Below are 57,671 nucleotides of genomic sequence, written 5' to 3'. Positions count from 1 at the left end.
GGCGTCCAGGTCGGTGACCACCACCCGCGCGCCCCGGCGGGCGAAGGCATGCGCGGCGGCTCGCCCGATCCCGCTGCCGGCACCGGTCACGACCGTCACGGCGTCCCGTAGATCCATCGTCATCGAACTCCCTCTGATGTACGGGCGGTTGGTGAAACTGGTCGAAGTGGTGCGAGGGCCTAGGGGTGGACGGGGAGCGCGATCTCACGCGCCCCCGCTCCCGCCAGGGCCGACGCGGTGACCGACGACACCGGCGCCCGCAGGAAACCGACCAGGCCGTCTAGGAGATCCCCGACGTGGACGGCGTACGGCAGTACCTCCTCGTCACGGGCCCGGCTCTGCTCGCGCTCGGCCCCGGCGTGCACGCTGAACGCCATCGCGTGGGCGATGCGATGGCCGCGCAGTGGCTCCGGCAGGTGCGGCAGCAGCGCCCCGGCCCGCTCGCGGAAGACGTGCGTCGGTGCGAGCAGCTCGGGTGCGAGCCGGTCGAGGACGTCCCGCCGGCCGTGCTGCTGGAGTTTCGCCACGAAGCTGAGGTAGTGGCTGCCCTCCCGTTCGCCCTGTTCGAGCACCGGGACGATGTGGCACTCCACCCAGGTGCGCAGATCCTGCGGACGCCGGCCGGCGATCAGGGCGGCGCGGCGTTCGTTGAGATCCCGTAGGCGGTATTCGAAGATCGCCTGGATCAGGCGCTCCTTCGAGCCGAAGTGGTACTGCACCGCCGTGTTGTTGCCGTTGTGGGCGGCCGCGCTGATCTGTCGCAGGGAGGCCCCGTCGAGGCCGCGCTCGGCGAAAAGACGCTCCGCGGCCAGCAGGATCCGCTCCTTCACGGAAAGTTGCACCACGACACCACCCGTACGAGAGGGTTGTTGCGTGCTGTGAGAATGGCGTTTCCGTACGACGGGAATCGAAGCATGGTGGGTGGTGGAAGTCAACCGCCTTAAAGTGCGCGGAAATGTGGTCGTCGTGAGCGTTGTGCTGCACTCGGGGTGTTCGTAAACTTACCGCCTGGCAGGGATTGAATCGATTCAAGAGAACGAAGGGCCGCCGCCGTGTCCGAGGACCACAGAAGTACCTTCAGCCGCCGTCATCTGCTCGGCATCATCACGGCCGCGGCCGCCGGCACCGCAACCCCGCTGACGACCGCCTCCGGGGCCGCGGCGGCGGCCGGCGCCCTCAGCCACTCCGGCCGGGGAGCGGGTTCCGCGCCCGTGGCCCTGCAGGTCGGATCCCGGGTGGCCCCACTGGGGACGCAGACCGCGCCGGCCTTCAGCTGGATCCCCCCGGTGGAACGGCAGAGCGCCTACGAGATCGAGGTCGGCACCGCGCCGGGCCGCTCCGACGTGTGGCGCAGCGGCAAGATACGCGGCTCGGCGAGCACAGAGGTGGTCTACGGGGGCAAGGAGCCGCTCCGGTCGGAGCAGGCGTACCACTGGCGTGTGCGCACCTGGGACGACAGGGGCGTGCCCGGTGGATGGAGCGAACCCGCGCGCTGGGAGACCGGTCTGCTGAAGGGGGAGAGGGACTGGGACAAGGCGCGCTGGATCGGGGGCCGGGCCGATCAGGCCCACGACTGGCAGGACCTGGCGTACACGGTGGTCTTCCGCGGCGGGGCGGATGCCGCGACCGGACTGACGCTGCTGCTGCGGGCCGAGCCCATCGGCAAGACCTGGGGCGAGGCGCTCAGCTGGACCCTGCGCAAGGCCCCGGATGCCGACACCTTCCACCTGGTCATGAAGACCAGCCACTACGCGGGCAACACCTGGGTCGACGACGGCGCCTCGCAACCGGACTGGGGCGTCGACCACTACGACCCGCAGAGCGAGACCAACCCCACCGCCTCGGGCACGCGCACCGTCGCGATCGCGACGGTCGCCGTACCGGCCTCGACCGGGCTCACGCCCGAGACCTGGACGGCCCGCGATCACACGGTGGTGGTGCGGGCGGAAGGCCTCACCGTCACCACGACCGTCAACGGCGAGGAGATCGACCGCCGTACGCTCACCGGTGACCAGATCCGCCGGCACGGTTCGGTGGGCTTCGGCGGCGCGAGTTCCGCGACGGTCCGCAGCGTGGACGTCACCGGCACCGGTGCGGCCGACTTCTCCGCCGACCTGTCCACGGGCGCCAACCCGTTCGAGAGCGGACTTGGCACGCTGGACGGCCTGACCTTCCCGCCGAGAAACTCGTACATCCCCGCCAGGAACGTGATGCTGCCCATGGCCAACCCGGCCCCGCTCCTGCGGCGCACCCTGACGCTGCCGCGAGGGCGACGGATCGAGAGGGCCCGCCTGCACCTGAGCGCGGCCGGCAACGTGTCGTTCACTGTCAACGGCGATCCGCTCACCACCGACGGCAAACGGGCGGCCGCGGACGGCGCCAACGTCCCCCGGCTGCTCACCGACCAGAGCGCCTACGACCGCACCGTCCTCTACAACACCTTCGACGTCACGGGGCTGCTGCGGCCCGGCACCGAGAACGTGCTCGCCGCCGAGCTCGGCCGGGGCTGGTACGGCGTGACCACACCCAACGAGTGGTACTGGCAGCTCGCCCCTTACGCAGGTCAGCCCCGGATGCGGGCCAAGCTGGAGGTGACGTACACCGACGGCTCCGCCACGACCCTTGTCACCGACGACGACTGGCTGACCACGGACGGGCCCACCACCTTCGACTCGGTCTACTCCGGCGAGAAGTACGACGCACGCCGCGCCCACCTCCTCGGCGCGTGGCGCTCGCCGGACTACCGGCCCGATCGCAAGTGGCGCCCGGCCACGGTCCTGATCCCGCCGGGCAGTTGCTCGGGCCCGGCCCCGAAGCACCACGGTCCGCTGCCCGCCACGAAGCTCCCCGAAGGCTTCACCCCGGCCGTCCTGCGCGCGCACGAGTCCGAGCCGGTCCTCGTCAACCAGGTGCTCAAGGCCGTCTCCTTCAAGGAGACCGCGCCCGGCTCAGGCGTGTGGGTCGTGGACTTCGGGCAGATCGTGACCGGCTTCGTACGCCTGGAACTCGCGGGCATCAGCCCCCAGAAGGCCGGTCTCACCCTGCGCATCCGCGGCAGCAACCGCATCACCGGCGGTGCGGGGACGTCCGCGTCGCCGCTGGACGTCGAGGAGGAAAACTTCCAGCACGACGCCAATCTCCAGACGCACTACTACACCCTCAGCGGCAGGCCGCGGCAGTCGTGGGAGCAGCAGTTCAGCCACTTCGGCATGCGCTGCCTGGAGATACACAACCTGGAGGCCGTCCTCGGCCGCAAACCGTCGCTCGACCGGGACGCCGAGCTGTTCACGGTCGCCGTCGCGCGCACCGGCTTCGCCCGCACCGGCACGTTCACCACGGACAACGCGCTGCTCAACCGGATCCAGCGGAACCTGGAATGGGCCGAGCAGAACAACCTCGTCCAAAAGCCCACCGACACGCCCTCGCGCGAGAAGAACGGCTGGACCGGCGACGCCATGGCCAGCTCCGAGTCGCAGTCCCTCACCTGGGACGTCAACGGCGTCTTCACCACCTTCCTGCGCCACTTCCCCGACACACAGATCTCCACCGGCCAGCTGCCGATGATCGTCCCCGTCGCGAAGGGCGCCTACGGGTACGACCGCACGCCCGGCTGGGACAAGGCATGGAAGGCCGTGCCTGCCTGGGACTCGGCATACTTCGTCATTCCGCAGGAGCTGTACGCGTATTACGGCAACAGCAGCCTGTTCGCCGAGCTGTACGAGCACCAGGACCGGCTGCTCAAGACGTACGAGCTCCTGTTCACGGCGGAGAACGGCTACCGGTTCGAGGCCGCGCTCGGCGCGTACTCCGGAGCGGAGCCCAAGGGCAGCAACGCCGTGATCAGCCTCGCCTACTACATCCATTTCTGCGACTACATGGCGGAGGTGGGCAAGATGATCGGACGCACCGAACGAGGCGCCCACTACGGCAAGCTGGCCAAGACCCTGCGCAAGGCGTTCATCGCCAACTACTGGGACGAGAAGCTCGGTCACTTCACCCAGGGCAGCATCTCCAGCGAGAACGCCATGGCCCTCGCCTTCGACCTGGTTCCCGGCTCCGACCTGAGCAGCGCCGACCCCCGCTACCTGCCCGGCACGAAGAAGCTCGCCGAGAACGAGAAGGCCCTGGCCAAGCTGCTCGCCGACCGCATCGTGGCCGCCGACCACCATCTGCAGAACGACATGTACGGCTCGCGCTACGAGTTCAACATCCTCAGCGAGTACGGCTACACCGACATCGCCCTCAAGGCCGTCACCCAGACCGGCGAGCCCGGCTACGTCCACCAGATCGCCCGGGGCGCCACCTCGCTGTGGGAGGAGTGGCAGGAGCGGTTGTCCGTGAACCACCACTACCGCTCCAACGTGGCCACGTGGTTCTACCAGAGCCTGGCCGGCATCAAGCCGACCTCGACCGCGTACGAGACCCTGCGCATCCGCCCGTACATCCCTGCCGTGGCCGTCAACAGCCGTGTCCCGGTGGACACGTCGGATCTCGACCTTTCGCCCGCACCCCTGGACCGGGTGAGTGCCTCGATCAAAACGGTGCGCGGTGAGGTGTCCTCGCAGTGGCACCGGCGTGCGGACGGCCGGATCGAACTGGCGGTGACCGTGCCGTACAACGCCGACGCCGAGATCTGGGTGCCGACGCAGGGCAAGCCGGTGAGCGCCCCGGACGGCGTGCGGTATGTACGGGACGACACCTCGGGCGGTGCGGCGTACAAGGTGTACCGGGCGAAGGCGGGGTCCTATCGCTTCAACGCCTGAGCGGGGCGGGCTGCGCGGGTCGTCCTTGCAAACGGGCGGTCCGCGCGGCTCCCTGCAATGGGGCGGTCCGCGCGGCTCCCAGCAATGGGGCGGTCCGCGAGATTCTCACAGCTGCGCGATCCGCGTGGCCCTGCCTTCGCTTCGGAGCCGGGCGCCCGCCTCGCGGGTCAGCTCCCGTGCGCTGCCGAGCAGTCCGTCCAGTGCGTACGCCCGCCGTACGTGCCGGTGCAGGGCGTGCTCGGCGGTGAAGCCGATGCCGCCGAGGACCTGCTGGCAGTGGCGGGCGGCGGTCAGGGCCGCGCGGCCCGCGGCGGCCTTGGCGAGCAGGGAGCTCAGGTCGCCGCGGTCGTCGTCCGCCACGGTCAGAGCCGCTTCGGCGCCCTCGATCGCGATCAGGGTTTCCGCCAGGCGGTGGCGTACGGCCTGGAAGGAGGCGATCGGGCGACCGAACTGCGTTCGGTCCACGGCGTGTTGACGGGCCAGGGCGAGCATGGCGCGGGCCGTCCCGGTCAGCCACCAGGCCAGGGCTCGGCGGCCCGCGGCGAGAGGCGGCGCGTCGGTCCCGGTGGGGGTGAGACGCCAGGGCAGTTCCTGGTCCAGTGCATCGGCGGGCGTGAGATCGGTGCCGCGCTCCCAGACGACCTGGGAACCGCCGACGTAGGGAAGGGGCACGCTGCCGCCCTGCGGGCGGCCCGCCTCGTGGAGCACCACGTCGTTGAGCACGGAGGCGTGCGCGCCCGTCTCGCCGAGCAGACGGAAGACCAGCGGGACCGTCTCATACGGCAGTTCGGTGAGCATGTCCCGCCAGCCCATGCCGTCGAGTGCGGCATCCAGGGCCGCGCCCGTGTGGTCGGTCATCGTTTTGCGCAGGGCCTCGGCGAGCAGGTCCAATTCGGTTGTGTCAGCGCTCATCCGGGTTCACTCCTTGCCGAGGCCGAGCAGCCGCCGGGCGACGATGTTGCGCTGTACCTCGGCGGTGCCGCCGTAGATGGTCGCCGCGCGCGAGTACAGGAACTCGGTGCGCCAGGTGTCGTCCGCGTCCGTGAGTTCGACCGCACCCGGGAGCAAGTCCCGTGCGGTGTCGAACAGTTGCTGCTCGGCGGTGGCAAGAAGGACCTTGTCGACCGAGGTCTCCGGGCCGAGCGCCGCACCGTCCGCGAGCCGCCGTTGCGTCGCGTAGGAGCGGGAGCGCGCGGTGTGCAGGGCCAGATAGGCCTCGCCGACGGCCGCGTCGTCCGGGGCGCGGCACTCCTCGATGAGACGGTCAAGGCGCGTGTACAGGTGGGCGATGCGGTGCCAGAAGCAGGTGGAACGCTCGTGCGGCAGCAGGTCCATCGCCAGGCGCCAGCCGTCGCCCGGCCGGCCGAGCATCCGTGCGCCGGGCACCACCACGTCGTCGAAGAAGACCTCGGCGAACTCGTCGACGCCGTGCATCGTGCGCAGGGGACGGACTGTGATGCCCGGGGAGTCCATGTCGACGAAGAAGGCGGTGATGCCGCCGTGCCCGGGCTCTCCCGTCCGCGTGAGCAGCACGCAGCGGGCGGCGTACTGGGCGAGGCTGGTCCAGACCTTCTGGCCGGAGACCACCCAGTCGTCGCCGCGCGGCCGGGCGCGGGTGGCGAGCGAGGCGAGATCGCTGCCGGAGCCCGGTTCGGAGAAGCCCTGGCACCACTGCTCACGGCCGCCGAGCAGCAACGGGACCATTTCGGCGGCCAGTTGCGGCGAGGCGTACGAGATCATCGTCGGCGCGAGCACTTCGACCATGGAGTAGATGCCGGGCTCCGCGAGGCCGCGGGTGGCCACCTCCTCGCCGAGCACGGCCCGCAGGACGGCGGGTCCGCCGAGCCCGCCGACGGACGCGGGCCAGCCGTGGCGCATCCAGTCGGCCTCGTACAGCGCCCTTCGCACCCGCGCCAGTTGAGCCACTTGGGCGTCCAGGGAGCGATCGGTGGGATCCGGTGTGAGGTCGTGCGCGTCGAGCCAGGCGGTCAGGTCCGCGCGGAACTGCGCGATCTTACAGCTCTCCTGGGCGTTCACGCGCCCGCCGGGTCGAAGGCGTGCGGACGACCGGAGTCGTGGGCGCCGCTGCGGCGGATGAAGGTCATCGCGCGGGTGTGCAGCCGCCAGCCGCGTTCCGTGCGCCGGTAGGTGTCGTTGTAGTAGCCGATGCGCAACTCGTGGGTGGCGTGATCGACGAAGCAGAGCGGCTGGGTGCCCGTGGCGCTGTCCCCGGCCGGCTCCACCAGCGCGGTGCCGGTGAGGAACAGCCCCTTGGGCGCGGCGGCGACCAGCGCGGGGAAGTCGGAGAGCGGGTAGGTTTCGCCGAAGGCGCTGTACGTCCCGTCCTCGGTGAACACCTCGAGCAGGCCGTCGATATCACCCTGGGTGATCGTCACCGCGTAGCGGGCCAGGAGCTGGTGGATCTCCATGAGGTCGTCGGTCGGGCGGGGTGAGGTCACCTGTTCACTCCGTTCTCGAACGTGAGAATGCTGTTCTCGGCGGTTCTCTTCAGGGTTCCACGGGGGTGGTGTGGCGTCAACGTGCAAACCGGGGGCGGGAGTCGGGTCTGCTCGGCGGAAATGCCCCGCGTATCGCGCAATGTTGCGTACGAATGGTTGATTCGCGGATGAGGAGAAGATAGTTTCCGTTTACTGAGAGGGGAATCCTGTCCGTCAGGGGAAGGGAAGTCGGCATGACGTCACCGGCCCTGGGGCTGCGCCCCGGAGCGCAACTGGCCAGCACCGTCTGCGGTACCCGTGTGGTCGTGGTGAAGGCGCAGGCCGACGCCCGTCCGCGGCTCACCTGCGGAGGTGAGCCGATGGTGCCGGCGGCCGAAGCGGCGCCCGCGGCCACAGCCGCGCCCGCAACCCAGAACGCCGGCACTCTCATCGGCAAGCGCTATGTCGACGCCTCCGGCTCCCTGGAGCTGCTGTGCACCGCCGCGGGCAGGGGGCCGCTCGCCTGCGACGGCACGGTGATGGAGATCAAGGCGGCCAAGCCGCTGCCCGCGTCCGACTGAGCCCGCCCCGCACACCTTCGTACTCATGCGTATGTACGCGCTTGGAGGCCCGTCATGCACCGGGACGACATGATCCTGATCAGCGTCGACGACCACATCATCGAGCCGCCCGACATGTTCGTGAACCACCTGCCGAAGAAGTACCGCGACGACGCCCCGCGCCTGGTGCACCGGGACGACGGCACCGACGTGTGGACCTTCCGCGACACGGTCATCCCGAACGCCGCGCTCAACGCGGTGGCCGGGCGGCCGAAGGAGGAGTACGGCATGGAGCCGCAGGGTCTCGACGAGATCCGGCCCGGCTGTTACGACGTGCACGAACGCATCAAGGACATGAACGCGGGCGGCATGCTCGCCTCGATGAACTTCCCCTCGTTCCCCGGCTTCGCAGCCCGCCTGTTCGCCACCGAGGACCCCGATTTCTCACTCGCCCTGGTGCGCGCGTACAACGACTGGCACATCGACGAGTGGTGCGGCGCCTACCCTGGCCGCTTCATCCCGATGGCGCTGCCGGCGATATGGGACGCGGAGCTGTGCGCGGCCGAGGTGCGGCGGGTCGCCGCCAAGGGCTGCCACTCGCTCACCTTCACCGAGAACCCGGCCGCCCTCGGCTGTCCCAGTTTCCACGACCCGTACTGGAACCCGTTGTGGAAGGCCCTAGTCGACACCGACACCGTGATGTCCGTGCACATCGGCTCCTCGGGCCGGCTCACCATCCCGGCCGCCGACTCCCCGCCGGACGTGATGATCACGCTGCAGCCGATGAACATCGTCACCGCCGCGGCCGACCTGCTCTGGTCCAAGCCCGTCAAGGACTACCCGGACCTGAAGATCGCGCTGTCCGAGGGCGGCACAGGATGGATCCCGTACTTCCTCGAGCGTGTCGACCGGACCTTCGAGATGCACTCCACCTGGACGTTGCAGGACTTCGGCGGAAAGCTGCCGAGCGAGGTCTTCCGCGAGCACTTCCTGACCTGCTTCATCAGCGACCCGCTGGGCGTGCGGCTGCGGCACGACATCGGCATCGACAACATCTGCTGGGAGGCCGACTACCCGCACAGCGACTCCATGTGGCCCGGCGCGCCCGAGGAGCTGGGCGGGGTCATGGACGCCTGCCAGGTGCCGGACGACGAGATCAACAAGATGACGTACGCGAACGCCATGCGCTGGTTCTCCTTCGACCCCTTCTCGCATGTGCCGCGCGAGCAGGCGACGGTGGGTGCGCTGCGGGCGGCGGCGGTCGGGCACGACGTGAGCGTCCAGTCGCGCAGCCACCGGCTCGTCGCGCCCGCCGAGAAGCTCGCCGGGTACCGGGAGCGGGCGCAGCGGGCGGTCGCAGCCGCGTCGAAGTAGCCCGATCGGCTCACGCGCCGTCGACCGGCCCGATCGGCCCGGTCCCCGGGCCGTCGATGCAGCCCGTCGTAGCCCTTTCATCGCCGGACCCAGGAGGTCGCACCGTGGCGGACGCCGCCAACCCCTTTGCGCTCACCGGCCGTTCGGCCCTCGTCACCGGCGCCGCGGCGGGCATCGGTGCCGCCGTGGCGCAGGCACTCGCCCGGGCCGGCGCCACCGTGCTGGTCACGGACCTCGACGACGTGGCGGCCGAGGCGAGCGCCGCGAGGATCCGCGCCGGAGGCGGCAAGGCGGAGAGCGCGGTTCTCGACGTACGGGACCGGGCCGCCGCCGACGCCGCCTGCGCGCGGGCCGCTCAACTCGCCGACGGCCGCCTCCACATCCTCGTGAACAACGCCGGTGTCACCGCGCCGGCCATGTTCGCGGACCTCACCGAGGAGAGCGTCACGCGGCTCGTCGACATCCATGTGATGGGCGCGTTCCGGTGCGCGCAGGCCGCGCTGCCGTTCTTGCCCGTGGGCGGTACCGGACGCGTCATCAACGTGACCTCGTCCGCCGGGCTCACCGGCACGCTCGGCCAGGTCAACTATTCCGCCGCGAAGGCCGGGATCATCGGGATGACCAAGTCGCTCGCCCGCGAGCTGGCGCGGAAGCAGATCACGGTCAACGCCGTGGCACCGCTGGCCGCCACGCCGATGACGGAAACCATCCGTACGCACGAGAAGTTCGCCGGGCCCATGCTCGCCCGTATCCCCATGGGCCGGTGGGCCGAGCCTGAGGAAGTCGCCCCGGCCTTCGTCTTCCTCGCCTCCGACGCCGCGTCGTTCGTCACCGGGCAGGTCCTGCCTGTCGACGGCGGCCTGGTGATCTGATGCCCGGAACCGGGGGGCGGGGACAAGGAGGGCGGGGACGTCGAGTGCGGGGACCGCTTGCCGGCGTCGCCGTCGTCGCTCTGGAACAGGCGGTCTCCGCCCCCATGTGCACCCGCACGCTCGCCGACCTCGGGGCCCGCGTCATCAAGGTCGAGAACCCGCGCGGCGGTGACTTCGCCCGTCACTACGACGACGTGGTGGGCGGACTCGGCGCGCATTTCGTGTGGGCCAACCGCGGCAAGGAGTCGGTCACCCTCGACCTGAAGACCGAGCCGGGCCTGGACCTGTTGCACCGGCTGCTCGACCGGGCCGACGTCCTGGTCTCCAACCTCACGCCGGGCACCACGGCCCGTCTCGGTGTGGCGCCCGGCGACCTCGCCGCCCGCCATCCCGGCGTCATCGGTGTGGAGATCGACGGCTACGGCCCCGGCGGCCCGCTCTCCCACAAACGCGCGTACGACCTGCTCGTCCAGGCCGAGTCCGGCGCCTGCTCGATCACCGGGCATCCCGGCGCCCCCGCGAAACCGGGACCGCCGGTCGCCGACACCACGACCGGCCTGTACGCGGCGCTGAGCATCGTGGCGCTGCTGTACGAGAGGCGCGGATCCGTGCTCGACGGGGAACGGCGGCCAGGGCTCGACGGGGCACGCGGATCCGGCTGTGACCCCGCGCCTTCGGTGGCCGTCAGCCTCTTCGACACGATGACCGAGCTCATGGGCTACGCGCTCACGTACACCCGACATTCGGGCCTGGAACCCGACCCGCTCGGCATGAGCTCCCCGGCCGTCGCGCCGTACGGGGCGTACCGCACCGCCGACGGCCAGACCGTCGTCCTCGGCACGACCAACGACCGCGAATGGCAGCGTCTGGCCACGGAGTTGATCCAGCGGCCCGACCTCGCCGACGACGACCGCTTCCGCACCAACACCGGCCGGTGCGCCCACCGTGAACTCCTCGACAAGGAGATCACCGCCTGGTGCGCCCGCCACGACCTGAGCACGGTCCAGGACCGTGCCGACCGGGCCGGCATAGGCAACTCCCGTTACAACACCCCGAGTTACGTCAACGCCCACCCGCAGCTCACCGCCCGCGACCGCTGGCGTGGCGTGGCCACACCGGCGGGCGAGATCCCGGCGTTGCTGCCGCCACCGGTCATCTCCGGTTACGAGGCGCGGATGGGCGCGGTACCGGGGCTCGGCGAGCACACGGAGACGGTGCTCGGCGAACTCGGCCTGAGTGCGGGGGAGATGGCCGCGCTGCGGGAGGCCGGGGTGATCGGGGAAGCTCCCGAGGTCAGGGGACCGTCGTGACGGCGTACGAGGCCCGGAACGGAACCACCCCCGTTCTGCTGACCCACGACACCCCCGAGGGCATCCGCACCCTCACCCTCAACCGCCCGCACCGCAAGAACGCCCTGGACACCGCCCTCTGGTCCGCGCTGCACGACGCGCTCGTGGCGGTCGGCGAGGACCGGTCCGTACGGGCCCTGGTGCTCACGGGTGCCGGGGGAGCGTTCTGTTCGGGCGCCGATCTCAGCAGCCCCCGTCCCGACACCCACCCCCTGCACCGGATGCGGACCCTGACCGACGTGGCGCTGCTGCTGCACGAGTTGCCCGTGCCCACCATCGCCAAGGTCACCGGGGTCGCCGTCGGAGCGGGCTGGAACCTCGCTCTCGGCTGCGACCTCGTCGCGGCCTCTCCAGGCTCCCGGTTCTCGCAGATCTTCGCGCGCCGCGGCCTCTCCCTCGACCTCGGCGGTTCCTGGCTGCTGCCCCGGCACGTCGGATTGCAGCAGGCCAAGCGGCTCGCGCTGCTCGCGGAGACGATCGACGCGGAAGAGGCCCACGCCCTGGGGCTCGTGACATGGGTCGTGCCCGAGGAGGAGATCGACGGCTACGTCGAGGAGCTCGCCGTCCGCCTCGCACAAGGACCCGCGATCGCACTCGCCCAGAGCAAGGCCTTGCTCAACGAGGGCATGGGCCACACCTTGCGCGAAGCCCTCTCTGCGGAGGCACGCGCGCAGGTGGTCAACTTCGCGACGGCGGACGCCCCCGAGGCCTACGCGGCCTTCGCCGAGAAACGCGCACCTGTCTTCACGGGGACCTGGGCCGTACCCGCGTCCGCCGTCGCGCCCGTCACCATGTCAACGGAGGAACCCCGCGATGCCTGAAGCAGTGATCGTCGAGGCGGTCCGCACCCCCGCGGGCAAACGGGGCGGAGGCCTGTCCGCCGTCCACGCCGCCGACCTCTCCGCCGTGGTCCTGGGCGCACTCGTCGACCGCACCGGTATCGATCCGGCCGTGGTGGACGACGTGGTGTGGGGCTGCGTGGGACAGATCGGCGACCAGTCCGCCAACATCGCCCGCTATGCGGTCCTCGCGGCGGGTTGGCCCGAGTCCGTGCCCGGCACCACGGTCAACCGCGCGTGCGGCTCCAGTCAGCAGGCTCTGGACTTCGCCGTGCAGGCCGTCCTGTCCGGGCAGATGGACGTGGTCGTCGCCGGCGGCGTGGAGGTCATGAGCCGGGTGCCGCTGGGCGCCGCGAGGGCGGGTGGGCAGCCGTACGGCCCTCAAGTCCTGGCCCGCTACGACGGATTCGACTTCAACCAAGGCCTATCCGCGGAGAAGATCGCGCAGAAGTGGGGCATCACGCGTGCCCAGGCCGATGAGTTCGCCGCCCTGTCACATGCGCGTGCCGCGGCCGCGCAGGACGCCGGCGCGTTCGACCGCCAGATCGTCCCGGTGATGGCGCAGGGGGCGACGGTGAGCGCAGACGAAGGCGTACGCCGCACCACCAGCGTCGAAATGCTCGCCTCTCTCAGGCCGTCCTTCAGCGAGGACGGCCTGATCCACGCGGGCAACGCCTCCCAGATCTCGGACGGCGCGGCCGCACTCCTGGTGACGACACCGGACAAGGCCCGTGAGCTGGGCCTGACCCCGTTGGTCCGGTACCGGGCGGGTGCGGTCGTCGGCGCCGACCCCGTACTGATGCTCACCGGTCCGATCCCCGCCACGGTGAAGGTGCTCCGCAAGGCGGGCCTCGCCCTCGCCGACATCGGGGTGTACGAGGTGAACGAGGCCTTCGCGCCCGTACCTCTCGCCTGGCTCGCCGAGACCGGCGCCGACCCCCGCCTGCTCAACCCGCTCGGCGGCGCCATCGCCCTGGGCCATCCGCTCGGCGCATCCGGCGCCGTGTTGATGACCCGGATGATCCACCACATGCGCGAGAACGGCATCCGCTACGGCCTGCAGACCATGTGCGAAGGCGGCGGCACCGCCAACGCCACCGTCGTCGAACTCGCCGCCCGCTGAAGGGGACCGGAACCATGCGCCGCGACCTCTTCACCCCCGACCACGACGCGTTCCGCGAACTCGCCCGCGACTTCATCGCCAAGGAGGTCGTCCCGCACTACTCCGACTGGGAGAAGGCCGGGCAGCTGCCGCGCGAGGTGTTCCACAAGCTCGGCTCACTGGGGCTGCTCGGCGTCGCGATCCCCGAGGAATACGGGGGAGGGGGCGTCGCCGACTACCGCTACAACGTGGTCCTCCAGGAGGAGGCCGCCCGCGCCCTGGTGACGCTGGGCACCGTACGCACCCAACTCGACGTGATCCTCCCGTACTTCCTCGCGTACGCGAACCACGAACAGCGCGAGCGCTGGTTCCCGGGCCTGGCCACCGGAAGTCTCCTCACCGCCGTCGCCATGACCGAGCCCGGCACCGGCTCCGACCTCGCCGGCATCCGCACCACCGCCGTACGCGACGGAGACCACTACCTCGTCAACGGCGCGAAGACCTTCATCACGGGCGGTCTCCTCGCCGACCTGGTGATCGTCGTGGCACGTACGTCGACCGACCCGGACGACCGGCGGGCCGGCCTCACCCTGTTCGTCGTCGAGGACGGCATGCCCGGCTTCACCCGCGGCCGCACCCTGGAGAAGATCGGCATCAAAGCGCAGGACACCGTCGAGCTGGCCTTCGACGACGTCCGCGTGCCCATGGCGAACCGGCTCGGCGAAGAGGGCGCCGCCTTCGGCTACCTCGGCCACAACCTGCCTCAGGAGCGGCTCACGGTCGCCGTCGGTTCGGTCGCACAAGCAGCCGCCGCCCTGGAGGCGACCATCGCCTACGTCAAGGAACGCAAGGCCTTCGGGAAGCCGGTCGCGTCCTTCCAGAACACGAAGTTCGAACTCGCCGCCGTGGCAACGGAGATCGAGGCCGCCCAGGCGATGCTCGACCGGGCCGTCCTCGCCCTGGTCGCGGGTGACCTGTCCGGTCCGGACGCGGCGAAGACGAAGCTGTTCTGCACCGAGGTGCAGGCGCGGGCGGTCGACCGGTGCCTCCAACTCTTCGGCGGATACGGCTACATGCAGGAGCAAGCGATCGCCCGGCTGTACACCGATGCCCGGATCACGCGGATCTACGGGGGCACCAGCGAGGTCATGAAGGTGATCGTCGCGAAGTCGCTGGGGCTGTGAACGACCACACGCGGGCCGGCGGCGACGGGCCGTCGACCGTACGGCGCTGGCTGGCCACGATCCACGACGCACCCGGGCCGCTGGCCCCGACCGGGCCGCTGGCCCCGACCGGTCCGCCGATCCCAACCGGGACGGCCGACTGCCCCTGCCGGGACTGGGCCACGTCCGGCGCCATGTCCCTGACCGGTCACGCCTCGGGCCCGCCCGTGCTCTCCCCGGCGAGCGCCGTCCCGTTGCTGCGGGCCGCCGCTTCCGCACTCCAGCCTCTTGGAGCTGCCCTCGCCCACCCGGTCCGTGTGGACCCCCTGGCCCTGCTCACCGGGCGCGCGGGCGCACTGGGGCTGACCCGGCACGGTCGCCTTTCCGCGGGTGGGGCGACCCGGCTGCTGCGGGCGGCGGACGGATGGTGCGCTGTCTCCCTCAGCCGCGCCGACGACCTCGAACTGCTCCCGGCACTCCTGGGGCGCACCGACGTGGACGACCCCTGGCGAGCACTCACCCGGGCCGTGCGGCGCATGCCGGCGGGGGACCTCGCGGAGCGCGCCCAGATGCTCGGTATCCCGGCCGCGGGGCTCCCGCCCGCACCATCGGTCCCTCCCACTCCCTGGCGGGTCAGACGTATTGCGCCCTCGGTACGACCGGTGCCCGGCCGCCGCCCACTGGTCGTCGACCTCTCCTCGCTCTGGGCCGGACCCTTGTGTGCCGACCTGCTGCACCAGGCGGGCGCGCGCGTGATCAAGGTGGAGAGCACCCGTCGCCCCGACGGCACGCGCAACGGCAAGCGCCTCTTCTACGACTGGCTGCACGCCGGCCACGAAAGCGTCGCCGTCGACTTCACCACCCGCGAGGGCCGCACCGCCCTGGCGGCCCTGATCGACGCCGCCGACGTGGTCATCGAGGCCTCCCGGCCACGCGCACTGCGGCAGCTGGGGATGGCCCCGGAACAACGGACACACCGCCCGGGCAAGGTCTGGCTTGCCATCACCGGATACGGCCGTGCACACCCCGACCGGGTGGCTTTCGGGGACGACGCCGCAGTGGCGGGCGGCCTCGTCGGCTGGACGGGCGGCGAGCCCGTGTTCTGCGCCGACGCCGTCGCCGACCCGCTCACCGGTCTTGTGGCCGGGCTCGGAGCACTCGCCTCCCTCGCGACCGGTGGCGGTCACCTGATCGACGTGGCGATGAGGGAGGTCGTCGCGGCCTTCACCGGCGGCCCACCGCTGGCAGCTCACACAGTGCACGGCGACAACGGTGCCTGGAGCGTCCACTGCCCACGGCTGCGGCAGACACACGCCGTACGGTCACCGCTGCCACCTCAACCACGGGGTACTGCAGGGGAGTTGGGGGCGGACACCGTGAGAGTCCTCGACGAGGTGGCGGCGTCACGCCGGTGAACGGTGAGCGTAGGACCACGTCAACGCGGGGGCACGGGGCCATACACCGCCCGGCCTCCGACATATGTGGCCCGTACCAGAGCCGAGTCCAGGTGACGCAGGGCCTCATCGAGGGGTACGTGCAGCAGGACGAGATCGGCGCGCGCCCCGGTGGTGAGACGGCGAGGCGGGCCGCCGGGGTCGCACGGGCGGGACAGCATGCCGCGCAGCACCCGTGCCGGCGAAGTCCGTTCGCCCGGTGCCAGGACTCGTCCTGAGGGTGTCGTCCGGTCCCTGGCCGCTCGCAGACAGGCCCACGGATCCGGATCGCCGTACGGGGCGTCGCTGCCGGGGGCCGTGGTGACGCCGGCGCGCAGCAGGCTTCCGTATCGCCAGAGGTCGGCGTGTTCCGCGGTCGGGGTGCGTTCCAGGTAGGCGTCGCCCCGCCGGGCGATGAACGTCGGTTGTGTGATCACGCGCAGCCGGTGTGCGGCGAGTTCGCGGACGGCCGCGGTATCCGCGAGGGCGCAGTGCTCGATTCGGTCGCGGGCGTGATGTCCGGCTTCGTCGAGTGCGGCGAGTGTGAGGGCGAGCGCGGCGGGGGTCACGCAGTGCACGGCGACGGGGCGGCGCGCGGCATGGGAGGCGGATATCTCCCTTACGAGGGCGGCGAGTTCCGGCAGCTCGTGGTCGGCGACCACCAGCTTGCGGGCGCCGAGCCGCAGCCGTGGGTGGCTGACAGGTGCAGGTCGGTGCGCGGCCAAAGACGTGACGTACTGGGGCAGCTCGCCCCGGTGCAGTGCACCGGCCAGTACGGGCACGGCGGCTGAATCGGGGGTCGCGTCCGTGACGTGAGTGATCCCGAAGGCGGCCAGCCGGGCGCCGATGGCGGTGAGGGAGGGCGGACGGGCGCCGATGCGCTCGCCCAGCCAGCCGTCCACGCGCCAGAGCCGTCCCGTCGCGCGGCCGGAGTCGTCCCGCTCCACCCCGGGTGGGGCGGCGGTCGAGTCGGCGCCGAGGCGTTGCAGGCCTGCGGAGTTGACCACCCACAGGGCACCCGAACGGTGCTGCACCCGCACTGGCCGCCCGTCGGCCCAGGTGTCGAGAATCTCCCTGTCCAGTGGGCCGTGCGCGCCGTCGTCGTAGCCAGTCGCTCGGATCCAGCCATCCGGACCGGGGGTTGCGCCGCGGACTGTCCGGCCGAGTGTGGCGGCCGTGCGCCCCGACAGATCGACGGACGCGGCCTGCGCGGCCATCGCGGTCAGATGCAGATGGTGATCGGCAAGGCCCGGGAGCAGGGCGCCACCGCCGCCGTCCACCACGTTTTCACCCGGTGCGGCCCGCAGGCGGGGCGCGAGGGCGACGATGCGCCCGCCCCGTACGCGGCAGTCGCCCTCATGACCGGGCGCCACTTCCACAGACCTGAACAAGGCGGAGCCGCCCGGGAGTTCAGCCATGCGGCACACCATCGACGATCCCGCTCCCTTGTAGCGTGGCCGCGTCGAGCCCCTCCACCTCGTCCACCAACCCCCACCGCAATGCCGTCCCCGCGCCGATTTCCTCCCCGGTCAGCATCAGCCACGCCGCCCGCCACCGGCCCACCCGGCGGGTGACGCTGACCGTGCCGCCGGCTCCCGGAATCAGCCCCATCGACAGCTCGGGGAGGCTGAAGCGCGTATCGGCCGCCGCGGTCACCAGGCCCGCGAACGCGGCGAGTTCGAGACCCGCACCGATCACGGGCCCGTGCACCCGCACCCGGACCCGGTCGCGCACCGCGTCCAGGAGGCGCCACGGCGCACGATCGAGCCGGACGACGTACGCCGCCACGGGATCGCGAGCGGAGCCGAACTCGGCCAGATCGCCGCCGCTGCAGAACGCCGGCCCCGCGCCCTGGAGTTCGACCCGCTCGATGCCGGCATCCCACACCGCCGCTTCCAACGCTGCGTACAACTCCTCGCGCATCAGGGCCGACAGCGCGTTGCGCCGCTCCGCATGGTCCAGCTCGATCGTGAGCAGTCCGCCGTCGCGCGTCGCCCGTACGAGAGGCCCCACCGGAGCAGCGGGGCGCGGAGCCGGCCGCTCGGCGAGCCATCGCGCGAACTCAGGTCCGCCGAGCAGCATGGAGTACACGGCGGCCTCCGCCGCGAGACCCCGCACCGTGTCGAGGCAGGCCGTCTGTCGCAGCAGATGCCCGAGGGCCAGGCCCGCCCCGAGCCGGTGCGCGACAGCCTCCTCGAGCTGGTCGTACGCCTCCCCGACGTGCGCAACCGGCATCAACTCCGGCCGTTCGGCGACGACATCGGGCCCGGCCAAGGTCAGGGTCAGGGCGTCGAGCAGCGGGGCGAGGCGCTGCGGCGGCGTGTGCCGGGCCACGCCGACGACCATCGGCAGCATCCCCCGTACAGCCGTGGCGCACCGGACGATCTCCGTGTCACCGGCGGCGTGCCACCGATCGAGATCCAGAAAGTGCAGCACCCGACCCGGCACTCCCTCCGGGCCCGGCAGCAGACCGGCGTCGGCGGCGACCCGTGCCGCTGACACGGTCGTGCCCTCCCACTCCGGGAAACCCGCGTTCTCCCAGTTCATCCCGCAAGGGTAGAACGTGAGTTGAGGCCTCCGACAGTCCTGTGCGTGACGCTTCCAGTCGCGGATCAATGCTCTTATTCTCGATATCGGTATTGGCGTTCTCGCATGTTGCAAGTAACGTATCCAGCGATGGACGCCTCCTCGCACACCTTGTCGGGCATCCCGCTCAAGCCGGTCTACGGACCGCAGGACCGTGATGCCGAGCCGCCCCCGCCGGGCAGCTATCCCTTCACCCGCGGCAATTACGCGACCGGTTACCGGGGCCGCCTGTGGACTCTGCGCCAGTACTCGGGCTTCGGCACCGCCGAGGAATCCAACCGGCGTTACCGCTACCTCCTCGACCAGGGAGGCACCGGCCTGTCCGTGGCCCTGGACCTGCCCACCCAGTGCGGATACGACTCCGACGACCCCGAGGTGGCCGAGGAAGTGGGCCGGGTCGGTGTCGCCGTCGACACCCTCGCGGACGCCGAGGTGCTCTTCGACGGGATACCGCTCGACCGGATCAGCACCAGCTTCACGATCAACGGTACCGCCGCGATCCTCCTCGCCTTCTACGTGGCGGCGGCAGAACGCAAGGGCGTGCCGCGGGAGAAGCTCACCGGCACCATCCAGAACGACATTCTCAAGGAGTACGCCTCGCGCGGCACCTGGATCTGGCCCGCAGATCCGTCCCTGCGCCTGATCGCGGACACCATCGAGTTCTGCGCCGCCGAGGTGCCGAGATTCAACGCGATCTCGGTCGCCGGAGCGCACTTCCGCGACGCGGGAGCCAACGCTGTGCAGGAGATGGCGTTCACGCTGGCCGACGGAGTCACGTACTGCGACACGGTCCTCGCGCGCGGCCGGATGACCATCGACCAGTTCGCGCCGCAGGTCTCGTTCTTCTTCTACACGCACGGCGACTTCTTCGAAGAGATCGCCAAGTACCGTGCCGGACGCAGGCGTTGGGCCAAGATCGTGCGCGAGCGCTACGGGGCGGGCAGCGACAAGGCCGCGATGTTCCGCTTCGGCTGCGTGGCGGGCGGAGCCTCCCTGTACGCGCCGCAGGCCCGCAACAACACCGTGCGCGTCGCCTACGAGGCGCTCGCTTCCGTGCTCGGCGGCGTGCAGTCGATGTTCACCGCAGCCTGGGACGAGCCGTTCGCGCTGCCCAGCGAGGAGTCGGCCACCCTCGCCCTGCGCACCCAGCAGATCCTCGCTCACGAGACCGGTGTCACGCGCGTCGCCGACCCGCTCGGGGGCTCGTACTTCGTCGAAGCGCTCACCGACGCCACGGAGGCCCGCATCGTCGAGATCATGGACGACCTCGACGCCCACGGCGGCATGGTCCGCGCCATCGAGGACGGCTATCTGCAAGGCCTCATCGCCGACGAGGCGTACCGCATCCACCAGGCGACCGAGTCGGGCGAGCGGCCGGTCGTGGGCGTCAACCGTTTCGTCACCGACGAACCCGCGCCGGAAATCGCCACCTACGAACTCGATGCCAAAGGGCGCCAGCTGCAGCTCGACCGGCTCGCCCGGGTCAAGGCGGAACGCGACCCCTCGGCCGTACGGGGCTCACTCGCCGCGCTGGCTCGCGCTGCCGAAGGGACGGACAACCTCATGCCCGTGCTCGTCGACTGCGCCCTCGCGTACTGCACGGTCGGAGAGATGGTGACCGCGCTGAAAGATGTGTGGGGCGAGTTCCGGCAGCCGGTGGTGTTCTGATGGCCGGGGCCCGCATCCTCGTCGCCAAACCCGGACTCGATGGACACGACCGAGGAGCGAAGATCGTCGCGCGTGCGCTGCGCGACGCAGGCTTCGAGGTCATCTTCACCGGCATCCGGCAGCGCATCGACGACATCGTCGCCACCGCGGTCCAGGAGGACGTCGCGGTGGTCGGACTGAGCATCCTGTCCGGCGCCCATCTGGCGCTGACCCGCCGCACGGTGGAAGCACTGCGTGCCGCAGGCGCCGAGGACATCGCGGTCGTCGTGGGCGGCACCGTCCCGGCGGGCGACGTACCCCGGCTCCTCGACGCAGGGGCGGCCGCGGTCTTCCCGACGGGCGTCCCACTGGACGAACTCGTCCACGAGATGCGCAAGGTGGCAGCCCAGGCGGACGCGGCGGCCCTGGGCCTCGGGGGCGCCGCGTCACCCGCCCCATCCGACCGGGCCGTGTGAGCCGCCCCCTGCGCGCCGCACGGGCCGCAGCGACAGCCCCGAACCAGCAGGAGGACATACCGTGCGCACAGGCGTGATGATCGGCCCCGAGCGCGGTGACAGCGCCCGCAAAGCCGCCCGCATGCTCGACGATGTCGTGTGGGCCGAGGCGGCGGGACTCGACACGGTGTGGGTCCCGCAGATCCCCACCGACTTCGACGCGCTGACCGCCGTGACCCTCATGGGGACGCGCACCACCCGTATCGAATTGGGCACCGCCGTGGTGCCGTTGCAGGCGCAGCACCCGATCGCCCTCGCCCGGCAGGCTCTTTCCGCCCACGCGGCCACCGGCGGCCGGCTCGCCCTCGGTGTCGGCCCCTCGCACCACTGGGTGATCCGCGACATGCTCGGCCTGCCGTACGAGAAGCCTGCCGGTCTTACCCGCGACTACCTCGACGTCCTCGACGCGGCACGCGCAGCCCCCGGTCCGGTCGACGTCGAGAACCCCACCTTCAACGTCCACAACCCGCTCGACATCGGGCCGGTGACCGCGCTGCCCGTCCTCGTCGCCGCACTGGGGCCGGTCATGCTGCGTCTCGCCGGCGAACGCGCGGACGGCACAGTCCTCTGGATGGCCGACGAGCGCGCCATCGCCGACCACGTCGTTCCCCGCATCACGAAGGCCGCCGAAGCCGCCGGCCGCCCCGCCCCGCGTATCGTGGCCGGTGTCCCCGTCTGTCTGTGCGAGCCCTCGCGGGTCGACGAAGCCCGCGAGCGCGCCAACCGCATTCTCGGCGAGGCCGAGATTTCTCCCAACTACCAGCGCCTTCTCGAGCAGGGCGAAGCCCGCGACATCGGCGACCTGTGCGCGGTGGGCGACGAGAAGGCGATCCTGTCCCGTCTGCGCCGCTTCGCCGACGCGGGCGCCACCGACCTCTCGGTGCGCCTGCTTCCGATCGGGGACGACCGCGAGGAACTGATTGCCTCCAAGTACCGGACCCGCGAACTGATCGCGACGCTGGCAGCGGAGCTTCGCTGAGAGGACATCCTGCCGCATTGGACGGTCACCTCCGGCTGGGCCTGACTGACGTAGAGCACGACCGTCTTTTCCATGCGGCGTGGCGAGGGGCGGGGTGATGAACATGCGCCATCGCCAGGACGTGGTCTGGATGAGGACGACGCCGACACCGGAGACGGGCGCCGTACACGCCGAAGGCCCGGCCCCGCTCGGCGGGTTCGCTGAAGGTGAGCGTCAGGGGTGACAGGGCCGGCGGTGCGAGCAGCGCCGCGCAGGCGCCTGCCAGATCCACCTTGGGGCTGGCGGCTCCTCCACGAAGCCTCTGTTGGAGCTGTGCTACCGCTCCAACGGCGACATCGTGCCGGGCACGGAGAACTCTCCCGCTACCTCTCCGAAGCCTCCATGGCCGAACTCTTCACCACCCAGCCAATCGAACCCGAACCGCAGATCACCCCACAACCGGAAAGCAGTTGCCGTGACTACACCACCCCGCCGGACGTGACCACACCGCCCTGGGCAAGCAGGCCGTGCGGGGCGAGCGTACGCCCGCTCCGCACGGCTGGTTGGTCGGCGACAGGTCACGCTTGGTGCTCTGGTGCTCTGGTGCGCCTGCGGCCAGATTCCGTGAACCGTCAGTCTGTCGGCGCACTGGAGAACACCTTGCCGCGCCCGTCGTCGGCCCTCCGTGAGCGGCGTCTACGGCGTCGTTGCGCCTGTTACGGCGCCGGAGTCGAACTGGTTGATCGCCGATTGGGCGGTGTCGTGGGACGTGGAGAAGATGCCCGCGTCCTGCTTCGCTGCGGCGGAGGCCAACGTCACGGGCTGACCGACCGGGACATAGTTGGCACCGTCGTAGGAGTACGAGGCGCTGAATGACGTGCCCGATCGGGTGAGCTTCACCCAGATGGGGCGGTAGATGTCGACGCCGGCGCGGGCCTCGGTGTCCAGGTACCCGTCGCCGTTGGCGTCCCACTCGAACACGACGCCGTTGCGGGCGGTCACCGCGACGACGGCATACCCGGCCGACTCTCCCGCCTTGGTCATGTCGTTGCGGACCATGACCCCGGACTTGGCCCAGGCGTTGGCGTCGTTGACCGACACCACCCGGGTGGACACGCTCGAGTCGGCGTGGAACGAACCGGCCCGGTAGATCGATCCGAACTGGTCGTCGCGTTGACCGCCGGCGCCCCACACATCGGCGCCGGCCGCCGCGATGCCGAAGCTGTCGCCGCTCTGGCCGAAGTACGAGCTGACGGCGGAGCCTGCGGCAGTGGCGAGGCCGGGTGCGACCGGTGCATGAACCGCGCACCCGCTGAAGCCGAACTGGTTGGCGTTGAGCGATGTCCGGTACTTCGGAGCGACACCTGCCTGGCAGATCACGTCTCGTGCGCCCGCGGGCCAGTTGGCGCCGGCGACCTTCACGTTGTTGATCAGCTTGTTGTTGTGGGCCTCGGCGTTCGGTGTCGACGCTCCGCCCGAGTTGTACCAGTTGTTCTGGATGATGTTGTCGCTGGTGTTGTTGCGGAGGCTGTAGGCGTTGGTGAAGAGGAAGGAACCGCCTTGGACGACGTTGTTCTCGTACGTCATCGAGCGCGAGCCCTCGTCGAGGTAGAGGCCGACGCCTGAGATGTTGAACAGGTAGTTCTTGGCGACCACGGTCCCGGGGCTGGCGGAGAGGTTGTAGACCGAGCCTCCGTCGGCGAAGCGTGCCTTGGTGTTGTGCACGAGGTTGCCCTCGACGCGGTTGTCCCTGAGCGTGGTCGGCGTCGTGTAGAGCGTGTTCCACTTGTAGTAGCCGCGGTCGACGTAGTCGTTCGATCCCCCGGCGTCGTTGATGCCCCAGCCGTAGCCGGTGTCGATACCGTCGTAGGGGACGTTGGAGACCTCGTTGTGCAGGATGCGGGCGTTGGTGACGTAGGTGCTCAGGATGCCGCTGTTGTCCTTGTAGTCCACCGCCACGCGATTGATCGTGTTGTCGGAGATCAGGATGTCCCGGTTGGTCATCCTCGGGTCGCTGGGGTGGTGTGCGTCAGGCAGTACGCCGCCGACCGCGATGCCGTGCCCGCTGTTCTCCGTGAACCGGTTGCCGACCACGTCGATGTCGCTGGCGCCCAGGCCGACGCCGGTCACCGTGGCGTTGGCGTCGTTTCCGACGCCCAGGGCCGACTGGCCGAGGTTGGTGAACGTGTTGCCGGTGAACGAGATGCGGCTGGCAGCGGAGACCTGCACGGCGGCGGGCTCCTGGTACCAACTGGTGCGGGCTCGCTCGAACATCTCACATCCGCGTGAGCAGCTGGTGAAGGCGTCAGCGGGGCGGTAGTCGTAGGTGCCCTTGATGAAGAGGCCGTTCTGCTGGTCGGCATACCCGTCGGTCGAGGGGCCGAGCCAGGAGGTTCCGGAGAACTGGATGCCCTTGAAGGCAAGGCCGGTCACCGGCTTGCCGTACGTCCCGCCGATGCTGATCAGTGTCTCCAGGCGGGGCAGTTCGATGTCGAGCCGGTTGGGGTCGACGCCGTTCGCCGGCTTGTAGTAGAGCTTGCCGGCGCCCGGATCTATGTACCACTGGCCGACCTGGGTGAGGAAGCTCAGTGAGTTGTCCAGGTACCAGCTCGGGCCGGCCAGGAATGAGTTCTGGACGGTGTCCCAGCCCCACGTGTTGTTGTCCCACGCCGGCTGCGCCATCTTGATCTCGGTGGCGCTGATGCTCTGCACCGGCGAGTAGCGGTTCGTGAAGTCGCCGAGGGACTCGAACTCGATGCGTCCCTGGTCGGGGAGCGTGGCGAGGTAGCTCAGGGCCGGGTTCTTGATGGTGAGACCGGTTGCGGTGGGAGTGACGTCCGCGTTGGCCAGGCGGATGGCGGCGCGCGGGGCGATCACGCCGTTCACGTAGAGCTGGCGGGTGTCGAGGCCGCTGGGGGTGTCCGCCTCCCAGATGCCTGCCCCTGCCTCGGACTTGGACCAGCCGGTGACTTTCGAGGCGCCGGTGATGACGGGGTGCGCGCCCGGGGCGGCGTTCCAGTGGATGGTGTGCTCACCGCCGTCATTGCCGGGTCCGAACCGCAGGGGCTCGGAGAGGCGGTAGGTGCCGTCGGCGAGCTGAACGCTCACGTCACCGTGTTTGGCGGCGGGGCCGACCACGTGCTGGGCCCGCTCGAGCGAGCACGGCTGCGACTGGCTGCAGTGTCCGGAGTCCTTGCCGTCCGGCGCTGCGAAGTACACCGTCCGAGGCGCGGCTTGTGCTTGCAGGGGATTGAGCGCTGAGGCGATGACGGCGCAGACGCCGAGGGCTGCCAGGGTGCTCGCCCTGCGCCTCCATCGTCTGCTCACCGAGCGGGTCGAGTCTGACGTCGATGTCATGTTCGATCGCTTCCTGTGACTGGGGCGTTGATGCCCGCCACAGGGTTAGCATACGTATGATGTTTGCGACAAGATTCGTACGATGTTTACTTGAGCCTCTGAAGTACTAGCTTGTGCGGGTGGGGTCCGGGACGAGTCCTGTGAAGTGCAGCTCTTCCCAGAGTGCCTCGGGGATCACGGCCCGATAGCGTGCGACATTGCTTCGCACGTGCTCCTGAGTGCGCATCCCTGTCACCACCGACGTGACCGCGGGATGGCGCAGCGGGAACTGGATGGCAGCCGCCGGGAGTTCCACCCCGTGCCGCTCACAGACCGCGGCGATGCGGGCGGCACGTTCGACGACGGCCCGCGGCGCTGCCCTGTAGTCGTAGGTCGCCGAGCCGTCCACGGCCGTAGTGCTCAGCAGTCCGGAGTTGTAGACCGCCGCGGCGACGACGCCGACGCCGCGGGCGCCGGCGACGGGGAGCAGGTCGTCCAATGCCGATTGATCAAGAAGGGTGAACCGCCCGGCGACCATCACCACATCGACGTCGGTCCGCCTCACGAACTCGGCCAGCATCGCCGCCTGGTTCATGCCGGCGCCAATGGCACCGACGACGCCCTGGTCCCGAAGCTCGGCCAGAGCGGCGATCCCGCTCGACGATGCCGCACTCCAATGGTCGTCAGGATCGTGCAGGTAGGCGATGTCGAGCCGGTCCGTCCCGAGCCGAGCCAGTGACTCCTCCACGGAGCGAAGGATCCCGTCGCGGCTGAAGTCCCAGACGCGCCGTTTCGTCGCCGGCACGATGAACCCGTCGTCGTCGAGCCGGTGACTTGTGTCCGGGCTGTCCACGAGCAGGCGCCCGACCTTCGATGAGATGACCACATCCTGCCGAGCGGCCGCGTGCAGGGCGCCCCCCAGGCGGCGTTCGGACAGCCCGAGGCCGTAATGCGGTGCGGTGTCGAAGTAGCGGATCCCTTCCTCGGCTGCGGTTTTGACGGCGCGATGCGACTCGTCGTCGGTCGTCTCGGTGAACAGGTTGCCGAACTGGGCTGCACCCAGGCCCAACTCCGTGAGCCGGTGCCCGGTTCGCAGTCCTCGGGTCGGCAGCGTCTGTTGCGTTGATCTGTGGGCGCGCGGTGGTTGCTTGCTGGTCATGACACCGACTATAACGGCGACAGCATACGTATTATGTTTCGTGTGGGGCTGCGCGGGGCTGTGGGCCCGCGCGTCCTGCGACAGGGCAAGAAGGAGCCGATCGGCATGTTGGCAGCAAGTTACGTAGGCGCGCGCACGATGACGGTCGAGGAGCGGGAACCAGCCGAACCGCGTGCAGGGGAGGTCCAAGTCGCCGTGGCGTATGTCGGAATCTGCGGAACGGACCTCCACGTCTTCCACGGGGACATGGACGGTCGGGTCAGCAAGCCGGCGACGATCGGACACGAGATGTCAGGCACGATCGTCGCCCTCGGCGCCGGCGTGGAGGGCTGGTCGGTGGGTGATGCGGTGACCGTCATGCCGCTGGCCTGGGACGGCACCTGTCCGGCCTGTCGCGCGGGGAACGAGCACATCTGCCAGAACCTGGACTTCATCGGCATCGACAGCCCCGGAGCCCTTCAGGAGCGCTGGAATGTACCGGCGTCGACACTTGTGCGGCTGCCCTCGGAGATGTCGCTGCGAGACGCAGCGCTCGTGGAGCCGGTCGCGGTGGCCGTTCACGACGTGCGGCGTTCCGAACTCGCCGCAGGCAGCAAGGCGGTCGTTATCGGTGCGGGCCCGATCGGCGTTCTGATCGCGATCGTCGCTGCCGCGTTCGGTGCCGAGGTCGTGATCGCCGAGATCGACCCGACCCGGCGGGCCGCCGCCGAGGACATGGGGCTGACGACGCTGGACCCCTCATCGGTCGATCAAATCGCCTGGGTGGAGGAATGGACGGACGGCGCCGGAGCGGACGTCGTGTTCGAAGTCTCCGGCTCGGCCGCCGCCGTGCTCGGCGCCACCAGCCTGGCGAAGGTCCGCGGCACGCTCGTGGTGGTGGCCATCCACTCGCAACCGCGGCCTATTGACCTGCACCGCGTGTTCTGGCGGGAGCTGAGGTTGCTCGGTGCACGGGTCTACCAGCGTCACGACTTCGAGCGCGCCATCGAGCTCCTGGCCGAGGGCGCCATCCCGGCCCAGAACCTCATCACGGGCATCGTGTCCCTGAATGAGCTCGAATCGGCCTTCGGTGTCCTCGAGGCCGGGCAGGCCATGAAGCTGCTCGTCGAGGTGAGCGCGTCATGAACCCGTTCGACCTGACCGGGCGCCTCGCCGTCGTGACGGGGGCCAAGCGCGGAATCGGCTTCGCCGTCGCCGAGGCTCTGGCCGCTGCCGGTGCCGACATCATCGGACTCTCCGCCACCCTCGATCCGGAGTCATCGGCGATCGGCGACCGCGTGCGCCGGCTCGGCCGCGAATTCTCGGGACACCGCGTCGACTTCGCGGACCGGCGCCAGGTGATCCGGATCGCCGAGGAACTCGCCGCAGGCGAGCGCCCGGTGGACATCCTGGTCAACAACGCCGGGACCATCCGCCGGGCTCCCGCTGCCGAGCACCCTCTGGAATGGTTCGACGAGGTGCTCGAAGTCGACCTCACGAGCACGTTCGTACTCAGCCAGGCTCTCGGGCGGCGGATGCTGGACGCGCAGCACGGACGCATCGTCTTCACCGCCTCCCTGCTCTCTTTCCAGGGCGGGATCAACGTGCCGGGCTACGCGGCGGCCAAGTCCGGCATGGCGGGACTGATCCGGGCGCTCTCGAACGAGTGGACTGGATACGGTGTGACTGTCAACGGCATCGCACCGGGCTACATCGCGACCGACAACACCCAAGCGCTTCAGGACGACCCTGACCGGTCCCGCGCGATCCTTGAGCGGATACCGGCGGGGAGATGGGGAACACCGGAGGACCTTGCAGGCGCCGCTGTGTTCCTGGCCTCGGACGCCGCGCGCTACGTCTCCGGGACGATCCTGCCGGTCGACGGCGGCTGGCTCGGCCGATGAGGCGCTGCGAACGCCCGCCGGCGGTGACAACGCTCCGGCGGAAAGCGGTGAGGGCAGTCTGATGGGCGGGCACGTGCTGACCGTCGGGGAGACGACGGCGCTGTTGCGCGCCGCCGACATCGGCGACCCCGCGGAGGTGACCGGCGCCCGCAGCGCGACCGGTGTGCGGACAGCAACGTTGCCACGGGCCTCAGCCGGCTCGGTATTCAGGCGGTCGGGGTGAGACGAGTCGGCGCCGTCGCCCTCGGTCGGCGGGCCGTTCGCGCCATCGCAGGGCAGGGTGTTCGACGCGAGAGTCACCGTCGATCCCGACGTACCGGATGCGCTGGTTGCAGACGGGCTGTCGATGCCCTGCGATTCGGCGGAGCTGGAATCGCAGGGGCCCGTGTGGCGTGAAGGGCGGGCCCGGCCATCGCAGGCGGTGGACCACCAGCGCATTCTGCAGGCGCTCGCGGACGGCCTCCGGCTCGGTCAAGGACCGCTGACCTGCGAGGAGCCGGCCGTTCTGTTCCGCATGGATGTGGCGCCGGCGGGTGGAGCCGCTGCGGTCGTAGGCGAGGCGTCGGGTTACGCGAGGCCGGCTCGCCGAGTTGGCGCCGGGTTGGTTCACGCTTGCCCAGGGTGTCGCCGGGCAAGTCCGCGGGTGCCCATCAGGTGAGCGAAAGGGCCGACGTCGCCTCTCGCGGATCACTGCGCGCAACAGGTCCTGGAGCTCACCGACCAGTGGTCGTGCCGGCGTGGGCAGAACGCACAGATCCGGTCCTGCGGCGGGAAGCCGGCGGTCAGCGCCCGCAATTGATGGCGTCGACGGGGTGGCGGATCACTATCGCCCGGTGGCGGTGGGCCTCCGGCTGAGCGGCTCAATCACCCGTCGATGCGGCCGAGTTGAAGTCCCGGCGTGAGCACGTACAACACGGCAACAGAGTCGCGGGATTTCGGTTGGTTTCGCGACCTGGAACTGCGAGCGAATCAAGTGATGACAGACATCATACGTATGCTCTACAGTCCTGGCGCAGAGTCGTCAACGAAGTCGACAAGACAAGGACATCCCATGGTCGGAACCCACACTGTGGTGCGTTCGCGCCGTAAGGCGTCGACCGTCGCCGTACTGTGCGCAGCAACGGCGCTCCTGGCCCTCGCTGGGTGCGGCGGGGAAGGCAGCTCGGCGAACGGGGCGTACGGCTTTCCCGAAGCCAAGCAGGAAACCTCCTCGACGATCACCGTCTGGGTGGACGCGGACCGCCAGGCTGCCGCGAAGGCGTTCCAGACGGAGAACCCGGACACCAAGATCAAGATCGTCACCTATGACGGGTCGGCCAACGGGTCCAACTCCTTCCGGACGAAGATGCAGCTCTTCGACCGCGCCGGTAGCGGCTGGCCCGACGTCGTCTTCTCCAGCCAGAACAACGACGCGGCATGGGCCAGCCAGAAGAGCGGCGGCAAGCAGGCGTTCGCGGCCGTGTTGGACAAGGGCCTGGTCCCGAAGGGCACGCTCAGCAACTTCACCCAAGGCTCGCTCGACCCGTGCACGGTGGACGGCCGCGTGTACTGCCTGCGCAACGACCTCGCCCAGGCGGTGCTCTGGTACGACAAGTCCCTGCTGGAGCAGTTCGGCTACGCCCTCCCGACCACGTGGGAGGAGTACCAGGCGCTGGGGGAGAGGGTCGCCAAGGAGCACCCCGGCTACATCATCGGGACGGCTGGGGACGCCTGGACGCCCGAGGTGTTCATGTGGGCGAGCAAGTGCCAGGCCAATGACGTGCCCGGCCCCAAGTCCCTCACGGTGAAGACCGACTCGACCGAGTGCAAGCGGGCGGCCTCGATGCTCGACGCCCTCCGCCAGAACGGGACCGTGCCGGTGGTCAGCGTGTTCACTCCCGAGTTCTTGAAGAAGTACTCAGGCAAAGTGCTGATGATGCCGGGTCCGGCCTGGTACGCCGGCGCGATCTTCAACAACCCACAGTCGCTCAACATGTCGGCCGGCCACCTCGGCGTCGCCGCGCCGCTGCCGTGGAAGGGCGAGAGCGAGGCGGTCACGGGCAACGTGGGTGGCGGAACCTGGTTCATCTCCAGCCACTCGAAGAACCTGAAGGCCGCCGAGAAGTTCGTCCAGTTCGTCACCACGGCCGACGAGTACCAGGTCGATGTCGCACCGGGTTACCCGGCGTACGCGCCCGCCGCGAAGAAGTGGATAGCCAAGCAGGAGGCGAGCAAGTATTACGCCACCTCGCTGCAGCCGGTGGAGACCGCAGCGTCGCGCGTCTGGGATGGCTGGGGTTACCCCACGTTCAGCCAGGAGGCGATATGGGCGAAGACGATGACCCCAGGTATCACGGGCGGCAAGTCGATCGTGGACCTGCTCCCGACCTGGCAGAAGGCGATCGAGAACCAGGCCGAGGTCAACGGATACAGGGTGAAGTGACATGACCCTCGCTCCTCCGAGTGACCAGCCGACCGCTGACGCCTCCGGGCGTCGGCGGTCAGGCCGGGGCAGAGGCCGACCGGCCGGCCGCACCTTCGCTCGCAGTCCGATCGGCTACCTCTTCGTATCGCCCTACGCGCTGCTCACCATCGTCTTCGGCATCGCCCCCTCGCTCTACGCAGTACTACTGGCCTTCACGAACGCCGACGGTGGATTCGCCGGCTTCGACAACTTCACCAAGGTCGTCGGTGACTTCCGGTTCTGGCCGGCCGTGTTCCACGTGACCACCTACCTCATCATCTGGCTCCTCGGGCTGGTCATCTTCGTCGTCGGCCTGGCGTTGGTGGTCCACGCCATCAGCGTGCGGTGGGTGAGCACGACCCTGCGCTTCGTCTACTACCTGCCCGGCGCGCTCGCGGGCGCGTCCAGCGTCCTGTTGTGGCTCTTCGTCCTCGATCCGACGGCGAGCCCCGTCAGCGGTCTCCTCAGCGCGATGGGATTCGACAGCTTCGTCCAGGTGATCCAACCCGGCAACCTTCCGGCGATCTTCGCCATCATCGCGTTCTGGACCGGAGCCGGCGGGTGGATCATCATCATGTACGGCGCCCTCAACAACATCAGCACCGAAGTGATCGAAGCCGCCCGCATCGACGGCGCGAACGCCGTCCAGATCGCGTTGCGGATCCAGCTTCCGATGCTGCGCAAATGGGTTGCGTACATGGGAGTCATGTCGCTCGCGGCCGGCACCCAGCTGTTCGTCGAGCCACAGCTGCTCAGCCAGGCCAGCAACGCAGTGGTGCCCAACGACTACTCGCTCAACCAGCTGGCTTACCAGTACGCCTTCCAGCAGAACGACTTCAACGGCGCGGCCGCGATCTCGCTGATCCTGCTGGTCGTCGCACTCCTGCTGTCCTGGGTGTTCGTGACTCGCGGCGACCTCTTCGAGAAGGAATGACCATGACAGCACTCTCCGCCGGACGCCGCCGGCCGAGCCTCAGCGGATGGAGCGGACGGTCCATCGCCGGCGTCCTGCTCGCCGTCTTCGTCCTGTTCTTCGCCATCCCGATCCTCTGGCTGCTCCTCGCGGTCACGAAGTCCTCGAAGACGCTCGTCGTCGCCGACCCGTTCTCGCTCGGCTCGTGGTCGGACTTCGTCGCCAACTGGCATCAGCTGTTCGACTTCCAGGACGGGGCGGTGACCACCTGGATCGGGAACTCTGCGCTCTACGCGATCGGCGCTCTGGTGATCACGCTCCTCGTGAGCATCCCCGCCGGCTACGCCCTCGCGCTCACGGAGTTCAGGCTTCGCCAGGCGCTGCTCGTGCTGACACTCGTCGTCATGCTGATCCCCAGCACCGCACTGGTGCTGCCCATCTTCCTCGAACTGAACAGCGTCGGCCTGATCGGAAGCCCGCTGTCGGTGATCCTGCCCATGTCGTTCTTCCCGTTCGGCGTCTACCTCACCTACATCTACTTCTCGACCAGCATCCCCCGTGACATCCTCGCAGCCGCGCGCATCGACGGCTGCAACGGTTTCCAGGTCTTCACCCGAGTCGCCCTTCCGCTGGCCGCCCCGATCGTCGCCCTGGTGGCGTTCTTCAGCTTTGTCCAGAACTGGAACAACTTCTTCCTCCCGTTCGTGATGCTGCCCTCGAGCGACGGCTACCCGATCCAGGTCGGACTCACCTCGCTACTGGCCTCAACCCCGGCCTTCAATCCCAGCTCCGCAGGATCCGACTCCGTCCAGCTGCCCACCTTGGCGCTGGGGACGATCGTGTCGATCCTGCCCGTCCTGGTCGTCTTCCTGTTCTCCCAGCGATTCCTGGTCGCAGGCATGACAGCGGGAGGAACCAAGGAATGACCGGTCGCACATACAAGGAGAACCACCGCCGATGAAGATCACCGGGTACCGCAGCCTGAACACCGTTCACGACTGGGGCAGAATCACCGGGGACGTCAACGGTGTCCAGCCCAGCCACGCCACGCCGGTCCCCGTCCTCATCATCGAGACCGACACCGGCATCGAGGGAATAGGCCTCGGGTCCCACGCCGACATCGCCCGTGTCTTCCCCGCGATCGAGGGCGATGACCCGCGGTCGGTCGTGGCGCTCTACGACCGCATGCTCGACTGGGTCTTCAAGGCCGGTCACTCAGGAGCCACCTTCGGCACCATCGGAGCCGTCGACATGGCCCTCTGGGACATCAAGGCGAAAGCCGCTGACGAGCCGCTCTGGCGGACCCTCGGGGCCCGCGAGCGCTTCGTCCCCGGGTACGCCTCCGGTCTCGAGTACGGCCTGACCGAGGACGAACTCGCCGACCTCTACGGCCGGTTCGCGGATCGCGGATTCAAGGCCGGCAAGCTCAAAGGCGGCCGCGACCTCGACCGCGACCTGCCCCGGCTGGAGATCATGCGCGACATTCTCAGCCGCAACTCCCGCAGGCCGGCGCTCATGTTCGACGCCAACGAGTCGTGGAACCATGCCCAGGCGGCCCGGTATGTCGCGGCCATCGAACAGCGCGTAGACCTCACCTGGGTGGAGGAACCGCTGCGCCGGTGGGATGCGGCAGGCATGGCCGCGCTGCGCGGGAAGGTGCGCGCGGCGATCGCAAGCGGCGAGAACCTGACCGGGCTGGAGCAGTACCGCCCCCTGCTGGACGCCAACGCGGTCGACATCGTGCAGGTCGGCAACGTGTGGGGGATCACCCACTTCCTCCGTGTTGCGACGCTCGCGCACGCCCACGATCTGCCGGTGAGTCCCGTCGCGTACAACGCGAACCCGGTGGCGCATGCAGCCGCCGCCGTGCCGAACCATCTGGCCTTCGAAGTCCAGGATCTTCTCTTCCCCGTCGGTCTCGACGTCGACCAGCAGTTTGACGACGGAGGCATCGTGCTGGGCGATCGCCCAGGTATCGGGATCGTGGTCGACGAGTCCCAGATGTCACCGGCCGGCGCTGCGACGCCCCGGCCCGCGGCGACCGGACCGCACATCCGGCCCGAACGTGCTGCCCTGCGGCTGGTCGCCGAGCCGGACGTGATGGATGCCGATGCCCCGTCGTACCGCGGAGGCCGATCCTCGTGACCCGTCGACCTGAGCGCAGGGCCTTTGTCGTAGGTGTGCGGCCCGACAAGCGCGAGGAGTACCTGGCGCTGCATCGTGCCGTGTGGCCGAGCGTGGAGCGAAAGCTCACCGAATGCAACGTGCGCAACTACAGCATCTTCATCTTCGGCGACATCCTGTTCGCCTACTACGAGTACGTTGGCGAGGATCACGAGGCAGACATGCGGCGGATCGCCGAGGACCCGGCTTCGCAGGAGTGGTGGACGCACACCGATCCGTGTCAGGTGAGGATCGCCGAGGAGCGTGAGCCCGGGGCGCTGTGGCAGCCTGTCGAGGAAGTGTGGCATCTGGCATGAATGCCGGTATTGACGCCCACGTTCACCTGTGGGACCGAGCCGTGAACCCGCAGGACTGGATCGACGCGCGGACCATGGCACCGATCGCCCGCGACTTCGGTGCCGCCGATCTGAGCGAGATGCTGGCCGCGACCGGACTCGACCGTGCCGTGGTCGTGCAGTCGAGCAACAGCCTCGATGAGAGCATCCAGCTCGCCAAGCTCGACTCATCAGCCATCGCCGGCCTCGTCGCGTGGGTCGACCTTGCGGCGGAGGTCGGACCTCAGCTCGACCGGATCCGCAAGAACGCCGCTGTCCCCGTCGTCGGGGTGCGGCATCTTGCCCACATCGACCCGGACCCGGAGTGGATGACGCGCGAGGAGATCAGCGCGGGCCTCGCTGTACTCGAGCGTGAGGAACTCTGCTTCGACCTCGTCGTGCGTCACTGGCAGCTCCCTCAGGCAACCCGCCTGGCCGCGCGTCACAGCGGACTCCGCTTCGTCCTCGATCACCTGGGCGGTCCGCCCGAGCCCGGGCAGGACAGGAGCACGTGGGCATCGCGGCTGCGGGAGCTGGCGCGGCATCCGAACGTCGTCGCGAAGGTCTCGGGACTTACGTCGGGCCTCGCCCCCGGATCATGGCGTGCAGCCGATCTCGCCGCCCCGGTGACGGTCGCCCTGGAATCCTTCGGTCCTGAGCGCCTGCTCTACGGCTCCGACTGGCCGCTGGCTGAGCTCGGCGGGGGTGCCGCACCCTGGAAGTCTGCTCTGGAGGCACTGCTCGACGGGCTGTCCGCCTCGGAACGCACACGTGTATTCGGCGGCAACGCTGTCGACGTCTACTCGCTCTCCTGATCGAGTGCTCGACCGTGCGCCCGTGGTGCGTGGTCGGGCAGCCGACGACGCTCCCACGAGACGTGGATGTGATCATGCATCGCCTTCTGGGCCGCCGCGACGTCCTGCCTTGAGATGGCATCGACGATCGCCGCATGTTCCTTCAGCGTCAGTGCAAACGCATCAGGCGGGTCGATGCCCTGGTAACGGCTGGACTCCACGGCTCGCTTGTACAGATGCTTGGCGATGTTCTCCGCCAGCCGGTTGCCGGAGATCTCCATGAGCGCGTAGTGGAACACCACGTCCGCCTGCCGGAAGGAGTCCGTCTCGGGCACGCTTTCACGCATGGTGGTCAAGGCGTTCTCCAGCCTCCTCAACCCATCTGCGCTGCGAGAACCGGCAACCGCGCCCGCCATCGCCGACTCGAGGCTCGCCCGCACGATCGTCAGCTCGTCAAGGACCCCGAGCGTCTCATCGTTGTCGATCAACGCGGACAGCACCACCGGATCGAGCATGTTCCAGTAGCCCGGCGCCCGCACCTGGGTGCCACGACCCTGGGAGACGATCACCAGGCCCTTCTCCTCGAGCCGCTTCACCGATTCACGCAGCACCGTGCGACTCACACCGAAGTGCTCGCTCAGTGGACCCTCGGGGGGCAGCAACTCGCCTTCCTTCAACTGGCCCGTCACGATGAGGTCGACGAGCTCGGCAACGACTGCAACACCCAAGCGGCCGACGGGCAGGCGTGGCGGGAACAGACGGGTGGCGGGCTGCGACTCGTTTGGCATACGTATGACCTTATCGCTCAATCAATCTTCGGTCGAAGAGGTTCCTGGTCCCGGGTGTATACCGTCTTCCGCGGCCTGTAGCCAGTGCGGCTTTGGCTTGCGCTGCACAGAGGGGCGTAGGGCAGCGCCGCTCATTCCGGCACACGCACCAGGCGGCCCAGATGCGCCCGGTACGCCGACGCCCGCGTTCCGGCTCAACCCGTCGCCACCCGCGGCCGGAGGCCTCGTATGACGGACAGCTGGCGTCCGGCACGAGGACGCGTGGTCTGCATCGGCGAGATTGGTGTAAGGGGTGGCGGCTGGACTGGTGTGTTGAGGGGCGGCTTCGTCCTCGAAGAAGGCAAGGCTCAGCCCGTGGCCGGTGATAGCCGTCCTGAATGCCAGGCACGCTGGCGTCGGCATCCAGCACCCAGCTGCGATCGTCGGCAGGACGCCACCCGGTCAGAGGAAGGGCGTCAGTTGCCGGCCAGTTTCTCGGCGGCGTCTCGCCCGGCGTCGGCTGTACGGCGGAGAAAGTCGGCGAGCCGTTCGAGGTCGGCGTCGTCGTAATCGGCGCAGATCCGCTCCACCGAGGAGTTCATCCCGGCGAAGAGCTCGAGCAGTTCGGCATTGCGGTCGCGCAGGGCTCGGACCAGGAAGGCCCGGCGGTCCGCCGGGTCGCGTTCGCGGGCCACCCAGCCGGCACGTTCGAGCCGGTCGAGGACCCCTGTCGTCGTGGCGGCGTGCAGCCCGGCTCGTCGGGCCAGCGCGGTCGGGCTCAGCGGGCCGTGGGCGTTGATGAGGTCGAGGCAGTCCAGGTCGATGTCCTTGAGTCCGAGGCGCGTGCCGACCCGGCGGTTGAGCAGAGTCAGCTCGGCGCCCAGCTCGCGCAGTCCCTGCTTGACCTCGACCGTGGCCCGGCGTCGACGGTGGGCCGCATCCCCAGATGCTACGGGAACCATAATGTACGCCTCTCAAATTAATATGCTACGGTTCTCGTATATTACGGCACTCGAACGAGGAGCCGGGTCAGGGGGTTCGACATGTTCATGGTGATCGGAGCGACCGGGAGCGTCGGACGGGAAGCGGTCCGCCTCTTGCTTCAGGCCGGTGAGAAGGTGGTGGCGGTCACCCGCGATCCAGCCGCCGCTCTGCCCGATGGTGCGCAGGTGGTGACCGGGGACCCGTCCAGGCCGGACAGCCTCACAGCAGTGCCGGACGGCGTGGAGGCGGTCCTGCTCAGCCCACGCGCAGCCAGTGGAGCCACCGCTGAGCTGCTGGCGCTGGCCGCCGCCCGGGGCGCGCGGCGGGTGGTGGCACTGTCGGCCTCGACGGTGGAGCACCCGGCCGGCCACCGGAAGTTCGCCGACGAGTTCAGGGCGGCGGAAGAAGCGGTCAGGCACTCAGGTCTGCAGTGGACATTCCTGCGGTGCGCCGACTTCGCCGCCAACGCTCTGGCCTGGGCGCCGCAGATCCGCGCGACCGGCGTCGTGCGGGGCGCCTACGGCGACGCCGCGACCTCGCCGATCCATCAGCGCGACATCGCGGAGGTGGCCGTACGGGCACTCGCCGACCGCGAGCACGCCGTGCACGCGGGCCGCGCCTACCTGCTCACCGGCCCACAGTCACTCGACCAGCGGGACAAGGTCCGTCTCATCGGTGAAGCCGTCGGCCGGGACCTGTCCTTCCAGGAACTCGCCCCCGCACAGGTCCGCCAGGCCATGCTCGACCAGGGCCTCGCCGAGGACATCCCCGACCGGCTCCTCGGCTCCCTGTCCGACTATGCGAACAAGCCGGGACCGTCCACGGACACCGTGGAACAACTCCTGGGCCGCCCGGCACTCACCTTCGCCGCCTGGGCCGCAGAGAACAGCGCCGCCTTCACGTCCCCGGTCCGCTCATGAGCCCGCAGCGCCGGAGAAGGCCAACGAACGTGCCGAACAGCCCGGTTGCCAAGATGGCGCGAGGGGCCGGCCTGTGGTTCACGGGCGTCTTCACAGGCTTCCTCGTCGCCGTACTCGTCCTCGAACTGTCCCTGCGGGGCTTCGACCGTCACGTCTACACCCAGGTCCGTCAGGTCGAACTCGATTCGCTGGACAAGCTCGCGGTCCTCACGCTGCTGCCTGCACTGATCACCACAGGATTGCTCGTCGCCGCCACGTTCAGGCAGGGAAGACGCACCTCCTGGTGGATGCTGACGGCCCTCACCCTGCTGGTCGGGATCCTCGCCCTGACCCTCGTGATCAATATGCCCATCAACGCCGACCAGCTCGACTGGAGCGTGCAGGCGCCGCCCGCAGACTGGGCGTCCGTACGGGATCGCTGGCAGATCGCCCACAGCGTGCGGACCGGCGCGGCCGTCCTCGCGTTCGCAGCTCTGATCGCCGACGCGACGAGAACGTCGCACGGCCCCCATCAGGAGACACCGGCTTCACCGCCCCACGAACTCCCGGCCGCACCAGAGGATTCCGCACTGCACCAACGGACGGGAAGGTGATCGGCATGAGGGAGATCGAACTGTCCTGCGGAACAATCGCGTACGAAGACACCGGCGGCGACGGCCCTACGGTCGTGCTCCTGCACGGATGGATGATGGACGCCTCGCTGTGGGACCGGCCGATCGCCGACCTGTCCGCCGACCACCGGTGCGTGGCGCCGACCCTGCCGTTCGTCGCACACCTGGCCGCCGTTGCTGCGCAGTCTGCAGGTGACCCTCAAGCAGTACCTGTCCATGTTCCTGGTGTGCACGGTCCGCGACGCATTCCTCGATGAGGACCATCTGGTGGTGATGGCCCAGTTCCAGCGGAGCGTGGCTCCCTGCCCCGGGGGGGTGCCTCTATGTCTTTCGTCAAGCGAGGCGTGGGGTTCGGGGTTCGTAGAAGGTGCCGTCGCGGAGCATCGCGGACAGCACGTTGATCCGTTGTCGGGCCAGGCGGAGAAGCGCCTGTGTGTGGGTCTTCCCGCGGGCCCGGCATCGGTCGTAGTAGGTGCGGGAGGCGGGATCGTGCAGGGCGGCGAACGCGGAGAGGAACATCGCGCGTTTGAGCTGCCGGTTTCCGCCTCTGGGTGCGTGTTCGCCGTGGATCGAGGTCCCCGACGACTTCGTGGTCGGGGCGAGGCCGGCGTAGGAGGCCAGGTGGGCGGCGGTGGGGAAGCTGGTGCCGTCGCCGACGGTGACCAGCAGTGTAGCGGCGGTCCTGACGCCGACGCCGGGCAGCGACGTCAGGACCTTCGAAAGAGGGTGGTCCTCCAGCAGGGCGCTGATCTGGGCTTCTGTGGCCCGGCGTTGTTCGTGGACGGCGCCGGGCGAGCGGGCCAGGGAGGGGATCACGATGTCGAGGGTGCCGGTGCCCGGGACGACGACGGTCTGCTCGTCGAGTGCCTCGAAGACGTCGTCGATCAGTCGTGTCGCCATGCGCGGGGCCTTGGGGCGGATCACCTCAACCAGCTTGCGGCGTCCGGCCTTTCGCAGTGCGGCCGGGGATCCGAAGCGTTCCAGCAGCCAGGTCACGGCCTGGTGGTCCAGGCGCGGGCCGAGGACCCGCTCGAGGCTGGGGTGGAACTGGGTGAGCAGGCCGCGGATCCGGTTGGAGGTGCGGGTGGCCTCGGCCGCCAGTGCTGGTCGAATCCGACGAGGACGGTCAGCTCGGCGGTGATCTCGTCGGTGAGTTCCAGGGAGCGCAGGGTGTGCGGCATGGTGCGGGTGGCGTCCGCGATCACGGCCGCGTCCTTCGCGTCGGTTTTTGCCTCGCCGGGGTAGAGGTCGGCGATCCGGCGCATCGACAGGCCGGGCAGGTAGGCGACCTTGCAGCCGGTGTCCCGGGCGACCGTGAGCGGGAGGGCGCCGATGGAAGCGGGCTGGTCCACCACGACGAGGACGGTGTCGAACTTGGTCTTGAGCTTCTCGAAGACGTCCCGCAACTTCGGTTCGGTGTTGGGCAGCTGCTTGTCGAAGACCTTCTTGCCGGCCGGGGTGAGCCCGTGCCCGTGGTGGGCGCTCTTGCCGACGTCCAGGCCGAGGAAGACGCCTATGTCGTCGCTGTCGTTCAAGCCGTCCTCCCGAACGGATGTCGTGCGTGCTGGCCTGGGCGTTGGCGTCGTGCGCGCATCCACGTTATGCAGACCTGCCGCCCGCGAGCGGCCGGGCGTTGCACCAGGCCAGGCGGTAGTCGGACCTCTCATCAGCGTCTCCAACGGCGCCGCTCGGGCCCGGTGGCACCACCCCCCAGGTCATCCGTTCGACAGGGGGGACCAGCCATGCCGGGCCCGGAGGCCAGCGGCCCTCTTGCAGGGCCGCGAAGAAGATAACGGGGGGCTTCCTGTTGAGTGCCTGGGAGTTGAGGCCGACCAGAGCTGTCCGTATGCCTGACAGGGCGTCAATTGCGTGCTTTGATATGGCACAGATTCGCTGTATATAACGCGATCTCTGGCCTTGGGGGGATGAAAAATGGCCGATAACGTTACATTCCATAACTACGGCGACAGTTATGGTTCTCAAATCGGCAATGCCGAAGGTGATGTGAACATCTCGATGGCCCGGGACGGGCAGCCCTCGGAGCTGTCCCTCGCGGATCACGTCACCGCCCTCCGCCGGGCCCTGGATGCGGCCCACGCGCAGAGCCAGGTCGACGACGGCACCTACGCGGACGCCCAGCAGGCCCTGGATGAGGCCGCACAGCTCACCGAGCCCGCCGACGAGGAACAGAAGAACGCCTTCATCCGTGCCCTGCGCAAGCTCAAGGGTCTGGTGGAGGACGTGAGCGGACTCGCGGGTGCAGTGGCCAGTCTGATCAGCGTCGTCGCGGGGCGGCGATGACCCCGCTGCCCGGTCCGCCGGACGGCGGAGGGCCGACGTTCAACAATTGGGGCGATTCATGGGGGCCGCAGTTCGGCGTCGTTCACGGCGACGTGTACATGCCTGGCGCCGACGCGCCTCCCGAGGAGCAGTTCAGGGCCGGTGTGCGCGAACTGAACAGCAACAACCGGCTCAGCGCCCTGCAGTACCTTGAGAACGCCTTCGAGGCAGGGCGAACCCCAGCACGCGCCTACTACCTGATGCTGGCGATCCTCAGCGGCCAGTCCTTCGAACTCCTCGGCGAGGAGCACATGGAGCGCCTTCGCCAGGTGGCCGCCTTCACGGACGGGCCGAGTGGGACCACAGGCGGGGACGGGCCCGACGCCTACCGACCGGCCATTCGCATCATCTGCCAGTTGCTGATGCTGCTGAGCCGGCCTCCGGAGGCCGTGGAAGCGGACGGCCAGATCCTCTCCCTGTTCAGCGGTATCGACGCCCTGCCCGCGACCCGGCGGTCAGAGGTGCTGCAGCATCTCCAGATGATCATGTATGGAGCGGCCCGCGACCGGCTGGATGCCTGGGACGCGGCGGAGGTTGCGGAGAAGCGCTGCGCCGGCGATCGCCAGAACAGGGCACTCAAGTTCTTCATCCCCGACCCGGTCGGGCCCAAGCAACGCATAGCGGCCCCTATGGATGTCACCGGTGGCGACCAGGCCGCACTGATGGCCGCCGCGGCTCTGGGCGCACTCGGCCTGATCCTCGCCCTCGCAGTCCTCTTCCGCGGAAGCGTCGGCACAGCCGCCCTCGTCCTGCTGACCTGCGGCCCCGGCGGGGCCGCAGCCGCCCGATACGGCATGGAACGCCGCTGGCTCGGCGAACGCCTGGCGGACGAGAACTGCCGCCACTTCGTCACCCCGCAGGGACCACAGCCATGGCACCCGGCGTGGGGGAACGGCGCCATACCCTTCAACCCGGCCGTCGTCCCCGGCGCCTACCGCATCGCCTGGCCCACCCGGCAATACGAGGATTTCCACGCCCACATCTCCAAGGTCATCGCCCACCACTTCAACCGCCAGTTCCGCGACGGCGAGGGCCTGTCCGCCTGGACTCAGCACTCCACCGGCGTGCGTCTCAGCCTGGCCAACGAGCTCACTATCGCCTACGGCGGCACGAATGGTGTGTCGGGCCTGGAATGGCTCGTAGCGATGCATGCCGAGGGAACCGCCCACGCCTGGCGCAACCGCACTCTCTTCGCCTACCAGCAGCAGCTGAGCGTCCCGCCGCAGATCTCCCTCGCCTTCTGGGCCGGCGTCGTCTCCTTCGGCGTCGGAGCTCTCATCGGCATCGGCGACGTCCTCTCGGTGGACGCTGGCACCGGCTTCTGGGCCATAGCCCTGCTCGTCGTCGCAGGCGTCCTGGCCGGCAGGGCCGGATACACGGTCTTCGCCAAGCGCCGTTCGCACACCGCCGACGTCCAGGCCTTCGGCCTCAGGTACGCGAATGAGCTGCGGGTCTGGCAACAATGGCGCGACTACCTCGCCGACCGCCCCACCGACACCGAGATGGCCAAATGGCTCGATTACGATCTCCGGGCCCTGCGCCGCGAGTCACTCGACCACCACGGCCTCAGCCATCACGACGTTCGCAAGTACTTCTTCGTCACCGAAGCCAACCCCGGTTGCGCCCGGGCCCGCAACCTCTACGGCCCGCCCCGCTACTCCTCGTACATCATCCGCCTCTTCCTGCTCACCGAAGGCGGCGTCCGCCAGCACGAGTGGACCATGGACTTCATCACCGCCCGCCACAACCGGGAAGACCGCAGGGCCTTCCGCTACGACGCCATCGGCTCCGTCGCCGTCACCCAGATCGGCCTCCGCGGCGTCGGCGCACTCCGCAACATCGTGCCCCCCGGCATCGGTGCAGCATCCCGTCCCTCGGACGAATTGATCCTCAGCCAGGCTCTGCGCCTCTCCCTCCTCAACTCCGAGAACCTCGATATCGTCGTCGAGAACTTCCACGACTTCCTCGACCGCCTCTTGGAGAACCCCGAGCAACTCTCCCAACTCGCTCTCGAATCCTCTGGGGTCTCCACCGCCCTCCGCATCCTCGAATCCGTGGCCGCGGAAGGCCGAGGCTGGTTTGCCGCCCAAAGGACTTCCCTGGCACGCCGCCTCCAAGGCGCCAGTCTCCTCATGACCCCGGACGCACGCGGCCTCACGGCCAGTCCCGACGACCTGAACGACGGGAAGCCGCAATGAGTTCGGCGAGCTCGGCCACCATCGCGCCGTGCCCGGACCCGCATGCCCCCGGTGTCTCCGTTCTGGACTGAGTGTGCGGTTGAGCCCGCCTCCGTTGGCGATCCGGCGGCGCAGGGCCGCGCAGAACGCCTCTCCACCCGGGGTACTGGCCCATTGCGCCAGCCCAGGGGGGAGTTCACCCCTTCTCGTCATCGGCCGCGCCCTCTTCGTCGAACGTGTAGTCGCCGTTCTCGGCTTCGGCCTCCTCGTCCTCGGTGAACTCCTCGTCGAGCAGGTCCTCTTCGTCGTCCCAGTCGAGGCCCATGTCCAAGGCGGTGTCCTGGCGCAGGGCGGGGTCCGGCAGGGCGTGCCGCTCCGCGCCGTCCCACAGGATCGGGGTGGTCAGCACACCGGGCAGGCCCGAGTGCCGGAAGAGCTGGTACGTGGCCACTTTGGGGACCTCTTGGTGGAAACCCCATTCGTCGTGGCTGGCCAGGACCACGTCCAGGTCGAGCTGTGTGAGCAGCCCCATGTACCGCCCGCGCATTTTGGTGTCGATGCCGGCGAATGCCTCATCGAGGTAGATGGGGCGGGGCGCGGTCGCTGCCGCGCTCTGGTAGTGAGCAGCCGCGGCGACGAACAAGGGCCGTTGGAGTGCGACGGCCTGTTCACCGCCGGACCCTCGTTGTTGCTTCTGGTCGGTGAGATTGGTCCAGTTCTGGTCGGGGCCGGCCTTGTGACGGATACGGATACGGATGCGGCTCCAGGCCCGGTAGTCGAGGGCATCGCGCAGATGGGTTCGCCAGTCCGCACCGCTCTCGTTGTCCCGGGCGGTCTGCACTCGCTCGACGAGAAAGCGGATGAGCCGCTCGCGCGCGTCCTCGGACAGGTGCTCGCTTGACTGCCCGTCCAGGGAGTCCAAAGCGTCCAGCACGTCCTGGTCCTGGTTCGGGTCGGGTTCCCAGATGAGCTTCATGAGGTGTCCGGAGGACGTGGGCACCTGTTGGAGCAAGGTGTTCATGTGCTCGATGAGACTCTTCGCCCGGGCGCGTCGACGCCGGAGGTGATCACCGAGCCGCCCCAGCAGAACCTCGGTGAACAGTCCGTGCTCCTCGTCGCTCAAGTAGCTGCGACGGGTGTGGATTTCGTTGGCCATGATGTCCTGCGCCTCGGGGACGCTGCGGTACTCGCCGTTGTGCAGGAGAGTGATCAGGAACAGCGTGCCGTCGTATGTGGCGCGAGGCCGCCAGTCCGGTCCGTCGAGTTCGGACTGCAAGAGTCTGAACTGGGTGTCAGTGTCGGTGCGTGCCTCGTTGAGGGCTGCTTCGCTCCAGGGTTCGTCGGCCAGTTGGGACACTGCGGTGCGGGCCTGCGCCTCGACCTCCGTGAGACCGTTGGTGCCGGCGGCGTTCACGCCCGCCAGCTCGAGATAGCCGTAGTCGCCCAGTCGGCGATAGTTCTTCACCGCGTTTTCGTACTGCTCGTCGAGTGCTGTGCACTCCTTCGTTGCAGTGTCGACGGCGCCGATCAGGGTGCCGACCTGTTCGGATATCTGTCAGCAGGCCATCGGCATCCAACTGGCCATCGACCGTACAGTCCTGACCTACCAGATCGATGCACTGGCTGAGGCCGGGCTGGTCGAGCGGATACCCGATCCTGCTGATCGCAGGGCTCGCAAGGTGGTGGTCACTTCAAAGGGTGCCGGAACCTTGCCGCGGTTTGCCCGACGCGTTGCGGAGGTTGAAGTCGAACTGCTTGCTGGTCTGACCTCCCATGAAGCTGATGCCTTCAGGAACCTTGTCTTTCGGCTGGCCGCGTTCAAAGGCTTCAAGAGTGAGAGCTAAGCCATCCCCGAGGATCCCGAGCCCCACCTTCGGCGGGCAGCAGAAGTCACCGATGTTGATGTCGTTCTAGAGACCGCCCGCGACCCCCACTAAGAACACTCGGGGTGCGCTGCGGGCCGCCGACAGGTTGCTGCCTGGGCGGGAGCAGTGCTGAATGCCGGATCAGATGAGTCGCCCGCGGTGGCGGGTGGCGGTGTCCCGGACGAGCTCTGCGAAGCGTTCGCGGCTGCGGTTCTGCTCCAGTTCGGCCCGTGCGTCGTCCCATTCCTCCACGTCATCGCTGTCATCGTGGTCGAGGTTCTCGTACTCACTGTGGAGGAGCCAGCAGCCGTGGATTCCGGTGAGGAGGTCCTCGAGGAGGTCACATGCGGGCCGCTGAGGGTCGAGGGGAGTCAGACGCAGAGCGACGTCGGTGAGGTCGGGTTCTTCCTCGCCGCTGTGCCTGGCGAGTGTCTCGTGCAGGTCATCGAGCTGTTCCCGCAGAGCGGTGGGGTCGGGCAGTACGCCGTCGGTGACCTGCATGGCATGCCGGACAAGGCTGGTCACCGCGTCGTACGGCGAAACGCCGTCGTAGATGAGGCCGAGGACGAGGGTAGGCGACTCGTGGGGCAGCTCCTCGATGTTGTCGGCTTCCAGAACCACGCGGGTTGGGTCGAGCCCGGATGCCTCGCCGGTGACCTCGGCTGCCGCGGCGAGCCAGTGGGCTGCCGCGACCGAGGCCGCCGTCGGATCGATGCCCCGGAACAGATCGTCGGGGCCGAAGGGATCCTGCTGCAGGAGCTGGTCGGCGGCGGCGACCTGCACGGGAGAGGCGTCCTCACGGCTGAGGAGGACAGCCTGCTGGGACCGGCCGCTGAGAGCACCGAGCTCGGCACTCTCCACGGCCGTGAGCTCAACGGCGACTTCAGCGGCAACGCCCTCCACAAGCTGCGGGTCGCCGATGCTGTGCAGGGCACGCCCGACGCGATGAGCGGATTCGAGGAGGCTGCTGTAGGAGACCACCAAAGTGCCACCACTGGGCAGGTTGGGCCGGCTGATCGCGTCTACGACCTCGCTGAACTGCTTGCGCTCCTCCTCACGGCGCCAGCCCTCACTGTTGGGTTCCAGCGAGTCGGCGGCACTGGCGGGATGCGTGTAGGTATGCCATGCGGCGTTGGACAGCTGGGTGAGCGCCCGGGCCAGGGCCAACAGGCTGCCGATGTCGGCACCCGCCGGCGCCGTGGCGACACCGGCGGCCAGGTCACCTGCGCCGGTACCCCAGGTGGCGATCAACTCGTGCCGGTCAGACGCGACACAGTAGCGGGTCATGAAGGTGCTCCTCCGCAGACATTGTCCTGCACAGTGATGTCTCGCTGAGCCTATGAGACGGACCACAGAGCCTGCGGCGGCAGACCGCGCTTTCCGACACCCCCGAGGCTTTCGAGCGTCACTGCACTCGCAGCGTAGTTCTCGCCGATGGATCCGTCCCGACGAGCTGACCGACCAGTTCCGGCCTTGCCACCAGCCACCAACTGCCGCACGGGAGGGGGCACGTTCACTCTGCCCTCGTGCACTGGGGAACTGGACTGCGGACAGACCTCTCTTCCCCGCGCGTGGGGATACCTCAGGAGGCGACGGCAAGGCCGCGCAGCAGGTCTCGGCTGCTTTCCGGTGCCGGGCTGTTCCGCTGCAGCTCCTGGTGGATCTCCGTGTACTGAGCGACGTCTGCAGGCTTGTCCAGGTATAGGGCGTTGGTGAGCTGCTCCACGTACACGACGTCCGACAGATCGCCCTGCGAGAAGCTGAACATGGTGAACGGCCCGGCCCCGACCGGATGTCCCATCGAGTGGAACGGCATGATCTGCAGCCGCACGTTGGGCCTCTCGGACGCGTCGATCAGATACTGCATTTGCCGGCGCATCACCGCATGGTGGCCGTAGGTACGCCGCAGCGCCGATTCATCGAGGACGACGTGCAGTTCGCAGGCATCATCTGCAACGAGGGCGTCCTGGCGCTCCAGACGCAGTGCCACCCGGCGCTCCACCTCTGCCTGACTCGCCCGCGGTGCGTACTGCCGGCAACTTCATAGGCGCGGATCAGCGAGGCTGCGCCCTCCAGCCTTAGGTAGGTAGACGACCAGCCGGGGAAGACCTCGGAGTACTGCTGCCACCAGCCCGGGGTGTTGGCCTCTTCGGCCAGGGACAAGATCGCTGTCCGGGCCTGCTCGTCCGTGATGCCGTACAGCGTCAGCAGGTTCTCGACGTCCCGCCTCTTGAAACTGACCCGGCCCAGCTCCATCCGGCTCATCTTCGTTTCGGACACGCGGGCGGAATGACCAGCCCTCTGGAGCGTGATCCCACGCTCCAGACGCAGCTTCCTCAGCTGCGAACCACGTTGAATGCGCCGCACGACCGGACCTGGCCTTCCGGGACGCATGTCGCCGGGGGCGCTCAAGACATACAGGGCCCGGGAGGTTACGGAGCGGATCCGGGACGAGCTCCGGGTGAGCACGCTGCGGCGGCTGGAGAAGAGCGAGGAGGCCGAGACTGAGGCCGACGCTGTCTACGACGCATTCCTGCGGTGTGAGTGGGCGCGTTGGTGGCATTGGGTGGGTGTCAGCGGGATGGGATGCTCGGTGCCTGGTCATGGGGGGTGGTTGCGGCCGGGTCTGCTGTCATGGGGTGACCAAGTGGCTGCTTTTTTCCGGCGAGTGTGGGGTAGGTCGGCTGTCGTGGGGGTGGCTGTTCCTGTGGTGTGAGGGACAACCGCAGTGACGCTCGCGAGACTTGGACTCGGCAGTGGGTGGGCGAGGGAGTTCCGATGAGGACGCCTGACGGGCTGGATGAGTTTCGTTGGCGGTGGATGCTTCTTCGCCGTCCGAGGACTGAGTGGTTTTTTCTGCTGCACGCCGCGACGGGGCCTGCTGGGTTCCAGGATATTCGTGTCTACGGGCGTGACGGGATATCGGATGCGCGGCTGGTGTGGAAGGTGTGTCATCAGTGCGAGCGGGGTGTCATTTCGAAGATCTCGCTCTCTCCGGATGTGCAGCGGCAAGGTCTCGGTACGCGCCTTGTCGGCAGGGCACTTCTGGACGGTCCGGGGTATCGCTGGTCGACCAGTAGCCAGTCCCCGGATGGGCGGGCGTTCTTCCGGGCGATGGCGGCTCGCACCGGCGGCGAGTTCGTGGCGGGGGCCCGAACGTGCGAGCACATCCTGGAGAGTCGGCCCGGGCGCCATAAGCCGGTACTGGACCGGCGCCTCCATCGGGCGCGTCGCTGACGGCCGGCGTTCGGGGTGCTGGCAGTGGTTCACGGGGCCGGGTCGTGGAAGTGGTTGCTGTCATGGGGTGACCGGGTGGCTGTCACGGTGTGGTTAGCAGGTTGCGGGCCGGCTGTGTTGGGTTTGCCTGTTTTTGTGTGGGTGGGTGGCCGGGGCGGGTGGGGTTGGCCGTGTGACGGTTTTGCAGGCCCCGGTGGGGGAGGCGGTGTCGGGTCCGGCGGGTTCGGCGGAGGCTGGCCGGGTGGTGCGGTCGGTGGTGGTGCGGCGGCTGCTGGCGGTGGAACGTGAGGGCGGTTTGTCGGCGTTGCATGTGCGGATCGCGGCGGGGTTGGCGGGGGTGTCGGAGCGGACGGTGTGGCGGTGGCTGGCCGAGGGGCGGGTGGAGGCGCGGCCGCGGCGGGGCGGGTTCACGGTGGGCGACCCGTTGTGGGAGGTGCTCACCCAGGTCGGCGGGAACGTCGCCGAGTTGCGCCGCAGGATGCTCCGGGCACAGGAGGAGGGCGTGCTGGAGCGGTGGGGGGCGGAGTTGGTGCCGTCCCTGGCGACGCTGCACCGTGCGATCAAGGGCGAGCTGAGGGCGGGCCGGGTGCTTCAGGTCGCCCGCACGGCGTCGGGCCGGGTGGAGCCGAGCCGGTACGACCGGGCCCTGGCCGAACTCGGCTTCACAGATGGTGCGAACGGCCCGCCGGTCGTGGACGGCCCGGACGCCTTGCCGTCGGATACCGATGGTGAGGAACGGCCCGGCGCGGTGAAGACCGCTTCGCGGGCCCGGGTGTCGGGTGGGGTGCGTCTGTATGCGCCGGGGGCGCGGCTGGTGTCCACGCGGCAGGTGGCCCAGGTGGTGGAGGCGGTGGGGCACACGGTTGCCGCGCGGGGGATCGGCTGCGTGTACGGGGACACGGGGCTGGGGAAGACGGTCGCGGTCGAGCAGGCTCTGCATCTGCTGCCTGGCCGGGTGCCGGTGTGGCGGGCGGTGGTGGGGGTCAGGCCCGGGCTGCCGCAGGTGCGGGCCGCGTTGTGCGAGGCGCTGGGGCTGCCGTCGGGGTCCTTGACCCATCGTGCCGGTCCGGCTGACCAGGCGCTGGCGGAGGCGCTGGCCGAGCCGGGTGTGCTGTTCCTTGACGACGCGCAGCGTTTGTCGCCGCCGGTGCTGGACTACCTGCGCCAGCTGTGGGATTCGCCGGGTTGTGCGGCTGCCCTGGTGCTGTGCGGGGCGGGCAGTGAGCGGGCGCTGGCCCGGGCCGCGGCGATGCGTTCCAGGGTCCTGACCTGGCATCAGGTCAGCCGTCTCGACACGGAGGATGTGCCGCGGACGCTGGGTCTGTTTCACCCGGTGTGGGAGGACGCTGATCCGGCCGACCTGGGGCGGGCGGATGAGCAGACTGCCCGCGGTAACTTCCGTACCTGGGCGAAGATCACCTCGCATGTCTGTGCGGCCCGGGGCCGCGACCCTGGTGCGGGCGTGGATCGGGATGCGATCGGCCAGGCCTGCGCCCGGCTCGGTCCGTACTCATGACGGCCCCTCTTACGCGCCCGGGGCACACCGGTTCCGGCGGCGGAGCACCTCATCCCGTTCGGCGCGGAGGTGAAGCGGCGCGATGACGGACAACGGACCGCGGGACACCCATGGCGGCCGCGGCGTTGACGCGGGAGGGCAGTGGCTGCCACCGCCGGGGGATCCGGCGGGTGTGCTCGGGAAGCAGTCGCTGGTTGCGCTGCGGGCGCCCGCGGTGCGGCGCCTGCTGGCGTTGCGGGCCCGGGGCGGTCTTTCGCGGCAGCATGTGCGGCTGGCGGGGGAGTGCCTGGGGGCGTCGGAGCGCACGGTATGGCGGTGGCTGGCCGAGGCGTCCCGGAGTCCGGCGGCGGCTGCGCATCCCGGAGCCCGCCGCACCGGCCGGTTCGAGATCACCGCGGAGATCCGGGTGCTGCTGGCGTACTGGCACGGCAACGCCTCCGCAGTCCACCGCCAGCTCGTGGAGCGCGCCGCGGCCGAGGCCGGGGGCGTACGCGCGCAGACGTCCGGTACTGCCGCGCCCGTCCCGCCGGACCCGGTGGCTGTTCCGGGTGGGGCAGCCCTGTCGCAGGTGCCGCTGCTGGATCCGGTCCCGTCGCTGTCGACGTTCCTGCGCGCGCTGCGCCGTGATCTGACGGCGGGGGAGCGCGCCGGTCTCGCCATCGGAGCGGAGGCAGCACGCGCCCATGACGTGTTCGGCAAGCGGCCGCCGTCATGGCGCAACTACGCCTGGGAGACCGACCACGTCCAGGCCCCGCTGCTGGTCGACGCCGACGGCGACCTGGTGCGCCCGTGGATCACCTGGTTCATCGACACCGCCACCAAGGTCATCACCGGCACCGCTGTCACTCCGGGCCATCCCTCCCGCGCGTCGGTGCTGGCCGCCTTGCGTGCCGCAGTGGTGCGGGATGAGCCCTACGGCCCGGCCGGGGGAGTGCCGGAGCTGGTGAGGGTGGACCGGGGCAAGGATTTCCTGTCGGCGGCCGTCACCACGGCGCTCGGCGCGATGGGCGTGACGGTCAAGGACCTGCCTGCCTACAGCCCGCATCTGAAAGGCACGGTGGAGAGCCTCAACCGGGCTGCGGACCGGATGCTGTTCGCCGCCCTGCCCGGCTACACCGCCGGGCCCACCGGGCCCCGCGCGCAGCGGCGCGGTCGTACTGCGGGGGCGGTGTCCGCCCTGTCGTTCCAGGACTTCACCGCGGAGGTCCTGGCGTGGACGAACTGGTGGAACATCGCGCACCGCCCGAAAGCCCTGTCGGGCCGTACGCCGCTGGAGGCGTGGCAGGCCGATCCGACCCCTGTCACCGACATCCCCGCCGCCGACCTGTGGGCCTTCACTCTCGAGGACGACGGCCGGCTGCGGAAGCTGACCAGCCACGGCGTGAGCTGGCGCGGCCGCACCTACACCGCCGCGTGGATGACCGGCCAGGCCGGCCGCCAGGTCCGCGTGCGCTACATGCCGCACCACGACCACGAGATCGAGGTCTGCGACGCCCGAGGCCGACACCTCGGCCCGGCGCACCTCGCGGACGCAGCCACTCCCGAGCAGTTGCAGGCGCTGCGCGAGGCACGTGCGGAGCGCGCCCGGCGCCTGCGCGCCGACGTGAAGGCCGCCGAACGCCTGCGCCGCCAGCGATTCGCCCCCACCACCAGTGCGGAGCCCGCCCAGCGGCTGGGAGCCGTCACGGCCGCCCAGGTAGAGCGTGAACTCGCCGCCGCCGACTACACCGACGTCGCACGGCTGGCACTGCCCGACCTGATCCCGCCCGCCCCGCCTCCGGCGCACTGGCGCACTCCGCCCGCCCTTGCGGCCGGCACAGCGACGCCCCCGCCCGCCTCCGCTCCAGCAGACCCGCCAGGGGACGTTGCGCCGGAGACCGGCTCCCGACCCGCAGGAGACGCCTGATGACCGCGGCCTCCTACCAGTACGTCGACCTGCCCGACGCGGCCGTCGTCACCACCCGGGCCCTGCTCACCGCGCGGGAGAACATCACCGACACCGTCGCCGCACGCGCCATGATGTGCATCCACGGCGGTGCCGGCCACGGCAAGACGCTCGCGGTCAACACCTGCCTGCACGAACTCGAACCCGCAGAGGATGTCCGACGGGTCACCTTCCGTGCCCGCCCCACCGCCCGGGCCGTGCGCTACGAGCTGTTCACCGCGCTCGACCTGCCCGGTGAACCACCCCGCCATCCCAGCGAGTTCGACCGCCTGCTGAAAACCTCCCTGGCCGAACACCCCCGCACCTTCCTCGTCGACGAGGCCCAGTGGCTCAACGGAGAAGCGTTCGAATACTTCCGCTACCTGTGGGACGAGCCCGCCACCCGCTTCGCGGTCGTCTTCGTCGGCGGCGAGGGCTGCCACACCGTGCTGCGCCGCGAACCGATGCTCTCCTCCCGCATCTTCATCTGGCAGCACTTCACCCGCCTCACCCCAGATGAAGTCCAGCAGGTCATCCCCCTGTTCCATCCGGTGTGGGCCGACGCCGACCCCGACGACATCGCTTTCGCCGACAGCCACGCCGCCCATGGCAACTTTCGCGCCTGGGCCCAGTTGACCGCCCACACCCGTACCGCGCTCGCCCGCACCGGCCGGCCCCGGGCCGACCGGGAACTGCTGCGCTGGGCCTTCAGCCGCCTCGCCTGACCACCACGCCGCCATGCCGCCCACCATGCCACCGTGCGTCGCCGTGGTCCTCGACCCGGGCGACGATGCGATCCACACGCACACGGCCCTGGCCGCCCACCATCCGCCCTCCGGGCGGATCACCCTGCACCCCGGCCCGGGCAGCACCAGCGAGACCGGCCTCGCCCACGACCTTCTGGCCGCTCTGGGCAAGCCGCCCCTGCTCCCGGGGCGTTTCCCCGCCGGCCGTCAGCCCGCCTGGGAAGCCGCCACCGCCTGGATCACGGCCCTGCCCGTCACCCGGCTGACCGTCCTGCGCGCCCACCGCCTCACCGCCCGCCGCACGATGCGCCTCCTGCAGATGCGCACCCTCACCGGCATCCACCTGACCCTGGTCTGCCACCGCCCCCATCTGCCCGCCGCCCTGCACCAGGCGCTGCAGACGGCCGACTACGCCGTCATCGCCGACTTCCAGGCCGCCCGCCGTCACTACTACGGCACACCCGCTCCCGTACCCCCGCCTGCGGACGAGGCCGCCCGGCCGGCAGACCGGTGGCTCACTCTGCCCGTGCTGGAGCGCCTGGTCTCCTACGACAGCCCCGCCCCATGTACCGGCCCGTGCACGCCGCCGCCGATCGTCTTCCGGCACCGCCCGCCACCCGCACCCCTCACCCAGCAGACAGTCCGGGAGATCGCCCGACGCCTGGCCACCGTGACCGCCCACCCCCGCTGGCCGCCGCCCTCACCGCCGCGTCATTCACAGGCGCCTCCTTCCAGCAACTCGCCACCGCCCGCCCCGGCGACTACGACGACGCGGCGGCCAGCCTGGCCCTGCACGACCGCGCCCGCTACACCGACGGCTGCGCCACCTACAGCGTGCCGCCGTGGGCACGCACCTTCCTGAAGGCTGCCGTGTGCTTCGCCCGGCTCGCCCCCGGCCCAGGACCAGCACCTGCTGGCCGGCCCCCACGACCGCACCCACCTGCTGCGCGTGGCCGAAGCAGCGAGGCTTCGCCCGCCACAACCGCCCGCCGGCCAGCGCACCGGCCGTATCCAGTGGGACTGGCGCGAACGCAAGGAAGCACAGCGCTACGACACGATGCTGACCCGGCACCAGACCCCACCTTCGCCCTGAGCCCAGCCCCCGACACCCAGGGCCGGCAAGGGAAAGACGGCGCCGCGCGGCACAGCGAGCCAGGGGCGTGGTCAGTCGATGGAGAAATCGGCGAACTCCACGTCAGTGAAGGCGATCCCGAGACCGTGGGCGCGCCGGCCTCCGTCCCGGAAGTAGGCATGTCCCAGAGCACGGGCGAGGATCACCATCTGCTGCTGCTCGCCTCCGCCGGCGTCCCGGGCGGCGAACAGCTCGCGGGCCACTTCTCCCGACAGGTACTGGGTGATCAGCCGTACCCGCGGATCGTCCGAGGAGCCTGCCGGAGCGGCGAAACCGAACCGCGCCCTGGTGTGGAAGACAAACCCGTCGGCCTCGGCCCGGGCCCGTCGGCGGGAGCGCACCAGGGGCTGCCACCGTGCCCTGACGGCCTCATCGATCAACCCCGCATGCACAGCACTGGGACGGCGGCGCATTCCCGGCCGGGTGGTGACCCACCGCTGTACCGTGCGCTGGGAGATCCCCAGGAGGACGGCCACGTTCTTCGTGGAGCTCTTCTCCGCCTTGAGCAGGAAGCGCACAGCGGCATCCTTCGTAGGCACGGGACGGGTCAGCAACGCTCGTTCGAGCCCTTTGACGATCTCACCCATGCCCGCCCCCGAGCGTTCTGCCGCCGCGATGACTGGTGCACGGCGGCCGTCTGCTCTCCCAGATCTCTCACACCAAGCCGCTCCCCCCGGCCAGTTCAGGCATAGCCAGGACACCACCGCGGGCCCCCGGCTAAAGAGCCTGCAGCAACCCAAGCCTGCGGACGCCTTTCAGGGAACAACCGTGAACCCCCAACCGCCATTTACGCCATCCGTACGCGGTTCGTACGCGAAACATGCGCTTCACGCTAGGGTTGGGGCAGGAGGTGCTGCATGTCCGAGCTGTTCGACGCCGTCGACGCGCTCATCGCGTCCCGCTCCCCGCTGCCGCCCCCGGCGGAACGCAAACGGCTGCGCCAGGCGCACGGGCTGACGCTGGACGAGGTGGCCGCCGCACTGCAGGTGCGGCGGGCGACGGTCAGCGGCTGGGAGGCCGGCAAGACCGAGCCGCGGCCGCCGGAGCGCGACGCATACGCGCGCATGCTCAAGCAACTCGCCCAGCTCTACCCCGCCAACGCCCCGGTGCCCGCTGAGGACACGGCGGTCCCCGAGACGCCTGCCCTCCCAGCGGCTCCTGCGCCAACGGGAACTGAACCGGCCCAAGCCCGCACCGAACCCACAGGCCCGATCCCAGAGCGTGTATCCGAGGACACCGCACTGCGCCCCGCCGCTGTGCCGCATCCGGCGGCAACGACCAGGCCGACGTCACGTCGGCAGCCCGCGCGTAAGACCGCCCCCGCCGGCACCCCAGCCGATGGCGCCGATGCACGGTTCGAGAACGGGCCGCTTGCGGTCGTCGGCGTCGCCGACGGTCAGGTGCTGGCGTACTGCACCGGCGGGCTGGTCCTGGACGTGCCCGCCAAGTCGATTCCGTCCCTGGTGGACTGGACGCTCACGGAGGCGAAGCTCGGGGCGCCGAAGCTGTCCGGCCCGGGCAAGGACGCCGACCCGCTGCTCGTGCTCACCCCGTCCGCACTGGAGCGCTACGGCCTGCCGGCCGCCCTCACGGAGGAGGAGCGGCTCACCGGGCGGATCCCCGAGGGCCACAAGGTCATCAAGCAGCTGGCCCGTGCGGAGTGGAAGCTGACCAAGCGCGGGTTCGGGCCGTGGGCGCGGATCTACCGCCCCGCGCAGGGTTCGGAGCGGGCCTGCGTGCAGTTGTGCATCCCGTCGTGGAACGCCTTGGATACCCGGCACTGGGGCGAGGCCGGGCAGCTGCCGCCGGCGCAACTCGCGCGCGTGCTGGGCGTGTACGCATCGCGGGTGATGACGCCGCGCGGATCGACCGCGGTGACCGGCCTGGAGCTGATGACTGCTCTGCACCCACCGACCCGTGCCTCCGAACCGGACGCGACGGGCAAGCGGCACTCCGAGCACAACCCCGGCTCGCTGGGCAAGGATCCGGTGGACTGCGCGCCGTGCGAGGCCCCCGACGGCCACCCGCTTCTCAAGGACCTGCCCCGGTTCCACGTCCGCGGCCCGGGGGAGAAGCTGTTCGAGGAGGCGTACGACTGGGCGCGGCCGATGACCGATGCCGAGTGCACGCTGCGGCACCTGGTCGGCATCGACGTGAACATGGCCTTCGCCGCCGGCGCCAACGGCCTGGTCGTCGGCATCGGTGCGCCCACCCACGTCAAGGCGCCGGTGTTCGACGCGAAGCTGCCCGGCTCGTGGCTGGTCGACCTCTCCCATGTGGACCTGTCCCGGGTGAAGGTCGGCAAGGACACGTGGGCGGACCTGGACGCGAGTCTGCTGCCCAGCCCGTTCACACCGAAGGGCGAGCAACCGGAGGGTCCGGCCTGGTACGCGACGCCGACCGTGGCGTACGCGGTGGAGCTCGGCTACGACGTCGTGCCGCTCGAGGCGTACGTCCGTTACGAGAACGGCCGTTACCTGGACGGCTGGTACAACCGGCTGCGCGACGCCTACCTCGCCACGATGGCCGACCTCGGTGTCGACGCCGACCTGTCGCCGGCCGACTTCCTCGCCGCGATGGACGGCTACCGCGGCCGTGACCCGGAGCTGGCGATCGTCGTCTCCGCGATCAAGGCGACGGTGAAAGGCGGCCTGGGCAAGCTGCGCGAGCGGCCCCGGGGTGAGGGCTGGCGTCCGGGCGAGCCGTGGCGTGCGCTGTCCCGCCCGACGTGGCGGCCGGACATCCGCGCGGCGGTCATCTCCCGCACCCGGATCAACCTGCACCGCAAGATCGTCAAGCACGCCAGCTTCACCGGCCAGTACCCGATCGCGGTCCTGTCCGACTGCGTCGTCTACGCCGCCAACGGCACCTCGCCGCTGGACTTCCTGCCCTACCGGGACGGCAAGCCGCTGCCCGGCGGCTTCAAGCTCGGCATCAACCCCGGCCTGGTCAAGCACGAGGGCACCCAGAGCGTCCTGTGGGGCGAAGAGGTCCGCGAGCGGTTCAACGCCCCCGAGCTCAACCTCGCCCGGTACATCAAGGACGGCACCGTCACCGACGCCGACAACGGAGAATAGGAGAAGGCGACGATGAGCCTGTTCGGGGACGGCCTGGAAGCCGCAGTGCAGAAGGCGTTCACCCGCCCGGCACCCAAGAGCGCGGGCGCGCAGATGCGGTACCTGGTCAAGCAGCTCAAAAGCACCAAGGCGGTCGCCCAGATGCTGCGCATCTCGCAGCGCACCGTCGAGCGGTACGTGAAGGACCAGATCAAGAAGCCCCGCCCGGACCTCGCCGCGCGACTGGAGCGCGAGGTGAAGAAGCGCTGGCAGCCACAGATTAGGGCCAAGGCCCGGCAGAAGGCGGCGACCACCGGCGGCATCGTCGTCGACACCCGCGCCCGCCTCGGCTACACCGCGCCGATCGGGTCGACGGACCAGGACCGCATCCGGCACCTGACCGTCGCCCTGCCGCCCCGCTACGCCGCCCGACTCTTCAACGCCCAAGAGGCCGGCGCCACCGACCAGCAGCTGAAGGAGATCGCCGCCGAAGCGCTCAAGGAGGTCTACTTCCAGGACGGCGGCCGCCGCGCGGGAAGCCTGGAGGAGGTCCGGTTCACGGACATCGAGCACCTCGAGTTCGACCTGTAGATCTCGAACAACCCAGGCGACTCCGTGCGGTGCGCTGGATAGGTTGCTTTGATGAAGCTGCCTGCGTACTGGATGACGCGTCCCGCTGCACCCTCGGACCGCACAACGTTGGCATCCTTCGACCGACTGCTGGAGCAAGCGCTCGCGAACGGTCCCGATGAGCCCATCGACTACCGGATCGAGGCGCCGAAATGGCAGTTCCTCTGCCGTGCCGCAGACCGCGGCAGACTGCTGTTGCACGGCTCGGGCGATCCGGCGATCAGCCGCTTCGAGCCCCGGCAGCCGAACGACAGCAGCGAGTTCGGCAACCGTCGCGCGGTCTTCGCCGCCGGCGACGGGCTCTGGCCGATGTACTACGCGATCCTGGACCGGGACCACCACCCGATGTCGTTGATCAATGGCTGCGCCCGCCTCGACAACGGCAGCGAGCGGCTCGGCGAGCCGCACTACTACTTCTCCATCAGCGCGCGGGCGCTGAAGCAGCAGCCCTGGCGTCCCGGCACGGTGTACCTGCTGCCCGCCGACACCTTCGAGCTGCAGCCGCGGATGCGGGTCGGCGATGTCTTGGTGCAGCCGGCCCAATGGGCAAGTCCCGTACCAGTGGCCCCTGTCGCCAAACTGGCCGTGCAGCCGGAAGACTTCCCGTTCCTGGACCAGATCCGCGGCCATGACGATGAGCGGGTCAGGACCCGTGCCGCCACGGACCCGGATGGCTTCCCCTGGCATGACGAGGCGTGACGCGAGCGCCGTGGCGGCTGAAAAAGCGCGGCCCCGATATCGTGTCCCGGGGGCCCTGCGCGATCCGGCGCAACAGCCGGGCGGTGTCGGCGTCACGCCCATTCCATGCCGAGTTCTCGTAGTGCGTCGAGCTGTTCCTCGGTGAGCTTGTCCCGCCTGGCACGGGTGTTCGATGTCCATACGCCGAGCTTGATGACCACCGGTTCGGTTTCGCCGTCGACCGTGATCTCTTCAGTGTGTCCGCGCGGTACAGGCCGGTGGGGGCGCCTTCCCGTTCGACCCACTGGGCGAGGGCTGCCAGGCCGCGTTGGAAGGCCTGCTGCGCCTTGCCCGGGCCCTTCGTCGCACGTGTGGCCGCAGGGGCCGGAGACGGTGTCTGGACGGGCTTGATTAGCCCAGGTTTGGTCAGCCGTTCCTGCTGTTCGGTGGACAGCTGCTTCCA

General features: G+C 69.5%; 46 protein-coding genes and 5 pseudogenes (1 of these 51 running past the window's edge). 34 read left to right on the top strand and 17 right to left on the bottom strand.

Annotation, left to right across the window (positions count from 1 at the left end; all coding sequences use genetic code 11):
• On the bottom strand, nucleotides 1–117 hold the 5' portion of the coding sequence (locus tag M2157_RS00260) for an SDR family oxidoreductase (protein WP_280863962.1). 681 nt of this gene lie to the left of the window's left edge; only the first 117 of its 798 coding nucleotides appear in the window; it begins with the start codon at nucleotides 115–117; its stop codon lies off the left edge, out of view.
• Nucleotides 118–179: 62 nt separating this feature from the next.
• Nucleotides 180–845, bottom strand: a complete 666-nt coding sequence (locus tag M2157_RS00255) for a TetR/AcrR family transcriptional regulator (protein ID WP_280859717.1) — start codon at nucleotides 843–845, stop codon at nucleotides 180–182.
• Nucleotides 846–1,052: 207 nt separating this feature from the next.
• Here M2157_RS00255 and M2157_RS00250 point away from each other — a divergent pair, with 207 nt between their 5' ends.
• Nucleotides 1,053–4,763, top strand: coding sequence for a family 78 glycoside hydrolase catalytic domain (locus M2157_RS00250; RefSeq protein WP_280863961.1), 3,711 nt, complete (start codon nucleotides 1,053–1,055; stop codon nucleotides 4,761–4,763).
• A gap of 105 nt (nucleotides 4,764–4,868) precedes the next feature.
• Here M2157_RS00250 and M2157_RS00245 read toward each other — a convergent pair whose 3' ends face one another.
• Genes M2157_RS00245 through M2157_RS00235 form a run of 3 tightly spaced genes read right to left on the bottom strand, consistent with a single transcriptional unit; the run spans nucleotide 4,869 to nucleotide 7,222 of the window.
• Nucleotides 4,869–5,675, bottom strand: a complete 807-nt coding sequence (locus M2157_RS00245) for an acyl-CoA dehydrogenase family protein (RefSeq protein ID WP_280863960.1) — start codon at nucleotides 5,673–5,675, stop codon at nucleotides 4,869–4,871.
• Between the two features lie 6 nt (nucleotides 5,676–5,681).
• Nucleotides 5,682–6,800: an acyl-CoA dehydrogenase family protein gene (locus M2157_RS00240; protein WP_280863959.1), complete on the bottom strand. Its 1,119-nt coding sequence runs from the start codon at nucleotides 6,798–6,800 to the stop codon at nucleotides 5,682–5,684.
• A complete protein-coding gene (locus M2157_RS00235) occupies nucleotides 6,797–7,222 on the bottom strand; it encodes a nuclear transport factor 2 family protein (RefSeq protein ID WP_280859713.1) in 426 nt (141 codons plus the stop codon). Before M2157_RS00235 ends, M2157_RS00240 begins: the two co-directional genes overlap by 4 nt.
• 233 nt (nucleotides 7,223–7,455) lie before the next feature.
• On the opposite strand from M2157_RS00235, the gene M2157_RS00230 reads away from it, so the two are divergent.
• The 8 genes from M2157_RS00230 (at nucleotide 7,456) to M2157_RS00195 (ending at nucleotide 15,875) form a co-directional block, all read left to right on the top strand.
• Nucleotides 7,456–7,782: a hypothetical protein gene (locus M2157_RS00230; protein WP_266447863.1), complete on the top strand. Its 327-nt coding sequence runs from the start codon at nucleotides 7,456–7,458 to the stop codon at nucleotides 7,780–7,782.
• A 54-nt stretch (nucleotides 7,783–7,836) separates the two neighbouring features.
• Nucleotides 7,837–9,135: an amidohydrolase family protein gene (locus M2157_RS00225; protein WP_280859712.1), complete on the top strand. Its 1,299-nt coding sequence runs from the start codon at nucleotides 7,837–7,839 to the stop codon at nucleotides 9,133–9,135.
• 104 nt (nucleotides 9,136–9,239) lie between these two features.
• Nucleotides 9,240–10,007: an SDR family NAD(P)-dependent oxidoreductase gene (locus tag M2157_RS00220; protein WP_280859711.1), complete on the top strand. Its 768-nt coding sequence runs from the start codon at nucleotides 9,240–9,242 to the stop codon at nucleotides 10,005–10,007.
• A 44-nt stretch (nucleotides 10,008–10,051) separates the two neighbouring features.
• Nucleotides 10,052–11,317, top strand: coding sequence for a CaiB/BaiF CoA-transferase family protein (locus tag M2157_RS00215; RefSeq protein ID WP_280863958.1), 1,266 nt, complete (start codon nucleotides 10,052–10,054; stop codon nucleotides 11,315–11,317).
• The gene (locus M2157_RS00210; RefSeq protein ID WP_280863957.1) at nucleotides 11,314–12,177 is read left to right on the top strand and encodes an enoyl-CoA hydratase-related protein; all 864 of its coding nucleotides are present in this window, start codon (nucleotides 11,314–11,316) and stop codon (nucleotides 12,175–12,177) included. Before M2157_RS00215 ends, M2157_RS00210 begins: the two co-directional genes overlap by 4 nt.
• Nucleotides 12,170–13,318 carry an acetyl-CoA C-acyltransferase gene (locus M2157_RS00205; RefSeq protein ID WP_280863956.1) on the top strand — a complete coding sequence of 383 codons (1,149 nt, stop codon included), beginning with the start codon at nucleotides 12,170–12,172 and terminating at the stop codon, nucleotides 13,316–13,318. The genes M2157_RS00210 and M2157_RS00205 overlap by 8 nt, the downstream gene beginning before the upstream one ends.
• Nucleotides 13,319–13,332: 14 nt before the next feature.
• On the top strand, nucleotides 13,333–14,481 hold the full coding sequence (locus tag M2157_RS00200; protein WP_280863954.1) for an acyl-CoA dehydrogenase family protein: 1,149 nt from the start codon (nucleotides 13,333–13,335) through the stop codon (nucleotides 14,479–14,481).
• Nucleotides 14,478–15,875, top strand: a complete 1,398-nt coding sequence (locus M2157_RS00195; RefSeq protein ID WP_280863953.1) for a CoA transferase — start codon at nucleotides 14,478–14,480, stop codon at nucleotides 15,873–15,875. Before M2157_RS00200 ends, M2157_RS00195 begins: the two co-directional genes overlap by 4 nt.
• A gap of 20 nt (nucleotides 15,876–15,895) precedes the next feature.
• Here M2157_RS00195 and M2157_RS00190 read toward each other — a convergent pair whose 3' ends face one another.
• The gene (locus M2157_RS00190; RefSeq protein WP_280863952.1) at nucleotides 15,896–17,311 is read right to left on the bottom strand and encodes an amidohydrolase family protein; all 1,416 of its coding nucleotides are present in this window, start codon (nucleotides 17,309–17,311) and stop codon (nucleotides 15,896–15,898) included.
• Nucleotides 17,304–18,440: an enoyl-CoA hydratase/isomerase family protein gene (locus M2157_RS00185; RefSeq protein WP_280863951.1), complete on the bottom strand. Its 1,137-nt coding sequence runs from the start codon at nucleotides 18,438–18,440 to the stop codon at nucleotides 17,304–17,306. Before M2157_RS00185 ends, M2157_RS00190 begins: the two co-directional genes overlap by 8 nt.
• A gap of 129 nt (nucleotides 18,441–18,569) precedes the next feature.
• On the opposite strand from M2157_RS00185, the gene M2157_RS00180 reads away from it, so the two are divergent.
• The 4 genes and pseudogenes from M2157_RS00180 to M2157_RS00165 all read left to right on the top strand — a co-directional run.
• Nucleotides 18,570–20,147 (top strand): methylmalonyl-CoA mutase family protein, encoded by a 1,578-nt coding sequence (locus M2157_RS00180; protein ID WP_280863950.1) that lies wholly within the window; start codon nucleotides 18,570–18,572, stop codon nucleotides 20,145–20,147.
• Entirely contained in the window at nucleotides 20,147–20,602 is a 456-nt protein-coding gene (locus tag M2157_RS00175; RefSeq protein ID WP_280863948.1) for a cobalamin B12-binding domain-containing protein, read from the top strand. Before M2157_RS00180 ends, M2157_RS00175 begins: the two co-directional genes overlap by 1 nt.
• 61 nt (nucleotides 20,603–20,663) lie before the next feature.
• On the top strand, nucleotides 20,664–21,620 hold the full coding sequence (locus M2157_RS00170; RefSeq protein ID WP_280863946.1) for an LLM class F420-dependent oxidoreductase: 957 nt from the start codon (nucleotides 20,664–20,666) through the stop codon (nucleotides 21,618–21,620).
• A gap of 262 nt (nucleotides 21,621–21,882) precedes the next feature.
• Nucleotides 21,883–21,984: pseudogene (locus tag M2157_RS00165) on the top strand (polysaccharide lyase family 7 protein); the annotation flags it as partial.
• Between the two features lie 311 nt (nucleotides 21,985–22,295).
• Here M2157_RS00165 and M2157_RS00160 read toward each other — a convergent pair.
• Complete coding sequence (locus tag M2157_RS00160; RefSeq protein ID WP_280863945.1) at nucleotides 22,296–24,956, bottom strand: right-handed parallel beta-helix repeat-containing protein; 2,661 nt, start codon at nucleotides 24,954–24,956, stop codon at nucleotides 22,296–22,298.
• Nucleotides 24,957–25,062: 106 nt separating this feature from the next.
• Nucleotides 25,063–26,094 carry an aldo/keto reductase gene (locus tag M2157_RS00155; protein WP_280863944.1) on the bottom strand — a complete coding sequence of 344 codons (1,032 nt, stop codon included), beginning with the start codon at nucleotides 26,092–26,094 and terminating at the stop codon, nucleotides 25,063–25,065.
• Between the two features lie 138 nt (nucleotides 26,095–26,232).
• On the opposite strand from M2157_RS00155, the gene M2157_RS00150 reads away from it, so the two are divergent.
• The 8 genes from M2157_RS00150 (at nucleotide 26,233) to M2157_RS00110 (ending at nucleotide 34,646) form a co-directional block, all read left to right on the top strand.
• A complete protein-coding gene (locus M2157_RS00150) occupies nucleotides 26,233–27,219 on the top strand; it encodes an alcohol dehydrogenase catalytic domain-containing protein (RefSeq protein WP_280863666.1) in 987 nt (328 codons plus the stop codon).
• Entirely contained in the window at nucleotides 27,216–27,977 is a 762-nt protein-coding gene (locus M2157_RS00145) for an SDR family oxidoreductase (protein WP_280863943.1), read from the top strand. The genes M2157_RS00150 and M2157_RS00145 overlap by 4 nt, the downstream gene beginning before the upstream one ends.
• Before the next feature lie 1,051 nt (nucleotides 27,978–29,028).
• Entirely contained in the window at nucleotides 29,029–30,399 is a 1,371-nt protein-coding gene (locus M2157_RS00135; protein ID WP_280863942.1) for an ABC transporter substrate-binding protein, read from the top strand.
• Nucleotide 30,400: 1 nt separating this feature from the next.
• On the top strand, nucleotides 30,401–31,354 hold the full coding sequence (locus M2157_RS00130) for a sugar ABC transporter permease (protein WP_280859679.1): 954 nt from the start codon (nucleotides 30,401–30,403) through the stop codon (nucleotides 31,352–31,354).
• A gap of 2 nt (nucleotides 31,355–31,356) precedes the next feature.
• Entirely contained in the window at nucleotides 31,357–32,259 is a 903-nt protein-coding gene (locus tag M2157_RS00125) for a carbohydrate ABC transporter permease (RefSeq protein WP_280863941.1), read from the top strand.
• 31 nt (nucleotides 32,260–32,290) lie between these two features.
• A complete protein-coding gene (locus M2157_RS00120; protein WP_280863940.1) occupies nucleotides 32,291–33,478 on the top strand; it encodes a mandelate racemase/muconate lactonizing enzyme family protein in 1,188 nt (395 codons plus the stop codon).
• Entirely contained in the window at nucleotides 33,475–33,813 is a 339-nt protein-coding gene (locus M2157_RS00115; RefSeq protein WP_280859675.1) for an L-rhamnose mutarotase, read from the top strand. The genes M2157_RS00120 and M2157_RS00115 overlap by 4 nt, the downstream gene beginning before the upstream one ends.
• Nucleotides 33,810–34,646, top strand: coding sequence for an amidohydrolase family protein (locus M2157_RS00110; RefSeq protein WP_280863939.1), 837 nt, complete (start codon nucleotides 33,810–33,812; stop codon nucleotides 34,644–34,646). Before M2157_RS00115 ends, M2157_RS00110 begins: the two co-directional genes overlap by 4 nt.
• Here M2157_RS00110 and M2157_RS00105 read toward each other — a convergent pair.
• Together M2157_RS00105 and M2157_RS00100 are read right to left on the bottom strand one after the other, a co-directional pair.
• Complete coding sequence (locus M2157_RS00105) at nucleotides 34,631–35,413, bottom strand: FadR/GntR family transcriptional regulator (RefSeq protein ID WP_280859673.1); 783 nt, start codon at nucleotides 35,411–35,413, stop codon at nucleotides 34,631–34,633. The genes M2157_RS00110 and M2157_RS00105 overlap by 16 nt on opposite strands.
• A 455-nt stretch (nucleotides 35,414–35,868) precedes the next feature.
• Nucleotides 35,869–36,354 carry a MarR family transcriptional regulator gene (locus M2157_RS00100; RefSeq protein ID WP_280859672.1) on the bottom strand — a complete coding sequence of 162 codons (486 nt, stop codon included), beginning with the start codon at nucleotides 36,352–36,354 and terminating at the stop codon, nucleotides 35,869–35,871.
• 81 nt (nucleotides 36,355–36,435) lie between these two features.
• Between M2157_RS00100 and M2157_RS00095 the strand changes: the two genes are divergently transcribed.
• From M2157_RS00095 to M2157_RS00085, 3 genes and pseudogenes are all read left to right on the top strand, one after another.
• Complete coding sequence (locus M2157_RS00095) at nucleotides 36,436–37,296, top strand: NAD(P)H-binding protein (RefSeq protein ID WP_280863938.1); 861 nt, start codon at nucleotides 36,436–36,438, stop codon at nucleotides 37,294–37,296.
• 29 nt (nucleotides 37,297–37,325) lie between these two features.
• Complete coding sequence (locus tag M2157_RS00090) at nucleotides 37,326–37,889, top strand: DUF1772 domain-containing protein (RefSeq protein WP_280863937.1); 564 nt, start codon at nucleotides 37,326–37,328, stop codon at nucleotides 37,887–37,889.
• A 5-nt stretch (nucleotides 37,890–37,894) separates the two neighbouring features.
• Nucleotides 37,895–38,071: pseudogene (locus M2157_RS00085) on the top strand (alpha/beta hydrolase); the annotation flags it as partial.
• A 169-nt stretch (nucleotides 38,072–38,240) separates the two neighbouring features.
• Here M2157_RS00085 and M2157_RS00080 read toward each other — a convergent pair.
• Nucleotides 38,241–39,442 (bottom strand): annotated as a pseudogene (locus M2157_RS00080) (IS110 family transposase).
• A 469-nt stretch (nucleotides 39,443–39,911) separates the two neighbouring features.
• Between M2157_RS00080 and M2157_RS00075 the strand changes: the two are divergent.
• Nucleotides 39,912–40,208 carry a hypothetical protein gene (locus M2157_RS00075; protein ID WP_280863935.1) on the top strand — a complete coding sequence of 99 codons (297 nt, stop codon included), beginning with the start codon at nucleotides 39,912–39,914 and terminating at the stop codon, nucleotides 40,206–40,208.
• A gap of 98 nt (nucleotides 40,209–40,306) precedes the next feature.
• Nucleotides 40,307–42,445, top strand: coding sequence for a hypothetical protein (locus M2157_RS00070; RefSeq protein ID WP_280863934.1), 2,139 nt, complete (start codon nucleotides 40,307–40,309; stop codon nucleotides 42,443–42,445).
• A 175-nt stretch (nucleotides 42,446–42,620) separates the two neighbouring features.
• Here the strand turns inward: M2157_RS00070 and M2157_RS00065 are convergent, their stop codons facing one another.
• Nucleotides 42,621–43,889, bottom strand: coding sequence for an SbcC/MukB-like Walker B domain-containing protein (locus tag M2157_RS00065; protein WP_280863932.1), 1,269 nt, complete (start codon nucleotides 43,887–43,889; stop codon nucleotides 42,621–42,623).
• Between the two features lie 46 nt (nucleotides 43,890–43,935).
• On the opposite strand from M2157_RS00065, the gene M2157_RS00060 reads away from it, so the two are divergent.
• Nucleotides 43,936–44,268: a MarR family transcriptional regulator gene (locus tag M2157_RS00060; protein ID WP_280863930.1), complete on the top strand. Its 333-nt coding sequence runs from the start codon at nucleotides 43,936–43,938 to the stop codon at nucleotides 44,266–44,268.
• A gap of 162 nt (nucleotides 44,269–44,430) precedes the next feature.
• Here the strand turns inward: M2157_RS00060 and M2157_RS00055 are convergent, their stop codons facing one another.
• Together M2157_RS00055 and M2157_RS00050 are read right to left on the bottom strand one after the other, a co-directional pair.
• Nucleotides 44,431–45,576: a hypothetical protein gene (locus tag M2157_RS00055; RefSeq protein WP_280863929.1), complete on the bottom strand. Its 1,146-nt coding sequence runs from the start codon at nucleotides 45,574–45,576 to the stop codon at nucleotides 44,431–44,433.
• Nucleotides 45,577–45,871: 295 nt separating this feature from the next.
• Nucleotides 45,872–46,683 (bottom strand): annotated as a pseudogene (locus M2157_RS00050) (helix-turn-helix transcriptional regulator).
• Nucleotides 46,684–47,698: 1,015 nt separating this feature from the next.
• On the opposite strand from M2157_RS00050, the gene M2157_RS00045 reads away from it, so the two are divergent.
• The 4 genes from M2157_RS00045 to M2157_RS00030 all read left to right on the top strand — a co-directional run bounded on the left by M2157_RS00045 (nucleotide 47,699) and on the right by M2157_RS00030 (nucleotide 52,574).
• Nucleotides 47,699–49,042 (top strand): ATP-binding protein, encoded by a 1,344-nt coding sequence (locus M2157_RS00045; protein ID WP_280863927.1) that lies wholly within the window; start codon nucleotides 47,699–47,701, stop codon nucleotides 49,040–49,042.
• An 82-nt stretch (nucleotides 49,043–49,124) separates the two neighbouring features.
• A complete protein-coding gene (locus tag M2157_RS00040; RefSeq protein ID WP_280863925.1) occupies nucleotides 49,125–50,948 on the top strand; it encodes a transposase family protein in 1,824 nt (607 codons plus the stop codon).
• The gene (locus tag M2157_RS00035) at nucleotides 50,948–51,691 is read left to right on the top strand and encodes an ATP-binding protein (RefSeq protein ID WP_280863924.1); all 744 of its coding nucleotides are present in this window, start codon (nucleotides 50,948–50,950) and stop codon (nucleotides 51,689–51,691) included. Before M2157_RS00040 ends, M2157_RS00035 begins: the two co-directional genes overlap by 1 nt.
• 13 nt (nucleotides 51,692–51,704) lie before the next feature.
• The gene (locus M2157_RS00030; RefSeq protein ID WP_280863922.1) at nucleotides 51,705–52,574 is read left to right on the top strand and encodes a hypothetical protein; all 870 of its coding nucleotides are present in this window, start codon (nucleotides 51,705–51,707) and stop codon (nucleotides 52,572–52,574) included.
• A gap of 302 nt (nucleotides 52,575–52,876) precedes the next feature.
• On the opposite strand, the gene M2157_RS00025 is transcribed toward M2157_RS00030, so the two are convergent.
• Nucleotides 52,877–53,431: an XRE family transcriptional regulator gene (locus tag M2157_RS00025; RefSeq protein ID WP_280863921.1), complete on the bottom strand. Its 555-nt coding sequence runs from the start codon at nucleotides 53,429–53,431 to the stop codon at nucleotides 52,877–52,879.
• Nucleotides 53,432–53,701: 270 nt separating this feature from the next.
• Here M2157_RS00025 and M2157_RS00020 point away from each other — a divergent pair, with 270 nt between their 5' ends.
• Genes M2157_RS00020 through M2157_RS00010 form a run of 3 tightly spaced genes read left to right on the top strand, consistent with a single transcriptional unit; the run spans nucleotide 53,702 to nucleotide 57,229 of the window.
• On the top strand, nucleotides 53,702–55,921 hold the full coding sequence (locus M2157_RS00020) for a helix-turn-helix transcriptional regulator (protein WP_280863920.1): 2,220 nt from the start codon (nucleotides 53,702–53,704) through the stop codon (nucleotides 55,919–55,921).
• 12 nt (nucleotides 55,922–55,933) lie between these two features.
• Nucleotides 55,934–56,491 (top strand): XRE family transcriptional regulator, encoded by a 558-nt coding sequence (locus M2157_RS00015; protein ID WP_280863919.1) that lies wholly within the window; start codon nucleotides 55,934–55,936, stop codon nucleotides 56,489–56,491.
• 51 nt (nucleotides 56,492–56,542) lie between these two features.
• On the top strand, nucleotides 56,543–57,229 hold the full coding sequence (locus M2157_RS00010; RefSeq protein ID WP_280863918.1) for a hypothetical protein: 687 nt from the start codon (nucleotides 56,543–56,545) through the stop codon (nucleotides 57,227–57,229).
• 92 nt (nucleotides 57,230–57,321) lie between these two features.
• On the opposite strand, the pseudogene M2157_RS00005 reads toward M2157_RS00010, so the two are convergent.
• A pseudogene (locus M2157_RS00005) lies at nucleotides 57,322–57,671 on the bottom strand (helicase associated domain-containing protein); the annotation flags it as partial.

The organism is Streptomyces sp. SAI-127, assembly GCF_029894425.1.
Lineage (GTDB): Bacteria > Actinomycetota > Actinomycetes > Streptomycetales > Streptomycetaceae > Streptomyces.
This window is presented reverse-complemented; position numbering and strand designations above follow the sequence as displayed.

Coding starts and splice junctions, on each gene's coding strand:
- M2157_RS00245 (WP_280863960.1), bottom strand. CDS start 5,675: ATGAGCGCTGACACAACCGAATTGGACCTGCTCGCCGAGGCCCTGCGC.
- M2157_RS00230 (WP_266447863.1), top strand. CDS start 7,456: ATGACGTCACCGGCCCTGGGGCTGCGCCCCGGAGCGCAACTGGCCAGC.
- M2157_RS00225 (WP_280859712.1), top strand. CDS start 7,837: ATGCACCGGGACGACATGATCCTGATCAGCGTCGACGACCACATCATC.
- M2157_RS00205 (WP_280863956.1), top strand. CDS start 12,170: ATGCCTGAAGCAGTGATCGTCGAGGCGGTCCGCACCCCCGCGGGCAAA.
- M2157_RS00200 (WP_280863954.1), top strand. CDS start 13,333: ATGCGCCGCGACCTCTTCACCCCCGACCACGACGCGTTCCGCGAACTC.
- M2157_RS00190 (WP_280863952.1), bottom strand. CDS start 17,311: ATGGCTGAACTCCCGGGCGGCTCCGCCTTGTTCAGGTCTGTGGAAGTG.
- M2157_RS00185 (WP_280863951.1), bottom strand. CDS start 18,440: ATGAACTGGGAGAACGCGGGTTTCCCGGAGTGGGAGGGCACGACCGTG.
- M2157_RS00180 (WP_280863950.1), top strand. CDS start 18,570: ATGGACGCCTCCTCGCACACCTTGTCGGGCATCCCGCTCAAGCCGGTC.
- M2157_RS00175 (WP_280863948.1), top strand. CDS start 20,147: ATGGCCGGGGCCCGCATCCTCGTCGCCAAACCCGGACTCGATGGACAC.
- M2157_RS00160 (WP_280863945.1), bottom strand. CDS start 24,956: ATGACATCGACGTCAGACTCGACCCGCTCGGTGAGCAGACGATGGAGG.
- M2157_RS00155 (WP_280863944.1), bottom strand. CDS start 26,094: ATGACCAGCAAGCAACCACCGCGCGCCCACAGATCAACGCAACAGACG.
- M2157_RS00150 (WP_280863666.1), top strand. CDS start 26,233: ATGACGGTCGAGGAGCGGGAACCAGCCGAACCGCGTGCAGGGGAGGTC.
- M2157_RS00145 (WP_280863943.1), top strand. CDS start 27,216: ATGAACCCGTTCGACCTGACCGGGCGCCTCGCCGTCGTGACGGGGGCC.
- M2157_RS00135 (WP_280863942.1), top strand. CDS start 29,029: ATGGTCGGAACCCACACTGTGGTGCGTTCGCGCCGTAAGGCGTCGACC.
- M2157_RS00130 (WP_280859679.1), top strand. CDS start 30,401: ATGACCCTCGCTCCTCCGAGTGACCAGCCGACCGCTGACGCCTCCGGG.
- M2157_RS00125 (WP_280863941.1), top strand. CDS start 31,357: ATGACAGCACTCTCCGCCGGACGCCGCCGGCCGAGCCTCAGCGGATGG.
- M2157_RS00120 (WP_280863940.1), top strand. CDS start 32,291: ATGAAGATCACCGGGTACCGCAGCCTGAACACCGTTCACGACTGGGGC.
- M2157_RS00110 (WP_280863939.1), top strand. CDS start 33,810: ATGAATGCCGGTATTGACGCCCACGTTCACCTGTGGGACCGAGCCGTG.
- M2157_RS00105 (WP_280859673.1), bottom strand. CDS start 35,413: ATGCCAAACGAGTCGCAGCCCGCCACCCGTCTGTTCCCGCCACGCCTG.
- M2157_RS00100 (WP_280859672.1), bottom strand. CDS start 36,354: ATGGTTCCCGTAGCATCTGGGGATGCGGCCCACCGTCGACGCCGGGCC.
- M2157_RS00095 (WP_280863938.1), top strand. CDS start 36,436: ATGTTCATGGTGATCGGAGCGACCGGGAGCGTCGGACGGGAAGCGGTC.
- M2157_RS00070 (WP_280863934.1), top strand. CDS start 40,307: ATGCCTGGCGCCGACGCGCCTCCCGAGGAGCAGTTCAGGGCCGGTGTG.
- M2157_RS00055 (WP_280863929.1), bottom strand. CDS start 45,576: ATGACCCGCTACTGTGTCGCGTCTGACCGGCACGAGTTGATCGCCACC.
- M2157_RS00040 (WP_280863925.1), top strand. CDS start 49,125: ATGACGGACAACGGACCGCGGGACACCCATGGCGGCCGCGGCGTTGAC.
- M2157_RS00035 (WP_280863924.1), top strand. CDS start 50,948: ATGACCGCGGCCTCCTACCAGTACGTCGACCTGCCCGACGCGGCCGTC.
- M2157_RS00030 (WP_280863922.1), top strand. CDS start 51,705: ATGCCGCCCACCATGCCACCGTGCGTCGCCGTGGTCCTCGACCCGGGC.
- M2157_RS00025 (WP_280863921.1), bottom strand. CDS start 53,431: ATGGGTGAGATCGTCAAAGGGCTCGAACGAGCGTTGCTGACCCGTCCC.
- M2157_RS00020 (WP_280863920.1), top strand. CDS start 53,702: ATGTCCGAGCTGTTCGACGCCGTCGACGCGCTCATCGCGTCCCGCTCC.
- M2157_RS00015 (WP_280863919.1), top strand. CDS start 55,934: ATGAGCCTGTTCGGGGACGGCCTGGAAGCCGCAGTGCAGAAGGCGTTC.
- M2157_RS00010 (WP_280863918.1), top strand. CDS start 56,543: ATGAAGCTGCCTGCGTACTGGATGACGCGTCCCGCTGCACCCTCGGAC.